The following is a 57,671-nucleotide window of genomic DNA, read 5'->3' on the forward strand; positions in this document are numbered from 1 at the left end:
AATGTGGTGAATTGACCAAATGGTACGCTCTAGAGGACTCGAACCTCCGACCCAATGGTTAAAAGCCATTTGCTCTACCGCCTGAGCTAAGAGCGCATATGTTTTGCTTCAAATGCTTATATTATAATAACATAAAAATAATTTTACAAATAAAAGTTTTTTTGTTTTATAATGATAAAGTAAAAATGCGGCCGTGTAGCTCAGTTGGAAAGAGCACAAACCTCCTAAGTTTGGTGCGGCGGTTCAATCCCGCCCATGGTCGCCATTTTTTATATTAGTTTAAATAAAATAGACTCATACAACAACAAGCTACCAAAAAAGAGTCTATTTTTTCTTTATTTTTTTAACAAAAAGATTAATTTTTTAATGAATTAAGAATAACTAGAGTATATCTAATTAAAACAATAAAGTCAGTTGCTAAATGAAAACCAAATAAAATTCCTTGTTTCATTAAAAAATCTTTTTCAACTTGGACATCATATTCCTCAATAAATCTACCTCTTTTAGAAATTAACATAAAATCAATTCCCATATATAGCACAATTATTATAAAACCTAAAACTGCTATCAAAAGATTTAATTTTCTTTGGACAAAACTATCATTGGTTAAAAAAGTAATTAAAATTACAATTCCTAATGCAATGCTAATAGCAATAATAATTGGTCACACTTTAGAAAAATTTATTACATTAAAATATGCTAATATTCCTACTAATAACATAGTAACACTAGGTATAAGTAATAAAGCTAGTGATTTAGCAATAGGTTGACTAAGAAAATGATTGATAATTGGGATTAACAAAATGCCTCAAAATAAAGCAAAGAAAGTTAATACACTTATTAGTCATCCTTTTGACATTTTATGTGAAAAAAATGAAATGATTATTGAAAGAACAAAAAATGCTATAAATAATGTGATTGTAATAATTAAAAAAGCAAATTCATTAATATGTTTTTCAATAAAACTAACAATTGCTTTTTGTTGTCAAACAATTAGTGAAGCAAAAGCAATAGTTATAATCAAAAAATAAGCAAATCAAATCATTGACAATGCTAACAAAGAATTCTTTTTCATTGTGACAGGATTTTTTAACTTTGTTTCTTCTGCAAAGTTATTGTTTTTTTCATTAAATATTTTTTCTTTTAATTCCATAGTGAATTAATTATAAACAAAATAAATAGTAGTGCTTAACCTTTTAAAGGTTTTTAAAACTTTTAAAAATTTCAAAATTGTATATTATATGTTTGTAATCCCTTTTCTATTTTTAATAGAAAAGTGCAATACAAATTATATGGAGGTTATTATGAAAATGAAAAAATTTATTTGTCCAAAAATTATTAGTTCCCTTTCTTTAATATCTATACCAATAATTTTTACTTCAAGTAAATGTACTACTCATCAAAATGATGAAAAGAAACATAAAGATAATGTTGAACATATACAAGAATCTGATTCATTAACTCAAGAGATAATGAAGATTAAAGTTCAATTAAAAGATAAAAATATTCCAGTTGACAAACTTACAATAAAAGATTTAAATTTTTATGACTATGATCCTTGAAATTTTATAGTTGTTGAGCCAAAAATTAAAATCATTGACAAAAAAGGTGCTATTTTGGTAATTTTTAGACTCAAAGAAATTAAGGCTAATAAGACAAGTCAAGAAATTGAATTAAAAATACTAATTTCAACACCAAGTATAATTGAAGTACTTGATGATGTTGAAATAGTAATTTCAGAAAAAGTTTTCATTGAGAAAATTACAAATACTGATTTACATTTTAAAAATCTACCTAGCAATTATGTTGTTGCTTATACAAAAATTGAACATCAAATAGATTCAAATAAGGTTGAGATTAGTTTTGCAATTACAAATCTAACAACTAATGAAACTTCAAAAGAAAAAACAATTTATTTAAATTACAATGAATTCCCTATTCCTCAAGAAACTTTGGATGAATTAGCTTCTAGCATTAAACCAATTTTAAAAAATGAAAATGTTTTGTTAGAAGATATTTTGAAAACACCCTTTGATCAGGCTATCACTTTCTTAAAAGTACATAAGCGTATAAAAATAATAGATAAGAAAATGACAAAAACTAAAGAAAAGAATTGCTTAAATATAAGTTTTAAAATTCAAGATCCTTATAATCTAAATGTTTCAAAAACCATTGTTACAAAACTAAGAGTTAATGATAAAAATAGTGGAAACTTATTTCCTTTTGGAACTTAGGGATTACTGAATAACTATATTAAGATATTTATAATATATTCATTAAAAAACAGACCAATAATTTTTAAACTATGGGTCTGTTTTTAAATATTATTTATCAAATATGGATATTTTCACATTTTTGATTATGAAAATTTTGTTCTAATCTTAATATTTGATTGAGTTATGAGTTAAATCCATATTAGTTAAGATTTAACAAGCTCTATAAATAATTTATTAGTATTTAATATTATCTTTAATATAATCTGAATTATTTCGATATGTTGTTACATCATTTCAATCTTTAGAATTAGAAATTGTTTTGTATGTTTGGTTAGTAAATTCTTTGTTAATAAAGTTTCCGGTAAATTCTAAAGTATTTATACCTATTTGGTCACTTAATCCCATTCAACAATTGTAATAAGTATTTATAGAATTTATATTTTGAGATTTTTTAGCAAAAAATTTTGTTGCCAATCATCTTTTTATTTCTTCCTTTATATTACTATTTTCACCATTGTCTTCATATTTCTTATTGAATTCAATGTTTATAGGACTTCCTACACCAACACTTAATAATTGATTATAAAATTTAATTTTTTCATTTACAACAAGTTTTATATCAGTTGATAATTCATTAATAATATTTTCACCTTCAATAAATGAATTCTTTAACAATAATTTATCTAATCTTGAAATAATAAAGTCAAAATTATATTTTTGATTTTGAACTTCGTATTTTATCACTTCAAATTTATCTGAAGAAAAAGTATTTTTATATTCCTTTAGTTCAGCAAATAAATATTGTTTAGATTTAATTTCATCTGCAATTGCAACTTGATTTACATCTGAATGTTGCACATCAAATAATTGTTCAAAATTATTGTCTTTAATCTTTTTCACAAAAATTGTATCAGCAGAATTATTGTAATTATTTACATTAATTCTATTTAAATATGGATTTGTATATTTTAATAAATCAGTTCTTTTTAAATATGAGTTATTAACTACAAATGACTTTATTTTACTAAAACCAGTAGTTGAGGTATTAATATCATTTCTAGAACCTACAGAATTATTAAATTTACTATTGTTTACACTAAGTTCTGGTTCATCACCAGTAATTGTTTTAGTAGAATTTATTTCGAATAGATTTTTATTTCATTCATTTAATTGATAAGGTTTTATCATTTTTGATAAATCTATTTCTTCATATATATTATCTAAATATAAATCAAAACCATTTGTATTGTATTGTACATTAGAGGTTTCATTTATTAATTTAATAAAGTTTTTATCATTAAAATTAGTATTGTCAACCAATATTTTTTGAACGCTAATGTAATTATTTTGATTTGTTTTTTCTATTTCTGAAATTGTAGAATTAATAGCTTCAATTTCTTTGAAAGTATTTTCAAATTTTAATGTATCAATTTTTGAATTTTTAATAACTATCTTATCAACATTTTGCCCAATTGATAAAGTTGATATATCTGAATTTATAATATAAACTTCATTCATTTGTCCATAGTTTGCTGAATAGTTAAATGAAACTTGATGTTCATTATTGAATATGCAATTACTAATGAATTTTTTGTTATTATTTTCGAAAATAAAATGTTCTGAAAAACCTTCTTCTGTATTTATGAATGAAGAAATTGCTTTCATTATTTCTTCACTAGATGGGTTAGAATAAGTATAATTTCTCAATAATTCTTGAGCTTTATTACCATTGTTAATAGCAAAAATATATTTATTTGTTTCATTAATAAATGAAGTTAAAGTTATACTACTTCTTGTTTCAAATTCGCCAGTACTAATATCAAAAATTTTAAAATTATTATTACTATTTAATAATGAAGACAATTCTGTTTTAAACTTATATAATTTATTTTTGAAGCTAGTAAATACTTCATTAGTAATACCGAAAATTTCAGCTAAAACATAATTTAAAGTATGATTGTCTAGAACTTCTAATGTTTTGTGATTTATGCTATCAAAAAATAGTTTTAACAAAATGTACATTTTTCTAACTTCATAATCATTTTTTAATTCATATAAACTATTAGAAATGTTTTCTTGGAATAAGACAGATAGCATTGAGTAGTATTTTAAAAATTCTCTATGATATCTTTTAACTTTTTTAACATTGTCCTCAAAATTAGTTGTTGTATTAAAGGTATTTATATAAATTGAACTATATTTTTTAGATACATCAGTAAAATCTATTGTTTTTTGATTTCCTTGTTCATCATAATAAGTTATTGAAGGGTAATAATGTGGTGAATTATTTATATTTAATGTGTTTTCATTTTCTTTAACAATAATTTTTCTATTGTAATAAGAATCTGAATTTTTATTTCAAAGATATTTATAAGGAGAATCTATAGTTTTATCTAAATTATTTGTTCCATCATATAGTGTTCATTCATCTTGTTTTTTAACTTTCTGTGTAAAAATACCTTTTTGTGAAATTGAACCAGAATTGTAATTTTTAGCATATAAGTTTAAATTTTCACCTACAAGAATATCGGAAACAGCTATATTTTGACCATTTTTTTCGCCTAATTTGAAAAATCCTGATTTAATTTGTTCTTTATTTATTTCAAAAGTATTCGAACTCATAGAATTATTAATTTGAATTCTTAAAATAGATTTTAAGGTGATTTCACCTTTTACATCATTTCTTTTTAAAATTGAGTTTGCTCTATTAACAATACTTAGAATATTATTTGAATTAACATTAATATTATTCAAACCTAAATCTTTACTATGAATATGTACATCTTTAATAGCGGAAGTATAAATTTTTGATTTTAATATTGAATCGTTTACTTCTCCTAAAACATCAATGCCTTCAAATTCATTGAAAATGGCTTCAAATAAGTCAAAAACAGGTTTTAAAGCATTAATTAAGTTTTCGCCTTTAGAATTTAAGAAGTTAATAACAGATATCGATCTGCCCATTGCATTGCTAATATTGTTATTATTTTCTACAAAAATAAATTTTTTGTCTTGATTTTCAAGAATAGAATTTAATGAAAAATTCTTTAAAGCATTTAATTCATTCATTACTTTTGATAATCATGTAAATGAATTATTATTGTTGTTTTGATCTATTCCTAAAATGTCTGTAAAATGACTTCCTTCATTAAACTTGTTTAATAAATGGAATTTGCTTATAGCAAAATCTAAAACCATTGTTTTGAATCTATTTGCTTCTTCAATAGAATTAAATAAATAATTTATTTTTTCAAATCAATTAGTTAAATCTGATTTGAAATATCTATTTAATTCATTTAATTTTGCATCAAATTGATTGTAAACATTGGAACTACCTGTTCAAATAGATGTATTTATTTGTTGTTTTATTTTTGTAGCAATTTCATTATTTTTATTTTTTATAGTTGAAATAAAACTTACAATATTATTTGTTTCACTAGTTACTTTTGATTTATTTTTATAATCTTCATTATAACCTTTTAAATGTGATTTATATTTAGCTTCTAATTGACTATAATGTGAATCGATTTCAGTTTTAACATCACCAAAGTAATTATGTGTATTCACAAATTCTTTCAATTTCTTAAGGTTTTCAAGATAGCCATTTAAATTATCTAAAGCAACCTTAAATTTAACTCTTTCCGCATTGAATTCATTATATGTGCTCATATAATTACGCAATGTTTCTTTAAATGTTGAAACAGCATCAACAGAAGAATAATACTTGGTTCATAAATTAGATGTTGAATCAAGATTATCAAGATCTTTTGAAATATTTTCTTCGATTTTATCTATAAAATCATTTTGTCACTTAGTCATTTTTTCACTAGATTGTGATAAAAATTCTGAATTATATAAATGAGTATTATCAATATTGTTTATTTTATTAAATGATTTAAATGACGAAATAATTCCTTCAAAATCCTTATGTAAATTAAAGGCATTAGTATTAGTATTTTTTAGAATAAATTTATGAACATTTGTTAAGGTGTTATTTTGCATACCGAAAAATTCATTAAACTTACTTAATGTTTGTTCTTTATAGTAGTCTAAATATTTATCAAAGGTTTTATAAGTAGTCGATGCAATATTTTGTTCTGAGCTAACTATTGTTTTTAAATAATTAGATAATTCATTACTCTTTGTATGTCAAGTAGTAGCAGGAGTAAGATCCTTTATTTGAAAATCCTTATTACTGTAATTTTGGTCATCAATAACTACATTGAGGTTACTAATTTCCATATTGTTTTCATTAGGGTAATTACCTGAATATTTAGAATAAGTATAATATTTCAATAAATAGTTGTTAATTTTAGTTCATTTAACTTTAGCGCTTAATTTTTCAATATCTTCTCTAGTTTTCTTTATTTTTTCAAATAATTGTTTAGTATATTCTTGACTAAATGCTTTTATTTCTTCAAAAGTATTATCTTTAATTTGTTCAAATTCTCTTATTCTCAAGAATTTATCCAATTTTTCTCTAATGAAGGCATTAGTATTACGTTGTTGATTAATACCAAAGTAATCATTAGTGATTTGGTAGAAACTATTGTTATTAGTAATTTCATCTTGAATTTCTTTTATAGCAATTTCTTTTGTAAATTTAGTTACTCATAATTTTTTCAATTCTAAATCTACATCTTTTTTAGCTAAAAAGTTTCCAGATTTTTCAAAATATACAGCATATTGATTGAATAAGGTAAATGATTCATTACTATCTTGCGCTAATAATGTTTCAATTAATTTATCCTTCTCAAAAGGATTAATTTGTACATTATTTTCTAATTTTTGTTCTTTAAATAAAGAATAAGTCTTATCAACGTTATGCTTTGTTACTGTTTCTAAACTTAGAGATAATGTTTCACTAGTATCATTTTGTTGTTTAATAATTTCATCATAAACTTGTTTAGTAGAATTTCAATTATTGATGATTAAATTACCAAAACCAACCAATTGGTTAACTTTTGCTTCTCATTGTGACTTAACAAAATAGTTAGTGATTTTTTCACTAATTTGATTGTTTTCATTATAGTTGTTTGGAATAGTAGTAAATAAATCAACAAATTCTTGTTTGTGTTTATTAAATTTTGTTTGTCTATTAGTCTTAACAAATTTAATAGGACTTGTTTCTTGTAAAGAAGTTAAATATGCATTAGTTTGTTCAAAATTAATATTTAATGTTGAATAAATATTTATTCTTGTATCAATTTCATTTTGACTAGTAGCAATTAAACTTTTAATTCCTTGTAATTTTTGTTGATATTCACTTGTTTTAGTTGTAGCTTTGGTGTATTTAAAATTATTGTCAGTATTTTTGATATTTAAATTTTTATTTTTTAAATCAGCGAATGAGTTATTAGTTAAATTACCAAAATTTGAAACTATTTTATTATGAATAACATCTGTTTGGTTAAAAATGTTATCAAATTTAGCAATTTCAACATTAAATTTTTCAAAAGCCACTTTATGTAAAGCAAATTCACCTGTTGCTGTTAAAATTTTAGCTTTTTTGTTAGTTATTTCAGTAGTTTTTTCTTGAATTTGCTCTAATGTAGTATTTACATTTAAAGTTAAATTCTTAGCATTTTCAGCATAAGCATTTTCTTCAGTTCTAATTACATTAAATAATTCATCCTTATAATCGCTTGAACTATTAGTTGTTGAACTAATAGTTGTTTTATATTGTTCAATCAATGCTTGTAAATCTTCAATAGCTTTTTTGTGATTTTGATATGTTTGAACAGCTTTTTCTCATTTAGAATTTAATCCATTAGTATATTCTGTTCACTTTTCATTAGTTTCATCATTTTTTGCTAAAGAAGCTATTGCTAAATCAAGATATTTTTTAACATCTTCCCCTAAATAACTATAGGCAGTTTTAGGTTCAATTTTGAATTCAGCATTTTGTAATTTATTGGTAATTTCTTTGATTTTTTGATCTAATTGTTCATGAATTCCAAAACGAGTTGTAATTTCATTAGATGCAGAAGATAGTTGATTAAGGAAATTAATTTGATTTTGCTTAGCTTGATCTAAAGAAACCTTTTTTAAATCTTTTTTAACTGATACAGAGTTAGTAGTGTATAAATCAAATAATTTCTTAGTTTGAACATTTAAATAAGGTTGATTTTTATATTGATTAAATACTTTCTTATATCCGTCTGATTCAGTAGCTCCAATTTCTTGATCAATTTTATCAACAAGTTTTTGATATTCAACTTTTTCACCATTTATAGAATTGATTGTTGAAGTTAAAGTGTTTCTAGCATTGTCATAAAATTCTTTTTCTAAAGTAGGCGAAATATTGTCATAATCATTTTGCGCATTTGCTTTAGCTTGAGTTAATTTTTTAAATAAAAACTCAAATTCAGTTTGAAGTTGATTTAAAGTCAATGAAGAATCTTCAATAGCTTTTTTAAGCGCATCATAAGCAATTTTTAATTCAGTGTGTCCTTGTAAAATTTGACTTCATTTGGTTTTGAAAATTGACAATGAATTTTTTAAATTAATGAATGATAAACTATTATCTTTGTTCTTTAAAAGATCTTGAACTTTTATTGATAAATTATTTTTTTCAACAGTATATTTAGAAAAAGAATTAGGTTGAGAAAGAAAATTATTATTTATAAAAGTAGTTTCTAATTGTTTTAATTCATCAATATTTTCCTTGAAAACTTGTTCACGGTATTTATAATTCTTTTCAACATCTTGGTTAGAAGTAGTTACATTTTCAATAGTTTTGGTATAAAAATCTAAGTAATTTTCAAAAGTAGTGAAAGTTTCAATCTCACTATAATCCATAAATTTATTAACTTTAGTTTTATCATCTTCAAGTTTTTGACGTAATTCTTTTCTAAATTCATCGTAATTATAACTATTGAAATTAGTCAATGAATTGATTCATTGTTCAGTTTTATTAATTGCTACAATTGTTGAATCTCTTTTTTGTTCAAATTTACAAATATCTACAATTGCTTTTTTAAAAACATTACTGAAACTAGTGTATGTTGTTTGCATTTGTTCTAAGTTATTATTGTTAGAACGATAAATATTTTTTAAATATTGTTCATGATTATTTATGGTTTTAGCTAAAACAGCATATACTTCAGTGTTTGGATATTGAGCAACATTATCTTTAATAGAAAGATATCATTTGTAATGTTCTAATGGTTTAAAATTATCTAAACTAATAGAATTGTCCACAATTTCATTTACATTATATAATTTTGCTTTTTCAAAAATTTCTTTGAATTTGGTTTGTGAATTAGCATTAAGAACATAATCATTTACTAACTTATCTAATTTTTCTAACTTAGTAAATAATGCAACCATATCATCAAATTCTTTATTTTTAGTAGCATAATAATTCTTAACTTCTGCGTCAAATTTTTTAATATCATCTGAAGAATCGAAAGCATAAGGTTGTGATTTTTTTGTGAAATTAGTGTAATCTTTTCTAATCAATTCACAAAAATCTTTGTATTTATTATGTGAATTTGCTTTTTTAATTAAATTATTAATTGCTTCTAATGTAGGTGTTACATATTTTAGTAAGTATTCACTAAACTCTTTAATTTTGTTTTCATCACCATTTATTAACTCTTCATAATACTTAAGGTTATGAGCAGTCAAAACTTGTGGTTGATTGATTCATGTATCTCAAGACACATAATCTCTGTCTTTATTAGTTAAATCAAGTAATGAAGAAATTTCTTGAATTTGTTTTCTTACTAATTCTTTAACTGCTTGATCGGCAGTATTTTTTTCTTTAACTTCCAAATTATTTTTAGTTTGGAGCATGCTAACATATAAATCTTTGAAAGTTTCTAATTCAGATTTTCATTTTGGTCATCTAGCATTTAATTTATCAACAGCTTCTTCAGCCTCTTTTTTTGTTGTACCAGCTGAAAAAACTTTATTTGCTAATGAAAATTCGGAATTAGGATTTGTAATTCTGAAATATAAAGAATCTTCTTTATTGGTTTGTGAATAAAAATTGTATAAATCATTTGACCCATATAAACCAGTAGAAGAATCAGCATTTTTCATATTTTTAATGATTTCTTCATACTTGTCTTTAATTAACTTATATTTAACATATTGGGTTTCTAAATCAATAATACTACTTTTTGCACTACTGTGGTTATTTTTTAAATTAGCAACAAAGATCTCAACATCTTTTTTAAAATTGTTGGGATCTTTAATATTTTTGGCTAATTGAGAATATTTGCCATTGATTTCAATCAATGATTTTTCAAGATTTTCAATTACTTTTAAAGAGTATTGTTTATCTTTATTATTTTTATGACTATCAATGAATTCTTGAATTTCAGCACTAGCTTTTTCAAAATCATTTTTAACATTATTAATTAATGCCTTTTGTTTAGACTTAGTAACACCAACATATGCAACTCCCGATAAAATTGCTAAAAGTGCTAATCCACCACCTACTGTTGAACCCAATATAATCTTGGTTTTTTTACTCATTGGTTCTTTTTTAGTTGCTGGATTTATAGTAGTAGCTCTTTTTACCGCTTCTTGGTACGCTTGTTGTCTAGCAATTTGTTGTGCTTGCATTTGTTGTTGTTGCATAATATAAGCTTGTTGCTGCATATAATTTTGTTGTGCAGCGTTCATTTGCGGATTAGCTTGTTGTTGAAATTGTTGCTGTTGTTGAGCATTATTTTGTTGATTATTTTCTACTTCAAAAGGAGAATCAGTGTCGTTTCAAACATCTTTTTCTGCTTGTTGATTAGTAGGGCTTTCTTCAACTACTTCTTCAATTCAGTCATTTTCATTATCATCATCAAATATTCCGAATTGAATAATTCTTTTTTCTATCCTTAGCATAAATATCTCCATAAATTTTATCCACTAATTTAATTTGCTTTTTAGTTCTGTTTTGAACTCTTCAAATTTTTTATTATTTTCAATTCAATTTTCATAAGTAAATTTTGGATCTGTAACACTATCATTGATCATTGAATTAAAAAGATTTGTGTTTTCAATATATTTTTTTTGAAAGTCCATATCAATATTGTTGTTAACTTGTTCTTTATATTTTTGGTATAAATTATTGATTCCAGCTTTTTCTTTGTCAGAATCAACAGTATTTCATAATGTTTTAACTTTTTCTATTATTTCTTTTTGTTTCTTAAGATCATCTTCAAAGGTTTGCTCCAAAGTATCTAAAGATGTAATTTTTTGTTCTATGTTTGATGTAGTAAATTCACCATTGTCATAACTAGTTGAAATTTTTATTAATTCTTCTTTTAATTTCTTGATAGGGTAGGCTGCGTCAATTTTGATATCAAAATAACTAGTTCTTTGTTGCAACTTATTTAGTTTTGGGAAAAAGAAGTTTTTAATTTTCAATTCAAAACTAGTTAGTTCTTGTTTTTTGGTAGCAAGTAATTTAATAATTTCTATTTTTTTATCATTAACTTCATCTTTTTTAAGAGTTTCAGCTTCAATTTGTTGTTTTATGTCTGTGATTAGTTTTTTTACTTCTTCATATAAAGTTTTGTTTTTAGTTGCTTTAACCTCTTGTTTATTTAATCATTCAAAAACTTTTTTAATTTCTTCTTTAGTTTCAACATAAATAGCATCAATTTCATTCTTTTGATTATTTAGTTGTAAAAGGTAAAATTCAAGTTTTGAAGTTTCTTCTAACAATTCTGCGTCGGTAGATTCTTTGTAAAGAATTCTATTTGCCTCTAAAATCATAGTTTCAATATCGATTGATATTTCAGCATATCTTTTGTAAATTTTAAAATCATTATTTTTTAAGTTAGTAGCTTTAGCAATTAATGATTTTAATTCATTATAAATTTTATTTCTTTGTCTAAATTCTTCAAGAACTTTTTGATAAACAGTATCTAAATTCTTGATTTGCTTCTTAATAGATTCGATATTAACTTCTATAAATTCAGGATCAGAAGGGAGATTTTTGTGAATGTTTTCAACTTTTGATTTGTATAAAAATTCATATGAATAATTTATTTCTCTGGTTAATTGAATTTTTAGCTTTGTAAATACACCTATATTTAAATCTACATCCGCGAAATTTTTACAAGTAGAAATCAAATTAGAAAGTTCATTATTTAGGCTTTCACGTTCAGAATATTTTTTCTTGTAATCGTTATAGATATAATCGAGTTCTTTTATTTTGCTTTCTAACTCTGGTTTTGGAAAATAAGAACCAACGTTAATGTATTTTTTATATTTTTCTAATTCTTCTTTTAGCGAAATCCTAAAATCTGAATAAATGAACTTGTAAAATTTGTCTTTATTAAATTCATTCATTTCTTGATACAAATTAGTGAATTTATTTTTTACAGCATCAAATTCCTTTTTGAAGGTCATTGATTTGTTAAGAGCGCCTTTTAGCTTGATTTGAAGATCAAATAAACGTGATCTATTTTGTTCTGAATATCTTTGAGATAAAATTGATATCTTATCAATCTCTTCATTAACTTTTTGCATTGTCAAAATTAAATCAAGATTCATTTTTTCTTTCATCTCTTCGGTAGCAAAATCAGTATTTAAGAAAACATTTGATTTTTGCATTAAATCATTGATTTTATCAAGTTGATAGTTATATTCTTTTCTAGCATTTTTGTTCTTAATGTTTTTAACTAAGAAAACTAAACTAGTAGCCAAAATAGAAATTGTTGCTAATGATAAAAAGATTGGTAGAATTTTTTTTCTTTTTCTTTTTGGTTTTGAATTATTGTCATAAAAATCTTCGTTGAAAGAATTCATATTTGTCCCTTATGTTACCCTATAATTTTGATTAAATCTATATTAGTAAACTAATTATACTTAATTATATTAATATATTAATAATATTAAATACATACATATTAACAAATATGCAACAAATTTTTTCGATTTTTTAATAATTTTTTTGCTTAAAAATAGCTTATTTTTTGACTAAATATGGAATATTTATTTCTTCATTAGGATAATTTTTTTCATTAATTTTTTGATTATTTTCTTTAATATATTTGTTTATTTTTGAAAAATTTGTACCCTTAAAACCATATCAATAATAAGTGTTTGATAATAATTCTGGAATTTTTATTGCTTCATTTTCTAATAAAATTTTTTGATTTTTATCAATTGGAATTCATAAAAATTTGATTGGTAAAGCACCTGAATCAGTTTTTGATCAATCTATATTTTCTAGCTTAACAATTTTTAAATAATATGGTTTTAATCCTTGTTCATTTTGTGAATTTTTGAACGAAAAATCATCAAAAATGTAATTTGATAAATAAGCATTTAAGCGATATTCAAAAGTTTCAATCGAATCATAATATTTATCTCAAAGTTCACAATTTTCAATGTCTTTTTGACTATTTTCTTTTCAAATAACTGAATTTTTTGAATAAAAATAAGTGAAAAAATTGAACAAAAATTCAATGTTTTTGTTTAAAAATTGTAAAGGGTCTTGGCCTTTTGGTCACTTGATTATTGGGTTAATTTTGGAATAAGATCTTACTCCATAAATATTGTCTTTTTTAATATCAAAGATAGAAATATTTTGCTCATTGTAATAAGGATTTAATAAATGTTGATGAGAATCAAAATCTGGTGAATACCATTTTTTATAAACTTTTTTATTGTCATTTTTAGTTATTTCAATAGTAAAACAAACCAAAGATTTGGTATTTTTAACACCTTCTTCTTTTGATTCATTAAAATAATAATCTTCAACTTTTACAACTTTATATTCTTTATCATCTGGGTGTTTTTTTTCAACATCGACTTTAAAAATATCAGGTGATTTGTAAAACAACTTTACGATTGCTTGAGAATTCAAATTTAAAATTGGATTTAAATTCTTTGTAAGATCTTCGAATGAATTTATTTCCAATAGATTTTTCTTAAAACTTATAGTTGGGTTTTTAACATATTCATTAAATAATTGTTCTTCATCATCAATAGTATAAGTGTAATTAGGATAAGAAATATCACGATAATTGTTTTTAAAATCATCTAAGACAAAATAAAATTTCTTTTGTTTTGAATTTAAAATAGAATGATTGTTTTTATCTAAAAAGTCAATTTTTAGCTTTAAAAATGAGGAATTTGAACCTTTTTCAAAAAAAAGTTCTACATGATCAAATTTTCTTTCTAACTTTTCATCGTACAAATCATATTGAGAAAACATTAAATTTAAAAGCTTTTTATAGTCCTCTATTGTATTTTCATCATTTAATAATGCTTGACTTCTTATGTCAGAATAAAGATTATTTTGTCTTGCAAAAAGAGCATCTAAGAAATGATATTTGCTAGCAAAATTAATGATTGTTTGAATTTCTGGAACACAAAAAATTTGATTTGAATTTGATATTAAATTATTTTCTTGATTCAAATCCATTTGAAATTTTTGTTCGATTTTTTCAAAGTAAGTAGTTAAATTTTCTTTTGAATATTTTTCTAAATTAGTTCCAAAAAATTCTGAATATTCTTTATCAAAAAAGAGATTATTTATTGATAATTTTTGTTCGCTTTTTGAACGAACTATTTTGCTTTTTTCACCTTGCTTAAAGACGTTTAAGTAAAATGGGTTGTATAAATATTTAGAATAAAATTCTTTGTTTTTTAATTCGTTTTGATCAGAAAAAAACAATTGCTTTTTGCTATTTAAAAACTCTAAAATAGTTTTATTTTTTAAAAGATTAGGATTTATAAAAAAGTTGTTAAATTCCTTTAATTTTTCAATTTGAGAAACAGTAAAAAAATGAGGCAAAACCTTGTTTTTAAGATTTTTATTAATAAAAAGATTGCTATTTAAATCATTTTTTACACAAGAATATGAAATAAAAGGAATTGAAATAATCGGTAAAAAACTAAATAAAAAAAAGTTTTTTTTCTTCATTTTTTAAGAACTTTCTACCATTAATTGATAAGCACAATTAATAACTTTATATATTTAATATATTATAATTAAACATATAAATATTTTAGGATTATTTTTAATCTATTTTAAGGAAATAAATGTCTACCACTAAAAATAAAAAAACCAACACTTCTAGCACTAAAAGAAGTGTTAAACCAAAAACTAATGACAAAAAAATAATAGAAACAAAAAAAGAAGAAGAAAAAGTATTTTTGACAGACCAAGAATCGAATTTTGCTATTGAAGAAAATTTACCTGAATTAACAAATAAAAAAGACAATGAACTTCAAGTTTTTTCATCAACAAACAACTTACCACAAAATAATTCACAGTTTCTTTCTATTTCTCCTTATGGCACAAACTTGCCAATGAACCCCGCAGAATTTGAAAAGCAAATGCAAGAAATTGCGTTGGTAAATCAAAAGTTTAAAAAAATTATTTTTTGATCTGTTTCAGGAGCAGCAACTGCTTTTATATTTTTTGGTGGAATTGCAGGAATGGTTTCAACTGCAAAATCAAATAAAGTTGATCCAGTTCAAAATTTAAAACAATTAATAAAAATTTCTATAGATTTTGCTAATGATACTCTTACAGATGTTGCTTTTGAAAAAAATAGAATTGAGCTTGAACTTTTAATTAGAAATGCTGAAAACCAAATTCAAAATAACCCAAAAAATGTTGATGCTATAAAAAATATTTCAAATGAGCTTTATGAAAAATTTAAGTATATTTCTAACTTGTACATAAATAAACATCCACATATTAAAAAAATAAATGATTTTATTGAATCTCAAAGAGTAAAAAATTTGTCAGAAAGTATTTTAGTTTTTGATGAATATGAGGATTTTAAGGGGGAATACAAAGAAGAAATTAAAAAACTAGAAGCAGTTAAGAATAGTCAAAATCCTGAAATAAATGCTACTGAATATGATCAAGCATTAATAGTTTTTTCAAATTTTATTCAAGATATTGAAAATAGAAAGAAAAATAGAGATTTAAAAATTAATGCTTATTATGAATTAAAATCCTTATATGAAATTGCCAATAACTGATTACAAAATCAAAAAAATATGGCACATGAAGCATTTAATAAAATTTTTCCTACTTTAGATAAAGTTAGAAAGAATTTTATTAATAATCCAGCAGTTAATCCTAAAAAACCAACTGATAAAACTGAAATTAAAGACATAAATATTTCATTAAAAGATTTATCACAAGCATTTTATTCTGCTAAAAAAATTCATTATCATAGATTAGATATTGAAGCATTTATTGAAAATCTACAAGAACAAGTTAATGATTTTCATATTGAATTTACAACTATTGATGATAATATTTTTAAAAAAGAATATGATAAATTTAAAATTATTTCTCAAGGAAATGAAGAAAAAACTATTAATGCTTATATTGAAAATTTAATAATTGAAAAAAATACTTTAACTTCATTAAATGTTGACTTACAACAAAAAGCTATTAATCTAAATAATACTCTTGTTGAATTGATAAAAAAATGTAATTTGATTAGAATTGAAATCAATAACAAAGCAAAAGATATTGAGAACATTAAAACAGAAATCCAATCTTGAATAATTAATCCAAGTTATTATGAAAGCGAAGATTTAAAAATAAATGAAATAGTTGATTTAGACATTTTGAATGCCTTAGGAGATGATTCAAAAGGTTTAATTTATAAAATTGATTCAACAATTTTTGAAATAAATAGATATAAATTGAATGCTGATCAAATCAATGAAGAAAAAGAAAAAATTAGTAAAGAATTAGAAGAAATTAAGCAAACAAAAATAGCTAAAAGTGCAGCATTAAAAGATATACAAGAAAAAATTAAAAATTTTGAAAGCACATATAACAACAAATATTTATCATGAGATGTTAATAATATTCCAACAGATAAATCAAAAATTAAATTACTAATTTATGAAAAACTTAATGAAAATTATTCTAACTTTATTCAAAGTTATTCATCAAAATTATCTTCACCATACTCATTAAATGAAGTTAGAAAAATCAAAGAAAAAATCAATACTTATTTAAACGAATATAGAGCAGAATTAGAAAAAATAGATAAAGATTTAGAATCATTTAAGAAAAATACTCAAGGCATTAAGTTGGTAGATCCTTCAAAACCTACTAACAATCCAAAACCAATATTAGCTGAAAACGAATACAATAAATTCATTCCTTCACAAATAACTGATTATGTTTTAGAACAACAACTTATACTTCAATCTGATTATTTAAAAAACAATTTTTTAAAAACAGAAATTATTTTATGTCCTAATGACATAAATGGTTTTTTAACTTTGAAAATTAAACTTTATTTTGAAAAAGTAATATATGACAATCCTTCACAACCTACACTAGAAAATAGTAGAATTATTAAGTTCTACTATGATGAAGAAGAAAAAGTAATTCAAAGTATGAAAAAATTTGCTTTTTCAGAAAACGATCGAATTTCTTTTACTATTGCAAGTAGTTTTCCAGAAAGTATAACAAGCACTGATATACTAGTTAATCATCTAATTAATTATCAAAACAAAGAAATTAAAAATGGTGATTGAAGTATTCCTAATAGTCCTAATATTGAAGAGTCTAAATTATTAAACATTTATTTTGATGAAAAACTTAAAAATAAATATGTATTGAAAAGTGTTTCAAAAGATGACAAACTTAACAACAATTATTTAAAAATCATTTACTCAATTCAAAGAGAAGTTCCTTATGATAGAGATGAAAAAGGAAATATCATTTATAAAATGATTGATCCTATTGAACAATCTGAAGAAATTGATATTACAAAATTAATTAAAGCTAATACTGAGAATAACGAAACAAAAAGATACTATAATCGTTTAAGTGCTATCTATGAACAAACAAAAACTTGAATAACAAAAAAACTAGATCAGAAAAAAGATAAAACGGATTTGATTGATCCATTAGAAACAATTTTGCAAGATGCCAAAACTAATTTGCTTGATAAAATAGATGAAATTTCAAATAGTCAAGATGAAGCTAAAAAACAAGAATACATAAAAAAATGCAAGGAAAAAATAATTGCTATTCTTTCAAAGAAAAATGAAACACAAAAAGCAAAATCGGAAAAAAATATTGCTGTTGCTGAATTAGAAATTTCTTTACAAAAAGCAAAAACTTTATATAGTTCTATAATTACAGCTCCAACTGCAAAAGCAGATGAATCTGATAGTAATTCATTAAAAGCAAAAATTGATGATGCAGAAAATAAAATAAAACCTGAAGTACAAGTTAGTTTAGAAGAATTAAAGACTTCTTTACAACAATTAAATGAAACATTTACGACTATTTCTGCTAGTTTTGATGCTAAAAATAATGAAAGAAAATTTATTGATATTGCCATTTCTGAAATACAAAGTAATAATTTAAAGAATTTTACAGATATTCAATTAAAGCAAGAATTTTTAGATCTTTCAAAAAAATTGATTGATGAAATAACAAAAAGTAAAAATGAAACAGATGATACTGTTGATAAAATTAAAGCAACTGCTAAAAAACTAAATGATGAGCAAAAGAAAATTGAAGATGGATATAATGCTAGCTTCGGAAAAATAACTGAATTGAGAAATGAACTAAATTCTCTTATACTTTTCAAAAAAGCAAATTTAGACAATTTCAAATATCTTAAGTATTACAAAGATGAATATGAAAAATTAATCAATAAAACTCAAGAAACAACTGGTGAGGGTATAACAAAACCAGTTAAATTTGAACAAATAAAAAATGCCTTAGAACATTTGCAAACTACAAAAACAACTTTATATGATAAATTAGTTCTTTTTACAAAGCAAAGACAACAATTATTAAGCTTTATCAACACAACAATTGATAGTTGAATTAAAGGTAAAACCTTAACAAGATTACCTGATAATAATACAACTGAAGTTGAAGGTTTAATAGCACAAGATTTTAATGATATTGCAGATCCTTTTAATAAATTTGTAATTGAAAAGAAAAACCAACTTGAACTAGAACCTACAAGCGGTAAAACTATTGAAGAAATTTATACAAATATTAAAAAAGAATTAGAAGATAAATTCAAAGAATACAAAGATTACAAAATTAAGAAATTTGAAAATAAAAACAAATTATTAGATTTAATCAAAACTAAAGAAAAATTTGTTCTTGATTGATTAACAGGAATAACCATTGTAGATGTAAATCATATTAAGAAAATATTTAATGATGAAATTAAAATAGCAACGGATTTACATAAGCAAGTAACATCAACTAATGATACATTTGAACAAGCTATTAAAAACTTGACTGATAAAACTAATATTGCTCTAAATGAATCAACATATGAACTCAAATCAAAATGAGATTTAATTATTCAAAAAATTAATGAAATCGTTAAAAAAATAGAAGACGAAGTTAAAAATTTTGAAAATGTTGATAATGAAAATTGAAATGCTGATCCAAAAGCAATTTCAATTGTTAATGATTCTGAATTAAAAGAAGATACTAGTTTTAGAGCAGCAATAAAGAATTTAGAATATACAAACACTAACAATAGCCCATGATCGATTGTACAAAACAAATATTATGCATTAACCAATAGTTACAATTTAATTAAAAACAAGAAATTACACAAAATTTCACAAAGACAAAAATTTATTAATGTCCTTAAAAGAGCAATTTATCAAAGAAATCAAAACATTATTGATAATATATATCCAGAACCAAATTCTGCTTTTACTAAACACACTAATAAATTACCTGCAATAATGTCTAGTTTTGATTACTATAAAAAATTAGATTTAATTGATTCTGATTCTGACCCATTCCATTCAACAAAAAATGAAAAAGTTGAAACATATAGAAAAATTATTGATAAAGTGTATAAACATTTTGATTATGATAATAATAATTCTTATGAAACAGCAATTGCTGAATTAGAACAATGAATTTCTGAAGCAATTCATTACAAAGATGTAAAGATGAAAAATGCTATTTCTAAATATAATGAACTTAAAAATAAAGTTATTGCTTTACAAAATTCAGCAAATCAAAATAACATAACTAGTGATCTTAAAAATCAATGTAGTAATTATGTACAAGAAATGGAGCAAAAATATAATAATGCTATTGCTTTAAATTCCTTTACAAAAGTTGAAAATATTGTTTCACAATATACACCTTTATACAATTCATCTAACAACGAATATAATAAAAGAATTGAGCTTAGAAATAAATTACAAAGTGATATTTCAAATTCACGTTCTTACTTAAACATATATAGTGAACATCCTAATTTAAATAATTTTAAAGTTACACTTACAAATAAAATTGATATTATGACCAAAGTTGCTCAAGGTATTAATGGCCCAATAGCAAGTGCTACTTTGGACAATTACATAAAAAGCTTTAATAATGATGTTCAATCTGTATATAACAATTATAAAAATGAATATAAATCAAAATATGATTATGTTTTAGGATACAAAGCAAAAATCAATTCATTTTTATCTGGTATATCATTCCCAAGAGACAATGAAATTTTGCCACCTAATTATTATCAAACAATGAATTGAACAAATAATGTTTCTAGTTATGTGGATGCATTAACAAAAGGTATTAAATACAATACTATTATAAATGCTATGAATTGAATTGATAGTTATTATGGCAGATTCCATTCTAACGCTACAAATAGAAACAATTTATTATCTGAAATAAGAAAATTAGTTTCTGATGCAACAGCTTCCTTAGGAAGATCATTTAATTACACATATCCATGTTGTAGATGTTATTATACTGGTAATCTATGAGCTATACATGGTCAAGGTTCTGCACATAATGTTCATACAAAAACAAATTTAGAAAGTAAAATTAATGAAATTAATGGAAAGATTGCCTCTGGAGCTTCTAGCATATCTGCTTCTAGTCTTAACGCCTTAAAAGCTGAATTAACAAACGCTCATAACGTATGAATTTCAAATAGCGGTGGAAGTGAATGATGTCGCTCAGTATGAGTTTCAAGAGGATGAGGAAAATATTGTTGTGAAGGACATAACAAACGAATGTAAGATTTTACTGCTAAAAAGTAAAAAATCATATTTAACCACGAATAAACCCGGATAAAAATTAAACTCGTAATTGAAAAATTGCGAGTTTTTTTGTCTTAGTTTGTAAAGAAGTAAATATGAATTTTTTATTCTTACATTTTTAGGATATGTTTAAGTTGCAAAAGGAAATATTTTTCCACTATTTTTATCATTAACTTTTAGTTTTTTAACAATCTGTTTTGAAGTTTTTCGATCATAAGGATCTTGAATTTTAAAACTAATATTTAAGTAATTCTTTTCATTAGCTTTTGACATTTTCTTATCAATTATTTTTATCCGTTTATGTACTTTTAAAAAGGTGATAGCATGATCAAAAGGTGTTTTTAAGAGCTCATCTATTGATACATTTTCATTTTTTAAAATTGGTCTTATATTAGATGCTAATTCATCTAAAGTTTCTTGTGGAATAGCAAATTCATTGTAATTAAAATAAACTATTTTTTCTTTTGAAATTTCATTGGTTGTTAAATTTTTAATTGCAAAAGTAATCTTAACTTTTTCCAAATCTAATTGTTGCTCAATTTTTGCGTAAGCAACAATAAAATTTGTTGGTAGATTTTTAAAATACAAATCAGTATTTGTAATTTTTTCAATAAAAACTTTTCCTCAAAAATCTATTTCAACATCTTTAAGAATTTGTTCCACAGTTGGTGATAAAATCTCTATTTTATACTCAATTTTTTGACTCATTTTATTAGCTTTAATTTCTTTAAGTCTAAAACGAACTAAAATAGCACTTTTATTGTCTATGATTTTAATTTCAGGATCAACAATTATGAATTTTCAAGGATCATAGTCATAGAAATTTAAATCCTTTACTGCTAATTTGTCAATCGGAATATTTTTATCTTTTAATTGAACTTTGATCTTCATTAGTTATTGTTCTAATAAATCAGGTTCTTTAATTTGTTCAACATTGTCTGTTTTTATTTTGTCAACATTATGATGAGTACATTTACTTGAAGTAAAAATTATTGGTATAGATATTAAAGAAACTGAACTAATAATTTTTGAACAAATAAATTTATTCTTTTTCATAATAATAACCTCCATATAATTTAATTAACTTTGATGTTCATTCTCTATTATATAGATAATAGAAATAAATAATAAATATTCAACAATTAAATAAATGGTTTATCTTTCTATAATTAAACATAAATAAATAAACCGTATATTTAATTTATTCAACTTTTATTTTCCTTCACCAAAGACATCCAAGAAATCAAAGATTTAAAAACCAAAAGAGATTTAAAGATCACTGCTTATGATGAATTAAAACAACTATATGATATTGCTACCAATTGACAAAATTCAAGAACTTCATATCGTTTTAATGAATGAACTTCTATTTTGTCTGTTGCTTTAGATAATGCTAAAAAGAATATTTTAAGTAATATAGCTATTCAAGTTAGAAATCCACAAGATAAAACTGATGTTGCTTTAATAGATAAAGAATTCAAATCATTGAATGAAGCTTTCTTTAAAGCTAAAAGTATTTGTGAAAAAAGAATCGATTTGATTGAAATCAAATTCGAATTATCTAATAGACTTAATGAATTTTGTGCTAAATATGAAATTAGTCCAGCAATCAATAATGTTTTCAAAAAGTTCTATGAAAATGAAAAACTAAATGAAAAAATGGATGAGCTTACTTCTAAAGAAAATGATCCTACTGTGGATAATAAAACTTTTGAAGATAAAATTAATGAATTTATTAAATCATTTAATAGCTTAAAGAAAAATGTTGTAGATACTAAGAAGTTAATTGATCAAAAAATAAGTGACTTTAATGTTCTTTTAAAAGAAATAAGAGATTGAAAATCTATTTCGCCTAATGCAGCAGATGAATTATATTTAAACCCTAACATTGATGCTAATGATTTTATGAATGTTCTTTTTGGTTCTAGTGCTGGTATAGGTGAAGAACAAAAAATTGAAAACTACTTAAATGAAACAGTCAAAAAATATTTAGTTGATTCTAATGAAATTGGAATCAAGTTAAATGAATTTAAGAAAACTATTCAAGACTTAAAAACCCAAAAAAGAGATAAGCATAGACAAACCATTTTATTAAAAGCAGAAATTGAAAAATTCGAACAATTAATAGAAGCTAATGCTCCTAAAACTTCTCAACCTACAGGTAATTATGATGAGGATAAGAAGTTCATATATAAACCGTTGAATTTAAATGCTAATGATGATGTAAACAAGTTCAAGAAGATTTTAACAAGACAATATAGTTTAAATCAAATTAAGAAGGACAATTCTAACCAAAATACATTAGATGTTCAACTTGAAAATTCTTTCAAAGAATACAAAAATAATATTGAAAAAGCAAATTCTGATCTTCAAAAATTTGTAAATGATAGTAATGGAAAAATTAATTTTGTAAACCCTAATACAAATGCTGCGTTTAATAGTAATGATAAATCAGAAGTATTACCAAGCACTATTAAAAATTTCATTCAACCTTCATCATTGGTATTAGTTACTCCGTATTTACAAGGTAATTTATATGTTGATGTAGAAATGAAGCCTGATGATGCTAACGGAAAAATGTTTTATACTAAAAAGTATTGATATGCTGAAACAGAATATATCAATCCTAATAACCCAAATGAAGGTAAGAAAATTGTTAACAAATTTTACTTTTATTCAGATGCTCAAAAAATTGAAGATGGTTTTAAACAATTTGCCTTTACTGACGATGATAATGTTATTTTTCAAGTTCATGGTGATATAAAAGATTCGTATGAAAATATTGAATCTATTGTTCATTCACTATCTTCTAATTCTGATAACAATACTTTAGTCAAAAATGATTATTTATGTGGTAGTGGTTCAACTAATGATAAAATATTAAGCATATCTTTTGTAAATAATAAAAACAAAGAAATGAATACATATCTTTTTAGAAGATGTTATGCTAAGACAAATTCACAATATGTATTGGTTGTTGAATATTCAATTTCTAGATTAATTAAAAATGGAAATTCTAGTGACACACAATCAGTTGCTATAAAACAAGAAGAAATTAATTTTGAAAATATTATTTTAAGAAACAAAGAACAAAATCAAGCTTCTAAACAGAAAAAAGATGTTACTTTCTTTTATGAACAATTGAAAAATTTCAGTGATCATAAATTAGACTCTAAAAAAGATTCTGATTTAAAAACTCCTACCGACGCATTGCTAGCAATAGTTAAACAAGAAGTAGTTGATAAAGATATATCTTCTTTATCAACAGGTCAAAGTGCTTTTGATGATTTTATAAATAAATGTAAAGAATTAAAAAAACAATTAATTGAAAAATATTCAGAAGTAACAAATAAGAAATCGCAAAAAAAAGAAAAATATTCTAATTTTACTGAATTAAAATCAAAAGTCGAATTTCTAATTTTTGAAATAGAAAGAAGTCCTTATTCTAAAGCAGATTCTGACGAAAAAACTGAGCTAGAAAAAATCAAGACTAACATAGAAACTATTTTAGACCCCAATACCCAAACAACATTAGAAAATATGTCTACTACTTATGAACAATCTAATGAATCATTTAAAAAATATGAAAATGACATAAAAGAGAAAAATGTAGCTAGAACCTTATTATTGTTCACAATATCAGAAATCAAAGAACAAATTCAACATACTTTTGTTAATGACAAATTAAAGAATTATTTTGAAGCAAAAGCAAATGATTATATTAAAGAAGCAGAAACAATTGCAAAAGAAACAGGAAAAACCAAACAATTAATTGAACAAGGTAATTCTGAATTAACAAGAAAATTTGAAGAACTAACCACAAAAAATGATCAAATCAATGATAAATATAACAAGCTAAATTCTTTATATAACCAAGCATTACTATACAAAAATAACAACTTACTTGAAAAACCATATCTAGAAAACTTTAAAACTAAATTAGAAGGATATATTACAAGTGCTAAAAATGTTTTAGACAAAGTTGTTGAAAAAGATAAAGAAGAGGATCTAAACAAAATTAATATTGAACTCGAAAGTTTAACAACTAATTTTGACAATGTTAAAAAAGAAATTGCTCAAGTTGTATTGAAATATGATGAATTAAATAAATTTATCAATAATTTTGTTGTTAGATATACAAGAGGATTAATTTTAACAAAAGTAGCAACTGGTTCAGAACCAGCAATTGAAGCTTTACAAATACAAGATTATGAAGATATTGCTAAACCTTTAATTGATAAAATGAATGAAGTAGTTACTAAGATGAACCAAAAAGATGATAATATTTTACAAAAATTAGGTTCATTGTTAGAAGAAATGAAAACTGCTTATGAAGCAGCAAAAACCAAAAAAATTGATAAAGATATTCAAAAGAAAAAATTAAATAAATTAATTTCTGAAAAAGAAAAATTTGTTTCAGACAATTTAGTAGGTGTTTGAATTGCTAATGTTTCAACTATTTCAAATATCTTTACAAAAGAAATAAATGAAGCAAAAACTAAATATGATGCATCTAGTTCAACCATTGAAACTTTTAAAACATCAATTGAAAAACTAAACAAAAATACTGATGTAACTCAAAATGTTGTTCCTGACAATTTAATGGCTGAATGAGATAAAGCACAAAAAGAAGCAATTGATAAAATTAATGAATTTTTAACCAAGATTGAAAAATTTAAGACAGAAGATAAAGAAGAAGACAATAATGTAACGATATTTAACGATTCTGAATTAAAAAACGAAACTGAATTTGTTAAAGATATTGATATTTTGAAAAAAGTTGTTAATGGAAATAAAATAGGAAATAATGATACATTCATTAGCGTTGGTGAAAAATATAATCATTTGGAAAATACTTATCAACAAATAATAAAACATAAAATATTGAAAATTCAAGAACGTAATGAATTTCTTCATAATTTAAAAACTGCCGCTTTTTACTTCAATCATGCTAAATCTGATAATGCTCAACAAGAATGAAGTAAACCAGAATATACAGTTAATAGAGATCTTGTTCCAGGATTTGTTGCATCTGAAGATTTTTACAAAACATTAAATAATGTAAATACTGAAAATGATAATTTCTCTACAGTTCATAAAGATAAAATTGAACAATATCGTAAACAACTTGATGCAAAATTTGCTGTTAGTTCTGTAAATTCAAATTTAAAAACTTATAAAAAAGCAACTGAAGAGTTGAAAAAATACATAAGTGATTATATTGCAGCAAATTTAAAAGCATTACAAGAAGCACAAACAGAATATGACAAAGTAGTTGAAAGTGCTAATACATTAAAAAACAATGCTAATGTATCAACAGTGTTTAAAAAAGTATTTGATGCAATTACAGAAGCATTAAATGTTGCTCAAACTGAATATAATGCTGGTACATCAGAATTAAAACCTAACAAAATTAAAGATGCAACTAATAAATTAAGAAACGCTTATTCTAATCAAAATAATTTGTTCAACGATATAAATACAGCTTATGTTGAATTAAAAAAATCTTATGCAAATTATAGTGAGGATTTAAAGCTTTATTCTGAATCAAGTAAGTTTAATAATTATAAAGAACAATTAAATAAAGAGTTAGATATTGTAAACACAATGTTAACCAAAGGAAAACTTGTAGGCGGGAACAATTACACAGGTGTTGATTCCGGTTCTGAATTATCTTTATTACAAAGTAAATTTGAAACAAATGCTAAAAATATTTTTGCTCAACATCAAAATCAAGTTGCTGAATTCTTTAATAAAAACTATAAAGAAAAATTAGATCAATTTAATGGTGCTAAAGAAGGTTTATTAGAGCCTCGAGACAATACAACGGGGTTCAAGAATTTACAAAACATCTTTGAATCTACAAATTCAAATCAAACTGCTTATTTAGGTAGAAGCCCTATTGTTTCATTTTCTTCTTTAGAATCGGTGGTTTCTAATATAGATACAATTTTTTCTTCTACATTAAATGAGATGAATAATCGTAAAGCATTAGTTGTTAAATATAATGAAGCAATGGCTAATGCTGAAAAAACATTAGGACGTCCATATAATTCAGCATATTCATGTTGTCAAAAAACTTGTCATCCAAAAATTAAGTGAGGAAATTTTGATTCTAATGCAAATTCTGAAGGTTATTTTAATACCTTAAAGAGTGCAATAGATAATGCTAAAACTGCAACTTCTGCTGAAATTTTTGATAAAGATTTAGAAAATCATACAAACATAATAATTAAAGCTACACAAGAATGAATAGATCATTCAGGTGGAAGTCGTTATTGTTCATCTACAGTTCATAAATGTACTTGTGCATATTACTATACACAAATGTAGTATTAAGCAAAATTTCATTAAAAATATAACTCTTACATAATATTAAAATAAAAATCATTTTAACCTTATTTATGGGAATAAGGAAAAATGATTTTTTTATTTATTAACTCCGAAACACAAGAGAAGATTATAAAGTTATTGAATTGGCACTAAATCAAAAGTAGTGATTTAGGATAGTAATTTAAAAATTAAAAATTTCATATTCTTCTATTTTATAGGTGAATATGAATTTTTTTTCTTTTTCAACTTGGAAACTAGGGATAAAAAATCAAGCACTAGTAAAATGCTTGATTTTATGATTAGACTTGCGTATGGAAACCTCCACAATAACATTTTTTTATTGTTGATCTACATGAACCATGACCACCTGAATTATCTATTCAGTTTTTAGTATGTAATAATAAAAGATTTAGTAAGTTTGTAAAATCTTCATTAGAGATTTCTTTTTCATTTGATTTTTTAGCAATATCTATTGTGTTTAATAATGTTTTTTTATGATTTTCTGAAACATGATATTCTCAATCTTTAGCTCATTTATTACCTGAACATGTGCTTTTACAACATGCATATGTAAAGTTTTGGCTTCTGTCCTTAACTGATTCTGCTTTATTTAATGCATCATCAAATTTAGTTATTATTTCTCTTCTTTGTTTCATATTAGTAATAGTTGTTGCAAAAACGGCTTCTATTTGAGAACATGTTGATTCTAATTTACTAAATAAATATTGTGGAGTTCTTCCTAAATATGAATTTTCAGAAATACTTACTTGAGCAAAAATTTGTTCAAGTGTTTTAAAACCTGTACTAATATCTCTTGGAGCAATAAGAATATCTTTTAGAGTAGTGAATTCATTAAGTTTCTTTTTGTAATTTTCATTAAAGAAATTTATAACTGCTTGTTGATGTTGTGCAAAAATATTATTAGCATTGGTTTCTAATTCAACTTCTAAATTAGATATTTCTGATGCTGAATCAACACCTGTGTAATTATTCCCACCTGCAGATTTTCCTTTGGTTAGCATTGTATTAACTTTTTGCAATGCATTTTCTAGATTAGTTTTAAACTGCGCAAACAAACTTGATTGTTCATAAAGTTTTAAATCTTCACTAAACTTAGTATATGCTATATTTAAGTTTGTATATGCTTGATTTAATGAATCAAATAAATTCTTTTGACCTTGATAAACTTTTTCTAATTTGTTTGCTGCTTCTTTAATTTTATTAGGTTGTAAAGAAGAAAGACCTATGCTATATTCTTGTTGTGAAGTATCTAAAGCTGTATTAATAGCGTCAAATACTTTTTTGAAAGCTACGGCTGTATTTGCTTGATTTCTTAATTCAGTAGATAATTGAACAATTCTATCATATTCTTTTTGTGCTTCTTGTAATGCTTTTAATCTTGCAGCAATATATTCATTAATAAATTTTTTCAATTCTTCTGTAGCAGTCTTATAGGTTTTAATATTAGAAGATACAGAACTTACTGAGAATTTTTCATCTATAGATTTTCTATATACATCGATTTTATCTTGATGTGATGTTGAAAAATGATCTTCTGGAGTATTCATCTTTTCTAATGTTTTATAATCTGCTTCTTTAGCACTAAATCCTGGAACTGCATCTCTATTTCCAATATATTCTGTTTTGCTTCATACTTGTTCAGAATTATCAGATTTAGCATGATTGAAGTAAAACGCTGCGTTTTTTAAGGTATTAATGAATTCATTACGTTCTTGAATTTTTAATTGTTTATGTTTTTTAATATTATTAAACACTAAATCTAAAGCATTATATTTATCACCAGCTAGAATAAATGTTGTATCTCCTGATAGCTTATCTCCGTTTATAGATTTTTTCAATATTTCAATTTTATTAACAAATTCGGGTTCATTTTTTAGTTCATTATCATTTGCTATTGTAATGTTGCCTACTTCTTCTTTATCTTCAGTTTTAAATTTGGTTATATCTTGTAAAAATTGTTTAATTTTATCTGAAGCTTCTTTTTGCGCTTTATCTCATTCAGTCATTAAATTGTCAGGAGCAGCATTTGAAGCAACATTTGTATTATCTTCTAATTTTTTAATAGCATCTTTAAAGGCTTGTATATTTGAATTAGAAGCAGTGTATTTAGTTTTTGCTTCATTTATTTCTTTAGAAAAAATTTCAGAAATTTTTGAAACATCAGCAATTCAAACACCAGTAATATTTAAAGTAACAAATTGTTCTTTTTCTTTAATTGTTTTATTCAATAATTTCTTTTGAATATCTTTTTCAATTTTAGCATTTCTTGCTTTTTCATATGAAGCTTTGATTTCAACTAATAATTTTTCAAGATTTTGAATAACATTAGGATTTTCTTTATTCATTTCAACTTTTGTTTTATCAATTGTTTCTACTAATGGTTTAGCAATATCTTCATAATCTTGTGGTTGTAAGGCTTCAATTGCTTCTTCATTACCAGCTGCTACTTTAGTTAAGATTAAACCAATAGCATATCTTGATGCATAATTATTTATAAATTTTAATAATTCATCATATTTGGCAACAACTTTAATAATTTCTTGTTTTATATTATTTATAGCATTGTTAAAACTATTTAATGTAGATGATATATCATTCAATTGTTGTTCTTGTCCTACTTCAATAGTTTTCTCTAGAATATTCTTAGCTTTTTCTAATTCTTGTTCTATTTTTTGTTTATATGTATTTAAGTATTGTTTGTCAAGTAAATTATTGTTTTTGTATATTGTTATTTCGTCATATAACAATTTTAATTGTTCATAGTTTTCTGTGGCAATAGCATTTTTTGAATCTAATTCATTGAAACCATTTTCTAATGTTGTTTTACCACTATTAATTAAATCTTTAGTAGTTCCTGTTTTAGTAACAACTTCTTCAGCATTTTTTATTAATTCTTCAGCTTTTGCTTTAAAAAATGCTGATAATTTTTCATTTACAAATGTTTGAGGAATTTTGTCCTTTACTTCTAAAATAGCAAAATTTAACAATGTTCTTGCTTCTTCTTTTTCTTTTATTTCTAGTTCATTTTTCTTAAAGTTTTCTTCAGAAGTCTTCAATGTGTTTTGCATTTCTGCTAATTTAGTTTGAACATTATCTTTCAATATATTATCTATATCATTTTTTACTTTTGTTAATTCATCTTCTTGGTGCTTATCAGCCACTTTTGAAGGACTTTGATTAATATTAGAAAGTAAAAATTCAACTTTAATTTTTAATTCTCTAAACTTAGAATAAGTTGCATTTTTTTCTGATTTTTGACTTGTTATGTCAGAATACATTTTTATTAATTGTTGCTTATATTCTTTACACTTATTAACAAATTCTTGAAATTCTGCAGTTCCAGTGTTAAGAGAATTGGTTTCTTTATCTACAACATCTTTTTTAACTTTTTCTAAAAGAACTTTAGATTGACTAATTAAATCCTCATCTTTTTGTGAATCTAATTTTTGTTGAACAAATTGATCTAGTAAATTATAGAAATAAGTAACATCTTTTTTGTTTTTTGATGCTTCATTTTTGTCTTTATTTCTAGCAATGATTTGTGAAAAATCTACTTCAACAGTTTTTATATCTACAACAGTTTGATCTTCTTTATCACCAGATTTAACACGTCTACTTATTGAATACTGAATAGTAATTTTATCATTACCTTTTGGTTCACATTTCATAAAAACATAAGAATTTAATTTTTTATTATTGCTATTATTAAATGAAATAAGCAAAATTTTGTCATTAATTCCATTTGTTCCAGTTAAGTAATCATTAGTTACTAAGGTGTTGTTAATAGATTGTGCCAATGATAATGAAATTGCTTCTACAGTTTCGTATTTTTCCTGAATTTCATTATGAACTGCAAAAATAACATTGTCATCATCAGTAAAAGCAAATTTTTTAAATCCATCTAAAAACTTTTGAGCATCTGAATAAAAGTAAAATTTATTTGTAATTTTCTTTCCTTCGCTTGGATTATTAGGATTAATATATTCTGTTTCAGCATATCAATACTTTTTGGTATAAAACATTTTTCCATTAACATCATCAGGCTTCATTTCAACATCAACGTGCAAATTACCTTGCAAGTATGTTGAAACAAGTGTTGAAGAGGCGGGTTCAAGATAATTTTGAATTGTACTTGGTAATACATTTTGAAGTTCATTATTTACAAAGGCTGTATTTGTATTAGGATTTATGAACTTAATATCACCGTTATTGTTGTTAATGTATGAGTGAAGATCTTGATTAGCTTTTTCAAGGTTTTCTTGATATTCTTTAACTGATTTTTTAATTCTTTCATCAAGAGTATTTTGATTAAAATTATCTTTTTTGATATCACTTAAACTGTATTGACTAGTTAACACATTTTTAAATTTCAAAACATCTTCTTTTGCTTTAACATTCAACGGTTTATATATGAACTTCTTATCCTCATCATAATTACCTGTAGGTTGAGAAGTTTTAGGAGCATTAGCTTCTATTAATTGTTCGAATTTTTCAATTTCTGCTTTTAATAAAATGGTTTGTCTATGCTTATCTCTTTTTTGGGTTTTTAAGTCTTGAATAGTTTTCTTAAATTCATTTAACTTGATTCCAATTTCATTAGAATCAACTAAATATTTTTTGACTGTTTCATTTAAGTAGTTTTCAATTTTTTGTTCTTCACCTATACCAGCACTAGAACCAAAAAGAACATTCATAAAATCATTAGCATCAATGTTAGGGTTTAAATATAATTCATCTGCTGCATTAGGCGAAATAGATTTTCAATCTCTTATTTCTTTTAAAAGAACATTAAAGTCACTTATTTTTTGATCAATTAACTTCTTAGTATCTACAACATTTTTCTTTAAGCTATTAAATGATTTAATAAATTCATTAATTTTATCTTCAAAAGTTTTATTATCCACAGTAGGATCATTTTCTTTAGAAGTAAGCTCATCCATTTTTTCATTTAGTTTTTCATTTTCATAGAACTTTTTGAAAACATTATTGATTGCTGGACTAATTTCATATTTAGCACAAAATTCATTAAGTCTATTAGATAATTCGAATTTGATTTCAATCAAATCAATTCTTTTTCACAAATACTTTTAGCTTTAAAGAAAGCTTCATTCAATGATTTGAATTCTTTATCTATTAAAGCAACATCAGTTTTATCTTGTGGATTTCTAACTTGAATAGCTATATTACTTAAAATATTCTTTTTAGCATTATCTAAAGCAACAGACAAAATAGAAGTTCATTCATTAAAACGATATGAAGTTCTTGAATTTTGTCAATTGGTAGCAATATCATATAGTTGTTTTAATTCATCATAAGCAGTGATCTTTAAATCTCTTTTGGTTTTTAAATCTTTGATTTCTTGGATGTCTTTGGTGAATTTTTCTAATGCAATGCTGTATTGTTTAATATCAAAGTTGTCATCTTTTCTATTTTTTACTTCTTCTAATTTCTTTAATCCTTCTCTAAAACTTTCATATAAATCTGAGTACTCTGTGTAATTAGCTAAGTTTTCTGAAAATTCGGTAATTTCTTTGGAAGAAATGAAATTTTCAATGTTTTGAATATGTAAGTATTTTCTTGTATAAATATCTAAAACACTTTGATATTTTTCGCTCAATTCTTTGGTGATAGCAAGTATTTTAGTAACGTTCGGATTTTCAAGATATTCCTTAGCAATTTTGATTTTTTCTTCCAATTCAGTTTTTAATGTTTCAAAAGCCACTGAAGTTAGTGAGTTTTGAGCAAATTGTTCAGAATAACTAATTAAGTTTTTTAAGTTAGTTGTAGGATTAACTGAATTAGATTTTAAAGTACTAATAACAGCATAAGTACCACCAGCAAGAATTGCTGCAGTTGAAATCGAAGTTAAAACTCAAAAAAGACCAGATTTAAATCTAGCATCAGCTTCTTTTTGTTCTTTGTTTTGTTGAGAAACAACCATATTCATAGTTGGTTGTATAGGTAAATTAACCATTGTTTGTGCTGGCAAAAAACCACCTTGTTGCATATTGTAAGGTGCAATTTGATTTGAAGGTAGATTATTCGCAGACTGATATGGAGCTACAGCATTTTTATTAACTGGAGCAAGCATATTATCTTGTGTTTTTTTAGACATGATCTCCTCATTGTTATGTAATGTTCGTTTTTTTATAAATGTTCGTTTAAACTTTTATATTTAATATTATATATAATAAGTATTAAAAATTAGTATTATTATTACTTTTGAATTAACAATGCAAAATAAAGACAAATACATAAAAAATTGCATTTAAAATAAACTTATTTTAGATAAAAATTTCTACTTTTTTTACTAATTTTAATGTGAAAAAAATGTGTTAGAAAACAATTTAAAAAACTTGGTTTTTTAGCAAAATTTGTTTAAATAAATCTAACTTTGAATAATTTTTTTAATAAAAAAATAAAATTCCTGTTTTTTAATATTTTTCCTATATATATGTATATATACATATATTATTTAAAATAGCAAAAAAATATGTGTTATAATGATTAAATACATTTTACACAAGTATTTTTCTATTATGCGATAAGGAGTAAAAATGCCTAAAAATAATAAAAAAATTTCAACCAAAATTGAACCAGTTAATGCTAGTGCAGACAATTCTTTCAATGAGGATGAAATTTTGAACTATGACCAAGATGAATTAAAAAAGGTTTTTGTTAAAGAAGAAAAAATTGAAAATGAAGACGATGAAGAGTATATTCCTCAAAATAAACCAGAATATACTGTTGTGTCACAAATCATTGATAAACCAGTAGATGGAATTGAACCAATCGACGTTCACAAAGAAATGAAAAATTCATTTCTAGAATATGCCATGAGTGTTATTGTTGCTCGTGCTTTACCTGATGCTAGAGATGGATTAAAACCAGTTCATAGACGTATCTTATTTGACATGAATGAACTAGGAATTACTTTTGGTTCTCAACACCGTAAGAGTGCTCGTATTGTCGGGGACGTATTAGGAAAATATCACCCACATGGTGATAGTTCTGTTTATGAAGCTATGGTACGTATGGCACAAGATTTTTCTATGCGTTATCCATTAGTTGATGGTCACGGTAACTTTGGTTCTATTGATGGTGATCAAGCTGCTGCAATGCGTTATACCGAAGCTAGAATGTCAAAAATAGCTGCAGAAATGTTAGAAGGTATTAAAAAAGATACTGTTGATTTTATTGATAACTATGATGCTAGCGAACAAGAACCTGTTGTTTTGCCTTCAAGATTTCCAAATTTATTAGTAACTGGAGCAACTGGGATTGCTGTTGGTATGGCTACCAGCATTCCTCCACATAATTTAGGTGAAGCAATTGATGCTACTATTGCTTTAGCTAAAAATCCAGAAATTACAATTGAAGAGTTAATTAGTTTTTTACCTGGACCAGATTTTCCTACTGGAGGAATTATTTTAGGTACCAAAGGAATTTATGATGCTTATACCACTGGTAGAGGCGCAATTCCTTTAAGATCAAAAACCAAAATTGAAGAATTAGCAAATGGAAAAAGCAAAATTATTGTTACTGAAATTCCATATGAAATTAAAAAAACTTTAATAATAGAAAAAATTGCTGAATTAGTAAAAGACAAAACAATTGAAGGAATTGCTGATTTAAGAGATGAATCATCTCGTGAAGGAATCAGAATTGTTATTGACATCAAGAAAAATGCAAATCCTCATATTATTTTAAATAAATTATTTAAAACTACTCCTTTGCAAGTAAATTACAATGTTAACTTTGTTGCTTTAGTAAACGGAGAACCAAAATTACTAAATATCAAAAGAGCCTTGGAAGTTTATCTTGAACACCAAGAAAGTGTTGTAACTAGAAGATTACAATTTGATTTAGGTAAAGCTGAAGAAAGATTACACATTCTTGAAGGTTTAAAAATCGCTATTGAAAACATTGATGAAGTAATTAAAATCATTAAGAGTTCAAAAACTGATATTGAAGCTCAAGAAAAATTAGGAAAAAGATTTAATTTATCTGATCGTCAAACTAAAGCAATTGTTGACATGCGTTTAGGTCGTTTAACTGGTTTATCAATTGACAAAATGTTAGAAGAAATGGCTGAATTGATGAAATTAATTAGTGATATCAAGGAAATCTTATCTGATAGAAACAAATTAATTGAATTAATTATTAAAGAACTACAAGAAATTAAAGACAAATACAACGATAACCGTAAATCAATTATTGATAAAGAAGCAGCAGGAAACATTACTGATGAAGATTTAATTTCACAAAGAGATATTGTAATCACTACTTCTGTTAAAGGTTATGTAAAGAGAATGGATCTTGAAGAATACAGAATCCAAAACCGTGGTGGAGTAGGTATGAACACAATGAAAACCTATTCTGATGATGATGTAGCTTCAATCATTACCACTACCACTCATACTGACTTATTACTATTTTCAAACTTTGCCAGAGTTTATAGAATTAGAGCACATGAAATTCCTGATTTATCAAAACAATCAAAAGGAACTCCATTTATCAATATCATTCCATCATTGGATGTTAAAAATAATGAAAACATTATTTCGATGCTTCCAGTAGATGAATATCAAGAAAATCATTATCTATTTACTACCACTAAATTTGGGGTTATCAAAAAGACTTCATTATTAGAATACCAAAGAATTAATGCTAATGGTAAATATGCTTTTAGTCTTAAAGAAGGTGATGAATTGGTAAGAGCATCAATTCTTACTGATGATGAATATGTACTTTTAGCAAATAATGATTGTCGGGTAATTAAATTCTTAGCAACTGACTTTAGACCTATTTCTAGAACCGCAACTGGAGTTATTGGAATGCGTTTAGATTCAGGATTATCAGTAATTTCTTCTTCAACTTCTTCAGAAGGTGCACTTATTTTAACTATTGGTAAAAAAGGTTTTGGTAAATTAACTGGTCCAGAACAATTTAGATTAATTAAAAGAGGTGGAAAAGGAGTAATGGGGTTAAATGCTGCTAAAGCCGGTTCATTAATTTTTGCTCGTTTCGTTAATCCGCAAGATGAATTGTTAATCATAACTTCAAACGGAACCACCATTAGAACTGCTATTAGTCAAATTTCAGAAACAGGTAGAGCAACCAAAGGTGTTAAGATTATGAATCTTAAAGGAAAAGAAGAAATTGTGGCTATTGAAATTATCAAAAATAATGAACAAACCGACCCAGAAGCTACTATGGCTGCTACCCAAACTATTGATAACATCAAATCTCAAACTAGAGAATATAGTTTAGATGATGAAGCATCAAACGAAGAATACGATGAAAATGCTATGATTGGTGAAAACTAAAAGTACTTTAAGTTATAAAATAATAGTATGAAAATAGATACTTCCAAATGAATAAATTTTTATAAAGATGATAAAGAAAATTCTTCATTGCTAAAAAAAGTTTTTAAAAACTTAGCAAAAAATGAAGAATATTTTCTTAATTCTCCTTTATATATAAATCATCATTTAATCTTTAATCATGACTTTGGTTTTGCTAATTTTAACCAATATAGCGCTTCTTGATTAGCACAAGCATTAAACCAAGTAGTGTTTGAAAATCAAGAACAAAAAATCTTTATATCTACTGAAAATGATTTTGCTTGTTCTTTAGCTTTTGCTAATTTTAAAGATAAATTAGCCTTAATCAATCATAATTTTTATGAATTTAACAACCATCAAAACGTTAGTTTTAATTTTGCCTTTTTTTGTGCTAAAAAACAAAATGTTGATTATTTAATTCATTTTAATTCTTTTAAAGAATCTAAAACTGTACAAATTAAAATTTACAACTTTAAAAGAGGGTTTAACAATTATTTATTAGATGTAAAAGTCCAAGAACTTTTAAACTTTTTAAATCAAAATGATTTACAAGATTTTAATTATGGAGAATATAGTTCATTTAAAGTCGAATATGATTTGCTTTTAGATCAATATTGCTCTAGTGATCATTTATTAAAAGCTTTTGCAAACATCAAACAACGCTATAAAACCAAAAGTTTTATCAATTCCAAAAATCTTTTTGCTTTGGAAGAAAGTAAATATCTTTTATCTCGTTATAACACTCCAATTATTGAAGTTAAAAACCTAAATGGTTTATTAAAAACAATTGGTAAAAGTAAAATCATTGACCAATGATTTTTTAAAGATAAAAAAATTAACAACATTTTTAGTTTTGATCAAAACAATAACATTTTTGTAATGACAAAACTAACAGATAGATATTTAAGATTAAATAATCATAATTTAGCATTAATTTATTTGGACTTTTTTATTCAAGAATTAAAAGTTGATGGGGAAGTTAATTTAAATGACTTATTTGTGATTTTGCCTGTTGATGCACCTAAAACTTTAAAGATCTTGCTTAACCGCTACAAAATTGCAATTAAATATGAAAATGACGAAAATTATGACCAAATTATAAAAGATCAAAATTGCTTGTTCTTTTATAATGAAAATCGTTTTTGTCCTAATTCTAGATTTTTCTTTTATTATGACAATTACTATTTTTTAGTTTGTTTAATTTGAATGTTTAATAGCTTTTTAAACCGTAATAATTTATTAACTTATAAATGAAAACAACTAAAAGAAAATTTAGGTGAAATAAGTTATAAAAATAAAATTTTTAAATTTAAAAAGATTAACTTTGATTGAATATCGTTTTTGAAAAAAATCAATTTCAAAGCCAAAAATCAAAGTATAGAAATTATTGATTTTAAAAATGAATTATTCCATTATCTTTTTAAAATCAAAACTTCTAATAATCATTATGTAATAGTTAAAAAGTCTAATATTAATCATCATATCTATGTAGATTTTCAATTGATGAATGAATATCATGAAACAGTCAATAATGTTTTTTTAGATTATTTTAGACTTGCTAAATCTATTAAAAAAATTCTAAGAATCGCTAAAAGAATTAGTAATTCTTAGAATTTTTATTTTTTAATTGAATAAAAGACGTCGATACGATTTAAAGCTTTTTTAAGCATCAATTCATATTTTAATGCTTCATGAGTGTTTTTGTAAATTTCTAAGTTCTTTAATGCTAAACGACGATCAATTTCTGCTTTTTCAATGTCAATTTCATTAGCAAAAATAATATCATCAGTTAAAATAGAAATTTTTTCAGCATCAGCATATAAAAGTCCATTACTAATGGTACAAAGTTTATAATCATCATCTTTTTCGTAATTGATGGTTAATTTACCAATTTCAATATTTGTAAAAAAAGGTGTGTGATTAGGCAAAATTCCTACATAACCATCACTAGTATTTACAGTTACGATTTTGACATCGTTTTCATAAAAAACTTTTGATGGGGTAATAATTTTTAAATGAGTTGTTTTATTTGGCATAAAAATAACTATTTTTCTTAGTTTTCTGAATTAGAATTTTGACTTTGTTCATTTTGTGCTTCTTTAGCTTTTTGTTCTTCTAACATTTTTTCATATCTTGCTTTAACTTCAGAAATGTCACCAACATATAAAAATAATTCTTCAGGATATTGGTCATAATGACCTTCTAGAATTTCTTTAAAAGAATCAATGGTTTGAATTAATGGAACATATTTTCCTTTAATTCCCGAGAATTTTTCAGCTACAAAAAATGGTTGTGATAAAAAGTTTCTAATTCTTCGAGCGCGAGCAACAATCTTTTTATCTTCATCAGATAATTCACCCATACCTAAAATAGCAATAATATCTTGTAGTTCTTTGAATCTTTGTAAAAGATTAATTACTCCTTGTGCTACTTCATAGTGGATATTTCCTACAATTAAAGGATCTAATAATCTAGAAGAAGATTCTAATGGTTCTACCGCTGGATAAATTCCTAACGCTGCTACGTTACGATCTAAAACGGTTTTAGCATCTAAGTGAGCAAAAGTAGTAGCGGGAGCAGGATCGGTTAAATCGTCTGCTGGTACATAAACTGCTTGAACTGAGGTAATTGAACCATTTCTAGTTGAAGTAATTCTTTCTTGTAATTGACCCATTTCCGTAGCTAAAGTAGGCTGATAACCAACAGCTGAAGGCATTCTTCCTAATAAAGCGGAAACTTCAGAGCCAGCTTGGGTAAATCTAAATATGTTATCAATAAATAAAAGCACATCTTGTTTTTGTTCATCACGGAAATATTCAGCCATAGTTAGTCCTGAAAGCGCTACTCTCATTCTAGCCCCTGGAGGTTCATTCATTTGACCAAAAACTAATGCTGTTTTATTTAAAACACCCGATTCTTTCATTTCGTGGTACAAATCATTACCTTCTCTTGTTCTTTCACCAACACCAGCAAAAACCGATAATCCACCATGTTCAGTAGCAATGTTGTTAATAAGTTCTTGAACTAAAACAGTTTTACCTACACCAGCACCACCAAAAAGACCAATTTTTCCACCCTTAGCATAAGGAATTAATAAATCGATAACTTTGATTCCGGTTTCTAAGATTTCACTTGTGGTTTTTTGTTCTTCATATGAAGGAGCTTTAGCATGAATTGGCATCATTAATTTAGCATCAAAAGTTTCTTTACTTGATTCTTCGGTATCAATTGGATTACCTAAAACATCAAACATTCTACCAAGTACTTGTTTTCCAACAGGTACCATAATTGGTTTACCAGTATCTTCGACAGAAAGACCTCTAGATAAACCACTAGTAGAAACCATTGAAATGGTTCTAACCGTGTCATCACCAATGTGCTGAGCAACTTCAAAAATAAAATCACGATTATCTACACTAGTTTTTAAAGCACTATATAACTTAGGCATTTGATTTCTAGGAAATCTAACATCAACTACAGGACCTAAAACTTGAACAATAGTTCCTACATTGTTTTTAGTAGTTTTTTTCATAATTCTCCTTTATATTGCTTCTGCACCAGAAATAATCTCATTTAATTCTTGAGTAATAATTGATTGACGTTTACGGTTAAGTTCTAGTTTCAATTTATCAATAATGTCACTAGCATTATTGGTAGCATTTTCCATTGACATTCTTCTTGAAGCATTTTCACTTAATTTAGAAACTATACAACAAGTGTATATGTAATTACTAATATAAAGAGGAAAAGCACTGGTTAGAACTTCATATGGTGAAGGTTCAATTTCAATGGTTTCAAAATCTTTGCTAACGTTTTTGGTATATTCTATTGGAAAAATAGTTTTAATGGTTTCTTTTTGCACAATGTTATTAATAAAGTCGGTATAAATAACTTTGATTTTTCCAATTTGGTTTTCATTATACATTTTCATTGCTTTTTTAGTGATTTCTCTGATGATGCTATAATCAATGTCTTCACTAGGAAATGAAAAGTATTCTAATAAATTAGATTCTCATTTTTTTTCTTTAAAAAAGTTGATGCCTTTATGTCCTAAAACAATTACTAAGTCATTTTTTTTAATTGCTGATCTAGCTAATTTTAAAATGTTAGAATTGTAAGTTCCTGCCATACCTAAATCACTAGTAATAATAATATGTAAACTAATTTTGCTAGTGTTTAAGGCAAAAACTTTTTCAAAATCAATTTGGTCTAACTTATTAATGATTTTTTCAAAAGTTGAAACCATTTCTTGATTGTATGGATTAATGTTGTTAAAAATAGTTTTGGTTCGACGCATTTTAGCAATAGCAATCATTTGCATTGCGTGAGTGGTTTTCTTGATTGAACTAACAAGTTTAATTCGATTTTTAGTACTTTGTAAGCTTTCCATAATTAATTAGGTAAGTATTTTTTCAACTTTTCAGGCAATGGTTCATGTTCATGAATATCATAATTAGGAATTGCCTTGATAATTTTGGCAACTTTTTCGACTAAAACTTGTAAGATTTGCTCTTCGATTTGTTCATTTAATGCGTAATTATTATTTTGAATTTCTAAAGCAATAGAAACACCTTTGGGATCATTTTCCATAAACTTAATTACTTTGTCTCTAAATTTATGAACTTTTTCTTTAGGTAAAGGATTAATAACTTTTTCCTTTACTCCTAGTAAAATTGCCATTTGGGAAACTTCAGAAATTGAAAATCCTTGTTCTTGTTTTAAAAGCTCATAGATTTTGGCTCCTTGTTTAAGGATTTTTTTGGTTGATTCATCTAAGTCTGAACCAAATTGAGCAAAACTTTGCATTTCATTATATTGAGCTATTTTTAATTTTAAAGATGAAGAAACTTTTTTAACTCCTGGATATTGAGCAGCTGATCCTACCCGCGAAACAGAAAAGCTAACATCAACCGCTGGTCTTTGACCAGTGTTAAATAAGTTTTCATTGGTAAAGATTTGACCATCAGTAATTGAAATTACGTTAGTAGGAATATAAGCAGAAATATCGCCTTGTAAAGTTTCGATAATTGGTAAAGCAGTAATTGAACCTCCACCGTATTTTTTAGTAACTTTGGCAGAACGTTCTAATAATTGTGAATGTAAGTAAAATACATCGCCAGGATAAGCTTCTCTACCAGGAGGTCTTCTTAAAAGCAATGATAAGGTACGATATGCAATAGCGTGTTTAGATAAATCATCATAAACAATTAAAACATCTTTGCCTTGAGCCATTCATTCTTCAGCAATTGTAATTCCAGTATAAGGCGCTACGTATTGTAAAGGTGCTAATTCACTGGCTCCAGCAATAACTACAGTAGTATATTCCATCGCATGATGGTCTTCTAGTTTTTTAACAATTTGGGCAACGGTTGAATTTTTTTGACCAATGGCTACATAAACACAATTAACGTTTTTACCTTTTTGGTTAATAATGGTATCAATGGCAATGGTAGTTTTACCAGTTTGACGATCACCAATAATTAATTCTCTTTGTCCTTTACCGATTGGAATCATTGAATCAATGGCTAAAATTCCTGTTTCTAAGGGTTCATTAATGCTTTCTCTGGTTAAAACACCAGGAGCAACTTTAAATACTTCACTAGTTTTTTTGCTTTTAAAAGCACCTTTGCCATCAATAGGATTACCTAAACCATCAACTACTCTACCTAATAATTCGTCTCCAACTTTAATAGATATAACTTGACCACTTCTTTTAACAATGTCGCCTTCAACAATTGAATCAAAATCACCAAAAAGCGCTACCCCAACTACTTCTTCTTCAAGATTTAAAGCAAGTCCATAAACATTGTTAGGAAAAATGACAATTTCTCCGTTTTTAACGTTGTCTAATCCGTTAACTAATGCAATTCCGTCACCAATAGTAATTACTCTGCCAGTTTCAGAGTAATTAGTTTTAGCATTATAGTTTTTGATTTTATCTTTGATAATTGCACTAATATCAGTAACTTTGTTAATCATGCTTATCTCCTTTAGATAACATTAGTTCTCTTAATTCGTTTAAAGAAGTATTTAAATTATTTTCAATTGTTAAGCTATCGATTTTGATTTTAAAACCAGAAATCAAATTAGGATCAATCCGGTTAATTAAAACGCAATCAATATTGTAAAGATTGCTAATTTTGTTAGCAATTTCTTTGATTTTGTTGGGACTTAAAGGAATAGTGGTATAAATAACACCGAATTTAATATTTAATTCAGCATCAGAAATTTTAAAATAGTGTTTCAAAATTCTTGGTAAAGTTAAAATCATTTTTCGATCAACTAAAAGTTTCATTAGATTTTTGATGATTTGATCAAAATCAACAAAAACTTCATCGATAAAGTTTTTTTTATCTTTTTCATTAACGTCATAAGAAGATAAAAAATGAACTAAATCACGACTATTTTCAATATTTTCAGATAAAGAACCTAATTGGTAATGAATATTTTTTTGCTTTTTGCTTTCTTTGACTAATTCATATAAAGCAATAGCATAACCTTGAATATTATTTCTAAAATACATAAATTATTTTTCTGCTAAAAACTTTTCAATAATTTCTGCTTCATTCTTTTTAGTAACTTCTTTTTGCAGAATTTTTTTAGTTAATTCCAAAGCAGTTTCAACCACATTAGCTTTAGCTTCTTCTTCCATCACGATTCTACGGTTATTGATGTCTAGTTCTGCTTCATCCATAATTTGTTTGGCGTTGAGCTTTGCTTTTTCGGTGTATGTATTCATTACTTTTTCAGCTTTTAATTTAGCATCTTTAATTAAATCATCAGCACTACGGTGTGCTTGTTCTAGATGCTCATTTGCTAAATCTAATTTTTCTAAACTTAAACGTTGATTTTCTTTGGCTTCATCAATATTTTTTTGAATAAAATCATGACGTTTTTTCATTGCATTTTTAATTGGTTTATAAACTAAAAACGATAAAAAGATGATTACTAAAATTAAAGAAATAATTGTAGCAAGCATCATTGGTCATGAGGGAAAGATGGCCATAAATTTTTCTGAAATATCGGTTTTTAAATCTTGATTTTTAACAATAAGATTTAAAAAATTGATATTAGAAAAATTGCTTGTAATTTGATTATTAATCATTATTTAATTAAAATACAAATAATAATAAAACACCAAGAACAAGTGAATATAAAGCTGATGATTCAGAAATAGCACAACCTAAAAGCAATAAGGTTCTGATTTTGTTCATTGCTTCAGGATTTCTTCCTACTGCTTCAACTGCTTTACCTGCAGTAATCCCTTGTCCTAGGCCTACACCTAAACATCCAATCATAGAAATTCCCACGCCTAGGGCAACTAAGCCTCTTCCTAATGGATATTTTGAATCTGTAGTTTGTTCTGCTAATTTTGTAATAGTTTCAATCATTGTTTCTCCTTTTAAAACTAAAATATGATGTCAAATTAATATATATTTTGACTAGTTTTTAATACATTAATAAATTTTTGTTCTGTTTCTTGTTTAATCTTTGCTTTTTTAGCTTTCTTTTCAATTTTGACCGCTTCGGATGCTCAATATATGCTAGTTAAAATAGTGAAAACCATTGCTTGCATAAAGGCACCAAATAGATCGAAATACATATGGAAAAATGGGGCTAAAATGGGTGCAAATAAATATTTTGCTCATTGCTGATTATGATTTTTGAAAATCAAATCAAATAGACCACCTAATGAAGAATATAGTAAAAAGACTATTGTCCCACCACCCACTATGTTTCCGAACATCCGCAAACTTAAAGAAATTAAAGGAGCGAATTGACCAATTAAGTCGGTTGGCATCAAGAACTTTTTGAAAAACCTTCATTTTTGGAATCAAATTCCAACTATGTATATTCCTAATCAAGTAATAAATGCTAAGGTTAAAGTAATTGAATATGAAGAAGCAATCGGCTCAAAGCCAAGAAGGGAAATCAAATTACCAACAATTAGAAATGACACTAAAGCAAAAATGTAAAAGCGCAAATGAGGTAATTTCTTCTCTGTTACTTCGTCATATGTGCCAGTGACATAAACTAAATATTCTTCCATTAGTAATAAGATACCTTTGGGCGCTTTATCTACTTTGAAAGAAGTTTTAAGTTTTATATATACATATAAAGAAAAGATAAAACAAATCAGAACTACAATAAATAAAGAAAATATTTGTGGTTGATTTCATTGATTTCAATTACGAAATAAAGGATTAACCTCTTGATTATTTATGGTCAATAATCACCTCCTTTCTTGCTTTTTTCTTAAACATTTTTTCAAAAGGAATATAAGCAATATAAACACAAATGTGAAATAATGCTAATCCTGCTAAATAACAAAAAATATTGTAAGGATATAAAGCAATTTCTAGTCTAGTTTTAGCAATTTTAGCATTCATTTTAAAGACCAAAAATGAAATAAAAGCAATAACTATAAGATCTATAATGAAAAGAAAATAGATTATAGTTATTGAGCTTTTTTTATTGTTATTTAACAATATTTTATTACTTAAAATATCTTTTATATAAATAAATAAAAAAGAAATTAAAGCACCTAAAGTAAAACCTAAAACATAACCAAAGTCAATTCAGTATGCTAAAGATAAAAAGAGCAAAGAAATAAACAAGAATAAAATTCAAAAACAAATATAAGTTTTTTTAAAATTATTATTCGTAGGCATTTTTACTCCTATTTTGTATTTTATTCCCTTTTTAGATAACTAATAGAAAAAATATGAGTATTATTTTTAGATAAGCTAATATCAACATTGATATATTTAGCAAAATTAGTATTAAGCAAATTAGCTCATTCAATGACTACATAGTTGTCTTCAAAATAGTCATAAAATTCATCTAAATTATTTCCTTTTAAATTGTAAGCATCAATATGAACTAAATTAGGATAAAGTTTTAAATAATTAAATGTAGGCGAGGTAATATGTTCTTTAATTTGTAAAAGTTTAGCGATTTCTTTAGTTAATTGCGTTTTGCCTACTCCTAATTCACCATTTAAGCAAATGATTTTAAGATCGTTTTGTTTAGCCAAATTTAAAACAAAATCAGCAACAAAAGCAATCGAATCATTATGCTTAACTTCAAAAATTTGAACTTTTTGCATTTTATTTATTCATTTCTACTAATAAGTTTTGCATATTAGCAACTTCGACACTAAATTCTTCAACAGATGTAGGAATATTAGTATTTAATTTAGCAGTTGCTGAATCAATAACACTCTTAAAACCGGCAAGCAAGCTCTTATATTTATCAATATTTTGGATCGCTTGATATCTAGCATTAGCTTGCTCGATTAAAGTTTTTAGATTGTTAATTATTGCTTTTTTAGCGTCTAATTTAGTCTTATACTTATTAAATGTTTGCTCTACTAATGCTTTATTTTTAACATGAAGATGAGCAAAGTTTTCTTCAGGTTTTTCGATATTAGTTTTAATATTGTCAAGTTCTTCATCTAATGGGTTAGTTAAATCTTCACTATTTTGTTTCTTTTCAATTTCGTTCATTAAAGAAGCAAATTGAGCAATTAATTCAGTTATTCTAGCAAGTGCTGCTGCTTTGGTGTCATCGTTCAATTTCTTAATAGCATTTTCCAATTCAACTTTTTTAGCGATAAAGATATCTTTAGCAGCTTTAAGTTGGTCAGTAGTGCTCTTGGTGTCTTTGTAAACAATAGAAGCATTACCAATAGCAATTTTAGCTTCATCAAAAATGTTTTTATAAACTGCTTTTTGATTATCATGTTCATAATCATAAGCGTTCATTGAGTTTTTAAAGGTTTCAACTTGATATTGGAAATCTTCTTTAAGTTCGTTTTTAGCTTGAATATTTTTCTTAAATTTATTTGTGCCTTCTTGGAATTCTCTTAAAGCATCTTCCATTTCTTTTTTCATCGCATTAAGTTCTGGTGAAGTACCAAATCTTAATTGAATACCATTTTTAAATGTAGTTTCTAATGCCTTAGCATCAACTAAAAACTCAGCGTTTCTAGTATCAGTAATATTGCTACTCATTCAATGAATAAAGTCTTTTAATTCATTTTCCATATTTGAAATCATACTATTCTTGTAATTTGCTCAGGTCTTGATTTCATTAAAATATTGCTCTAGTTCATTGCGTTTATTTTCATAAACTGATAAATCAGTACTTGGAGTATTTAAAATCGTAATTGAAGTAGCAATCTTGTCATAAACTTCATTAGTTTTAGCAATATTAGTAATTTTTCTATTAATATTGTTTTCAGCAAAGGTTTCAATATTTTTAATAATTTTTCTTAATTCATCTTTTTGGTTATTTCTATTTTCAAAAAGTTGAATGATTTCTGTTTTTTCTTTTGTAATTGCTTCAGAAAGCTTACCAATTTCTTTGTTTAAACCTTCAAGATCTAATGGATCACCAAATTTTGTAAATAAATCTTCGATTTCAGCAGCCTTGGCTTTATAGAAATTAAATGTTCTTTGTGCTAAATCAGCATCATAAACAAAGTGAAGGTGTTCAGAAGTAGTTTTGAAAAATTCTTCATTTCGATTATTGATATCTTTAATAGATTTAGTAAAGTTCTCATTTTTAGAATTTAAAACCGCAAAATCATAGTAGTTTAAATTTACTTCATATTCATTTTTAGAAATAACTGGTGCATATTCAATTTGTTCTCTTAATTCATTGTATCTTGAAACTGCTTGTGATGCTAATTTATATTTAATTTTCAAAATGTTTGAGCTTGGAGAAGAAACACTTTGTTTATCAAAAACTAAATTGTATTTTAAGTCAGGATCCGGATGTTCAACTTTGATTAGACTATTTAATAAGTCGTAATTTTCATTATTGGTAAATTGAATAACTTTATTTTTAAATTCATTTCAATTTGTACTATTAAATTCATAATTGTTTTTAGCATTCAATTGTGGTCTTTTATCATTTTGAAAATCAAATTTTTTCAAATCAACAACTTGAATTTTTTCAAAATTGCTTCCAGAATTAGAATTGATTGAAACTTTAACACCGAAAATCTCAATAAAGTATGAAATCTTGAAAGTAATTTCTCCTTCAATATCATTTGGATCAATTTGAATTTTGTAAGTAATGTTTCTATCTTTTAAGAATTTCTTTTGCTCATTAGTAAATGAGAATAATTCAATTTTTTGTTGATATTTTTTAAAAATTTCAGAAGGAAAAATATTTGTTTTGTTTTCAATATGAGGAACATATTTTAAAATAGTTTGAAAATCATTATATCTAGCTCACATTAAATCAGAATGTTGAGAATAAAACTTATCAATATCTATTTTGAAATTTTTCATATCTACTAAAGTAAATACAGTTGAAAAGTTCTTTAATCTTGTTTCGACATATTTTTTTAAATCAACAACTTTGTTAACTAAATCGGTAAATTTTCCTTCGTTTTCATATTGTGAAAATTTATTAATTAATACTGCTAAGTTATAGATAGAATTTTCACGAATTTCTATTTCTAATTTTTCTTTTTCAGTAATTTCATTTATTACTTGAGTATATTCTTGTTGGAATTTTTCAAAAATTTCTTTATACTCTGGTCAAGTTAATATTTTACTGCTTTCTAATTGTGCTATTTTGATAGCAGTTTTTAATTTAGTAATAGCGTCAATGTCACGATTATCTCTTTTTTCAACATTATTAGAAATAATGCGATTAGAATCAGTGATTAAGTTATCAATTTCCTTACGATAAAAGTAAGTTTTCTCATAATTTTCTTTATCTTTTAAGATTCTCATAATTGATGTTGTAGCAACATAAGCAACAATTGATACAACTCCTATTGAACCAAAGAAAATAAGTAATTTTCATCAAAGTTTATTTTTTGATTTACTAACAAATCTAATCAATGAATTATTTTCAGGAACTAGTGATTCGAAGATGTTGGTTCCAGGAAGATAATTCTTGTTTTCAACTAAAGCTAAATTAGTTTCTTGTTCTTCCTTAATCTTTTTATCAATGATTGCTAATTCATTGATTTCACTTTCACTAACTTCGAAAGGTTTAACCTCATTTTGTTTAAATCCAAATGATCTTTCTAACTCAAAGCTTTTTGCTAACAATGCAGCATCAACAGCATTATCTTGGTTAGAAATATCATATTTGTTATTCTCTGATTCATAAACTGATGAAGGAATATTAACAATATCATTAACATTTTCTTGTTCATTAGTAATAATAACTGTATGAATTAATGGTTTGTAGTTAATTTCTTCCTCAGCAGTATTTTTTTGTTTTTTATTATTTTTTCTTTCTTTTCTTAAAGATTTTAAATTTTTTGGCACTAAAAACAAAGTTTTAAAAAAGTATTGAAAATGTACTTTTAATGTAGTTAAAAAATCAAAAAAAACATTTCTTTTGAGTGTAAATTTATTTTCATTTAATACTAAAATTTGACTATGGGTATTATTTAGTAAATTTTGGGGATTAGTTTGTACATTTTCTTCTTTTTTGTCCATTTTAAGCTCACTTTTATTAATACTTAAATAACTATAATAAAAGTATATATTATTAATAATATTAATAACACCATTTTGGGCTAGTTTTATAGCATTTTGCTTAAATTATTCTTTTTATTGTACTTTTCAATATCATCTTTGTGAAATGATTTGAGCATTTTGATGTCTTTATGAACTTGTTCGAATCCTTCATCTACTTTTACTTCAAGAGCATCAATTCTTGTGTTTATCACTATAATTTCTTGTTTTATATTTTTTATTTCAACTTTTATGTTTTCGACTTCAGTTTTTATATTCGCAACTTCAGTTTTTATATTTTCAACTTCAGTTTTTACATTCTTAATTTCGTCTAAGATAAAACAATTATTTTTGCCAAACCTTTCGTCTAAAACATCATTTAACAAGTTTCTAAAAAATTCTGGTGTCAAATTTGACACATTGTTAGTATTTGGATTAACTGGTTGCTTCTTGCTACCTTGATCGAATTTCATAATTAGTATAATTTTATTATTTTCATCATCTTTTTAAACTAATGATTTTGAAATAAAATGAAACACCATTATTTGGTGCTATTGTGTAAATAAGCAATTAGAATGGTTAATTTCCTCTAAACTAAGACAAAAAAACTCGCAATTTTTCAATTACAAGTCTATTTTTTTGTTAAGGCTTACACAAAATTATTTTTTATTCTTTTTATTGTACTTTTCAATATCATCTTCGTGAAATGATTTGAGCATTTTGACATCTTCACGTAAATCATCTACTTTTACTTCAAGAGCATCAATTCTCGTGTTTATCACTACAATTTCTTGTTTTATATTTTTTATTTCAACTTTTATGTTTTCGACTTCAGTTTTTATATTTGCAACTTCAGTTTTTACATTCTTAATTTCGTCTAAGATAAAACAATTATTTTTGCCAAACCTTTCGTCTAAAACATCATTTAACAAGTTTCTAAAAAATTCTGGTGTCAAATTTGACACATTGTTAGTATTTGGATTATCTGGTTGCTTCTTGCTGTCTTGATCAAATTTCATAATTAGTATAATTTTATTATTTTCATCATCTTTTTGATAAAAATATTTAGGGTTATCATATTGTTTTGAAATTAAATGAAACTCTTTTTTAGAAATTTCAATTTCTTTTTCAGTCATGTTTTTACCTCCGTTTTTATTTTTTTACCCAATATAATATGTACAAAAAATGCAAAAAGCTTAAAAATATTTTTTTTATTTGAAAAATTTAAAAAAGAAAGCAAAATTGCTTTCCTTATTTTTTTATCCTAAAAAATCATTATTTTCAATTTGTAGAATTTTATTTTTTATTTCAATTCCATGGGCATAACCACCAATTTTATTATTTGAACCCATTACTCGATGACAAGGAACCACTAAAATAATTGGATTTTTTCCTACCGCTGTCCCCACAGCCCTATATGCTTTAGGTCTTTGGATTTCTATTGCAATTTCTTTATAAGTTTTATAAGAACCATAAGGTATGTTTAACAATTGATTTCAAACCAATTGTTCAAATTTAGTTCCATTTATAAAGCTAATTTCAAAATCAAATTGTTTTCTTTGCCCTTGTAAAAATTCACAAATTTGGTCAAAGACTTTTTGGGTAAAAAAAGTAGGTTGATGATTTTGATTAGCAAAAGGTTCAAAGCTAAAAGAAATTGAATGAACAACTTGGTCTTGATAACCAATTTTAAAGTATCCAAAAGAACAATTATAAAAAGCAAATTTAATCATAAAAAAATGATATTAAAAATAAATAAATTATGCAAAAATAAATAAAAATATATTAAAATTATTTACATTAGTGGTGTCAAGCGCTTTTGCTTGACAGACTAATTAAAAATTAGGAGATTTATGGTAAAAATTAGATTAAAGAGAATGGGTAGCAAATTTAATGCTAACTACAAAATCGTAGTTGCTGATGCTCGTGCTCCTAGAGATGGAAAATTTATTGAAGCTCTTGGAAATTATGACCCACATTCAAAAACTTTTTCAATCAATGAAGAATTAACTAAAAAATGATTGGAACAAGGTGCACAATTAACCGATACTGTATACGCTTTATTTAGAAAACACAAATTAAATGCTAAATTTAATAAAGCAACTAAAACAACTGATTCAAAAGAAAAAACACCTAAAAAAGAAGTTAAAAAAGTAGTGAAAGAAACTTCAACTAAAGCAACTAAAACTACTGCTGCTAAAAAAACTGCTACAACAACTAAAAAAACTTCAACAAAAAAAGCAACAAAATAGTCTATGAAAATTAATTTTTTAACTTTGTTCCCTAAATATTTCAACCCCTTTTTGGAAGAATCAATCATTTCCAAAGCAATTGAAAAAAAATTAGTTGCTTTTGAAGTAATTGATTGAAGAAATTTTAGTAAGGATAAGCATCAAAAAGTGGATGACACAGTTTTTGGTGGTGGACAAGGTATGCTGCTTCAAATTGAGCCAATTGATTTAGCACTTAATTCTTTGAAAAATAAAGGTGGATATAAAATTTTAGTTTCACCTCAAGGAATTAAGTTTAATCAAGAAATAGCTAAATTTTTAGCTACCAAAGAAGAAATTACATTAATTTCTGGTAGGTATGAAGGTTTTGATGAACGAATAACTGAATTAGTTGATTTAGAACTTTCAATTGGAGATTATGTCTTAACTGGTGGGGAATTACCTTCAATGGTGATTGCTGATACAGTAGTAAGATTGGTCCCTAATGTAATTAAAAAAGAAAGTCATATGTATGAATCTTTTGAACAACAAGGACTATTAGATTATCCCCAATTTACACAACCAAGGAATTATCATAGCGTTTTAATTAGTAAAACTTTAAGTGTTCCTGAAGTTTTATTAAATGGTAATCACAAAGAAATTGATAATTGAAGAAAAGAAGCACAATATCAAAAAACACTTAAAAATCGTCCAGACATCATTGAAAGGATAAAAAATGAGAAATAAATTATTAGAAATTGTTGAAGAAAGTCAAATTAGAAAAGATCTTCCAACCTTTGAAACCGGAGATAACATTCGTGTTCACGTTCGTGTTCGTGAAGGAGAAAAAGAAAGAATTCAGATCTTTGAAGGTTTAGTAATTAGCAAAAAAGAATCAGGTACAAGAGAAACATTTACAGTAAGAAAAATTTCATATGGAATTGGTGTTGAAAGAACCTTCCCAGTTAATTCTCCTTTAATTGCTCATATTGAAGTATTACGTTCAAATAAAGTAAGACGTAAGAGATTATTCTACATGAGAACCCGTAGTGGTAAATCAGCAAGATTGAAAGAAATTGATAAAAAAGCTACAACCAAATAAATCAAAAAACATCGCCTTTTTACCAAGCGATGTTTTTTTGTAAAAGTAATAAGTTTATTCAAATTATTTTTTAATGTATTTTTTCAATGTCATCTTTGTGAAATGATTTGAGCATTTTGATGTCTTTATGAACTTGTTTGAATCCTTCATCTACTTTTACTTCAAGAGCATCAATTCTTGTGTTTATCACTACAATTTCTTGTTTTATATTTTTTATTTCAACTTTTATGTTTTCGACTTCATTTTTTATATTCGCAACTTCAGTTTTTATATTCGCGACTTCATTTTTTATATTCGCAACTTCAGTTTTTATATTTTCAACTTCAGTTTTTACATTCTTAATTTCGTCTAAGATAAAACAATTATTTTTGCCAAACCTTTCGTCTAAAACATCATTTAACAAGTTTCTAAAAAATTCTGGTGTCAAATTTGACACATTGTAAGTATTTGGATTAATTGCTTGCTTCTTGCTACCTTGATCGAATTTCATAATTAGTATAATTTTATTATTTTCATCATCTTTTTGATAAAAATATTTAGGGTTATCATATTGTTTTGAAATTAAATGAAATTCTTTTTTAGAAATTTCAATTTCTTTTTCAGTCATGTTTTTACCTCCGTTTTTATTTTTTGCCCAATATAATATGTACAAAAATTGCAAAAAGCTTAAAAATATTTTTTTTATTTGAAAAATTTAAAAAAGAAAGCAAGATTGCTTTCCTTGATTTTTATGTTTTTATAGCAATTCTTTATATTTTTTAATATAAAGGAATTTGATTAAAGAAATTAAACCAATATAGATTCCTAAAAACAGCAATAGTCACAAATAAAAGATTGGCGGTAATGGTGTTAATTTTAAAAAACTATTTAAATAAGGAATATATGGAATAGTGTTAATAATTGCGATTCCTACAAATGAAAAAACAATTACCGGTCAAGAAGCTATTGATTTAATAAATGGTATTTTTTGAGTTCTAATAAAATGAATTACTAATGATTGCGTTCACATTGAAATTACTAATCAGCCAGTTCAAAACATTTTTTGAAATTCTTCAGTATTAGCACTAATACCAGGTAAAACATTAGGTATCATTACATAACGCAAAATGATAAAAGCTAAAATATCAACAATTGAAGAAACTGGCGCAAATCAAAACATAAAAGTTCTAACAGATTTTGGATTCCATTTTTTAGGTTTTAAAATGTGCTCTTTGTCAACGTTATCTCAAGGAATTGAACCGCAAGTAAAATCATATATTAAGTTCATAATTAAAATTTGAACTGCTAATAAAGGAATAAAAGGAAGAATTAAAGTAGCTATTAACATACTAAAAATATTTCCTAAATTACTACTTGCTGTCATTTTGACATACTTATTCATATTTGAATAAGTTTTTCTGCCCTCAACTATTCCGGTTGCTAGAACCGATAAATCTTTTTCCAACAAAATAATGTTAGCTGATTCTTTAGCAATATCGACAGCAGTATCAACAGAAATTGATACATCAGCAACCTTCATCGCTGGTGCATCATTAATTCCATCCCCCATATAACCAACTACATTATTTTGCTTTCTTAAAATAGTGATGATTCTTGATTTTTGATCAGGACTTAATTTAGCAAAAATGTGGGTTTCTTTAACTAATTCTTGTAATTGCTCATCACTTAATTCTGCAATGTCTTTCCCTAATAAAATATTGTCAGCATCAATTCCTACTTGTCTACAAATTGCTTTAGTTACCCGAGCGTTATCTCCGGTTAGGATTTTGACTTCAACCCCTAAGGTATGTAAGTTTTCGATTGCTTTTTTAGTTGATTCTTTAGGAGGGTCTAAAAAGGCTAAATAACCAATTAAAATCATTTCTTTTTCATCTTTGGTACTAAATTTACCTTCACCTGCAGGATTTGATTTACGCGCTACAGCAATAACTCTCATCCCTTGATCATTTAATTGATCTACTTTTTGCAACACTTGGTTTATATATTCAGAATTGATTTTTTCAACAACCCCTTCTTTTAGTTCAATTCGATCGCAAATTGATAAAATTTCTTCAACTGCACCTTTGGTAATCATTTGAATTTTTTTAGATTGTCCACGAACTAAAACTGACATTCTTTTTCGTTCAAAATCAAAAGGAATTTCATCAATTTTTTCATAAACTTTGTCTAAGTTTCTTAAATCTTTTGCAACATCTGAAAGTTCTTCGGTTTTTTCAATGATTGATTTATCTAATAAGTTTTTTAAACCAGTTTGGAATCAACTATTTAAAAAAGCATATTTTAAAACTCTTGAATCCTCATTTCCATAAATGTTTAAGTGCTTTTCTAAAACAACTTTATCTAAAGTTAATGTTCCAGTTTTATCAGTACAAAAAATATTCATTGCTCCAAAGTTTTGAATAGAATTAATATTCTTAACAATAGTTTGCTTTTTTGACATTGAAATCGCGCCCTTGGCCAAAGTACTAGTGATAATCATCGGCAACATTTCAGGGGTTAGACCAATGGCAATACTAATAGCAAAAAAGATAGCATCAATATATTTTTTTTCTGTTCCTAAAATAAATGGTTTAACAATTAGTATCAATAAAACCATTGGAACCATAATGCACATTAATTTAATTAATAGTCATGAAATCGAACTAATACCTTTTTCAAAATCAGTTTTAATTGGTTTTTCATTAATTTTATTGGCGATTTGGCCAATAAAAGTACTATTTCCTGTACTAATAACCATTGCATTAGCAGAACCTGAAATAATGTTACTTCCCATAAAAGCTAAATTATTTCTATCAGTTATGTTTTCAAAATTGGCGTTTTTATTTAAAAAACTATATTTTTCAATCGCATCAGATTCACCGGTTAATGAAGATTGCGAAACAAATAAGTCTTTTGCAGATAAGATTTTAACATCTGCGGGAATAATATCACCAGCTGCTAATTCGACAATGTCGCCTACTACAACATCTTGTAAGGGAATTTCATAAGCTATTCCATTCCGTCTTACTCTAGTAGTCGTTTCTATCATTTTAACTAACTTTTCAGCACTAGAATTACTTTTAGTTTCTTGAACAAAATGAATAATCCCTGAAATGATAACCATTGACATAATGATAATTACTGTCATTGGTTCAACATCTTTATATCTTTTAGTAGCTAATGGTCAAATTACATCTAAAGTAAAAGAAACCAAAGCTAAAACAATTAAGATAATTGAAAAGGGGTTAAAAAAGGAATTGATTAGCCTTCTAAATACATTGTTTTTACTCTTTTTGCTTAACTTATTTTTTCCGTATTTTTCTTGATTTTTCTCCACAATTTCTTCACTTGTAATTCCATCAATTGAACTTTCATAAAGCGAAAATAACTCTTCATTGGAAGAATTTGAGGCATTTATCAATCTATTAGTTATTTCATTTGTATTAATGATTGTCTTTTTCATTTTTCCCCTTAATACAAATGGATTGCGAAATAAATTAGCTTAAGTTTCCATCATAAATTAAATGGTTATTAAACTTAAAAATTTGTTTCTCGCGATTACAATAACCACAACAATCCATGATGCTCCTTATAAAATAAATAATTTATTTTATTTTACTATTAATAATGATTTTTTATTTTACAAAATCAAGAAAAAATAGATTCCTAAATAAGCAATTTTTGCTTATTAATTTTGCTTAAATTAATCAAAAAACAGGCACTTAGACCTGTTATTTTTTAATGTAAGGAATAATGTGAATGTGTGTATGAAAAATTACTTGTCCAGCAGCTTCATTAGTGTTAATCACTAATTTAAAACCGCTATTAGGAAACTTGTCAATGATTTGCTCTTTAGCCAATTTTTTAGCAATAGTCATTAAGTAAAATAATTCTTCATCAGTGGTTTCTAAAAGGTTTTTACTTTTCCTTTTAGGAACTACTAAAAAATGACCTTCTTGAACTGGGAATTTATCATAAAAAGCAATACATTTATCATCTTCATAAATAATTTTGCTTTCTAGTTCCCGATTGATAATTTTTAAAAAAGTATCATGCATAATTAGTCTTTCTTAACGAATTTTTCATCTTTGTATAGATTCTTTAATTCTTCATTTTTAATATCAATTAAATAACCTAAACTGTAAAAAGCTTGTTTTGCTGTTTCAATCAATGAAGAATCTTTTAAGTATAAAAGATATGCTAAATTATCTAAATGTTTTTCAAAAATTGAACCTTCAAAAGTAAATTTTTTGTTTTCAATTTCTTTACCATCTTTATCTTTTTCTTTAACAGTTTTTGCTACTGGTAAAACTTGAATTAAGTAAGCAATAATGGTTGTATTACCAGATTTAACTAAATATCCATTAGGGTTTTTCTTTAAATCAGTTGCAGTAATCAAACTGCCTAAAACTGGTTGGTAATAACCTAAAACATATGGTTTAGAATGTTCTAAATTGGTTTTAGTATCTCAATTTAAACCATATTTGGTTTCTTCGCCAAAAATAATCCCTTGGTAACCTATTAATTTTTCTAGTGCTTCTTTGTCTCCTGATAAATCAGCAACATTATCCAAATCAGCTATTTTTTCTAAATTAAGCTTTTTATCTTTTGCATCACCTTGTACATAAGAGTTAAAATCATCAACACCTTTAATAGAAGGATTGTGTTGTAACTTACCAGCAATACCTGATTCATTTGAAGAAGAACCTGATCATAATTGTGATGGTTTTTTGCTAATTACATATTTTAATAAGTTGTAATTTTTAGCAACATATTCTTTGCTATTTTTTTCATAATCTTTATCAATTTTCTTTAATTCATCAACATTTTCGATTGCTAAATATTTATCAACTAAAATGAATTTTTCAATTTCATTTTTAATTTGAGTTTTAGCAGTGTTTCATAAAATTAAGAATTGATCTTCAGTTGGTTCTGAATCACCAATTTCTTTGATTGAAAAA

At 25.1% G+C, this 57,671-nt stretch carries 32 protein-coding genes, 2 tRNA genes and 1 pseudogene (1 of these 35 cut by a window edge); 9 read left to right on the forward strand and 26 right to left on the reverse strand.

Annotation, left to right across the window (positions count from 1 at the left end; genetic code table 4):
• Positions 1 to 20 precede the first annotated feature (20 nt).
• Positions 21 to 96, reverse strand: a tRNA-Lys gene (locus tag ACJA25_RS02200).
• 93 nt (positions 97 to 189) lie between these two features.
• On the opposite strand from ACJA25_RS02200, the gene ACJA25_RS02205 reads away from it, so the two are divergent.
• Positions 190 to 265, forward strand: a tRNA-Arg gene (locus ACJA25_RS02205).
• 90 nt (positions 266 to 355) lie between these two features.
• Here the strand turns inward: ACJA25_RS02205 and ACJA25_RS02210 are convergent.
• The gene (locus ACJA25_RS02210) at positions 356 to 1,153 is read right to left on the reverse strand and encodes an MAG0110 family membrane protein (protein WP_406614942.1); all 798 of its coding nucleotides are present in this window, start codon (positions 1,151 to 1,153) and stop codon (positions 356 to 358) included.
• Positions 1,154 to 1,310: 157 nt separating this feature from the next.
• Between ACJA25_RS02210 and ACJA25_RS02215 the strand changes: the two genes are divergently transcribed.
• On the forward strand, positions 1,311 to 2,234 hold the full coding sequence (locus ACJA25_RS02215) for a hypothetical protein (RefSeq protein ID WP_406614944.1): 924 nt from the start codon (positions 1,311 to 1,313) through the stop codon (positions 2,232 to 2,234).
• Positions 2,235 to 2,450: 216 nt separating this feature from the next.
• On the opposite strand, the gene ACJA25_RS02220 is transcribed toward ACJA25_RS02215, so the two are convergent.
• The 3 genes from ACJA25_RS02220 to ACJA25_RS02230 form a co-directional block, all read right to left on the reverse strand.
• The gene (locus ACJA25_RS02220) at positions 2,451 to 11,066 is read right to left on the reverse strand and encodes a hypothetical protein (RefSeq protein WP_406614946.1); all 8,616 of its coding nucleotides are present in this window, start codon (positions 11,064 to 11,066) and stop codon (positions 2,451 to 2,453) included.
• Between the two features lie 24 nt (positions 11,067 to 11,090).
• A complete protein-coding gene (locus tag ACJA25_RS02225) occupies positions 11,091 to 12,980 on the reverse strand; it encodes a hypothetical protein (RefSeq protein WP_406614948.1) in 1,890 nt (629 codons plus the stop codon).
• Positions 12,981 to 13,140: 160 nt separating this feature from the next.
• On the reverse strand, positions 13,141 to 15,105 hold the full coding sequence (locus ACJA25_RS02230) for an MAG3240 family lipoprotein (RefSeq protein ID WP_406614950.1): 1,965 nt from the start codon (positions 15,103 to 15,105) through the stop codon (positions 13,141 to 13,143).
• A gap of 119 nt (positions 15,106 to 15,224) precedes the next feature.
• Between ACJA25_RS02230 and ACJA25_RS02235 the strand changes: the two genes are divergently transcribed.
• Positions 15,225 to 21,206 carry a hypothetical protein gene (locus tag ACJA25_RS02235; protein WP_406614952.1) on the forward strand — a complete coding sequence of 1,994 codons (5,982 nt, stop codon included), beginning with the start codon at positions 15,225 to 15,227 and terminating at the stop codon, positions 21,204 to 21,206.
• 150 nt (positions 21,207 to 21,356) lie between these two features.
• On the opposite strand, the gene ACJA25_RS02240 is transcribed toward ACJA25_RS02235, so the two are convergent.
• Both ACJA25_RS02240 and ACJA25_RS02245 read right to left on the reverse strand, forming a co-directional pair.
• A complete protein-coding gene (locus tag ACJA25_RS02240; protein WP_406614954.1) occupies positions 21,357 to 22,118 on the reverse strand; it encodes a hypothetical protein in 762 nt (253 codons plus the stop codon).
• Positions 22,119 to 22,121: 3 nt separating this feature from the next.
• Complete coding sequence (locus ACJA25_RS02245) at positions 22,122 to 22,283, reverse strand: hypothetical protein (RefSeq protein ID WP_406614956.1); 162 nt, start codon at positions 22,281 to 22,283, stop codon at positions 22,122 to 22,124.
• Positions 22,284 to 22,598: 315 nt separating this feature from the next.
• On the opposite strand from ACJA25_RS02245, the gene ACJA25_RS02250 reads away from it, so the two are divergent.
• Positions 22,599 to 27,560: a hypothetical protein gene (locus ACJA25_RS02250; protein ID WP_406614958.1), complete on the forward strand. Its 4,962-nt coding sequence runs from the start codon at positions 22,599 to 22,601 to the stop codon at positions 27,558 to 27,560.
• 299 nt (positions 27,561 to 27,859) lie between these two features.
• Here ACJA25_RS02250 and ACJA25_RS02255 read toward each other — a convergent pair whose 3' ends face one another.
• On the reverse strand, positions 27,860 to 32,662 hold the full coding sequence (locus tag ACJA25_RS02255; RefSeq protein WP_406614960.1) for a hypothetical protein: 4,803 nt from the start codon (positions 32,660 to 32,662) through the stop codon (positions 27,860 to 27,862).
• 1,476 nt (positions 32,663 to 34,138) lie between these two features.
• Between ACJA25_RS02255 and gyrA the strand changes: the two genes are divergently transcribed.
• Positions 34,139 to 36,910, forward strand: a complete 2,772-nt coding sequence (gene gyrA / locus ACJA25_RS02260) for a DNA gyrase subunit A (RefSeq protein ID WP_406614962.1) — start codon at positions 34,139 to 34,141, stop codon at positions 36,908 to 36,910.
• A 27-nt stretch (positions 36,911 to 36,937) separates the two neighbouring features.
• Positions 36,938 to 38,539, forward strand: a complete 1,602-nt coding sequence (locus ACJA25_RS02265; protein ID WP_406614964.1) for an MAG5620 family putative phospho-sugar mutase — start codon at positions 36,938 to 36,940, stop codon at positions 38,537 to 38,539.
• Positions 38,540 to 38,544: 5 nt separating this feature from the next.
• Here the strand turns inward: ACJA25_RS02265 and atpC are convergent, their stop codons facing one another.
• From atpC to ACJA25_RS02335, 14 genes are all read right to left on the reverse strand, one after another.
• Complete coding sequence (atpC, locus tag ACJA25_RS02270) at positions 38,545 to 38,964, reverse strand: ATP synthase F1 subunit epsilon (protein ID WP_406614966.1); 420 nt, start codon at positions 38,962 to 38,964, stop codon at positions 38,545 to 38,547.
• Between the two features lie 17 nt (positions 38,965 to 38,981).
• Positions 38,982 to 40,460 carry a F0F1 ATP synthase subunit beta gene (gene atpD, locus ACJA25_RS02275; protein WP_406614968.1) on the reverse strand — a complete coding sequence of 493 codons (1,479 nt, stop codon included), beginning with the start codon at positions 40,458 to 40,460 and terminating at the stop codon, positions 38,982 to 38,984.
• A 9-nt stretch (positions 40,461 to 40,469) separates the two neighbouring features.
• Positions 40,470 to 41,318 (reverse strand): ATP synthase F1 subunit gamma, encoded by an 849-nt coding sequence (gene atpG, locus ACJA25_RS02280; protein WP_406614970.1) that lies wholly within the window; start codon positions 41,316 to 41,318, stop codon positions 40,470 to 40,472.
• Between the two features lie 2 nt (positions 41,319 to 41,320).
• Positions 41,321 to 42,907 carry a F0F1 ATP synthase subunit alpha gene (gene atpA, locus ACJA25_RS02285; RefSeq protein WP_406614972.1) on the reverse strand — a complete coding sequence of 529 codons (1,587 nt, stop codon included), beginning with the start codon at positions 42,905 to 42,907 and terminating at the stop codon, positions 41,321 to 41,323.
• Complete coding sequence (gene atpH, locus ACJA25_RS02290) at positions 42,900 to 43,451, reverse strand: ATP synthase F1 subunit delta (protein WP_406614974.1); 552 nt, start codon at positions 43,449 to 43,451, stop codon at positions 42,900 to 42,902. The genes atpA and atpH overlap by 8 nt, the downstream gene beginning before the upstream one ends.
• A 3-nt stretch (positions 43,452 to 43,454) precedes the next feature.
• Positions 43,455 to 44,033: a F0F1 ATP synthase subunit B gene (atpF, locus tag ACJA25_RS02295; RefSeq protein ID WP_406614976.1), complete on the reverse strand. Its 579-nt coding sequence runs from the start codon at positions 44,031 to 44,033 to the stop codon at positions 43,455 to 43,457.
• A gap of 7 nt (positions 44,034 to 44,040) precedes the next feature.
• Positions 44,041 to 44,265, reverse strand: a complete 225-nt coding sequence (atpE, locus tag ACJA25_RS02300) for an ATP synthase F0 subunit C (protein ID WP_406616187.1) — start codon at positions 44,263 to 44,265, stop codon at positions 44,041 to 44,043.
• A gap of 89 nt (positions 44,266 to 44,354) precedes the next feature.
• Positions 44,355 to 45,158 (reverse strand): F0F1 ATP synthase subunit A, encoded by an 804-nt coding sequence (locus ACJA25_RS02305; RefSeq protein WP_406614978.1) that lies wholly within the window; start codon positions 45,156 to 45,158, stop codon positions 44,355 to 44,357.
• Complete coding sequence (locus tag ACJA25_RS02310; protein ID WP_406614980.1) at positions 45,145 to 45,600, reverse strand: hypothetical protein; 456 nt, start codon at positions 45,598 to 45,600, stop codon at positions 45,145 to 45,147. The genes ACJA25_RS02305 and ACJA25_RS02310 overlap by 14 nt, the downstream gene beginning before the upstream one ends.
• Before the next feature lie 20 nt (positions 45,601 to 45,620).
• Positions 45,621 to 46,037, reverse strand: a complete 417-nt coding sequence (locus tag ACJA25_RS02315) for a tRNA (adenosine(37)-N6)-threonylcarbamoyltransferase complex ATPase subunit type 1 TsaE (RefSeq protein ID WP_406614982.1) — start codon at positions 46,035 to 46,037, stop codon at positions 45,621 to 45,623.
• Between the two features lies 1 nt (position 46,038).
• Positions 46,039 to 49,401, reverse strand: coding sequence for a hypothetical protein (locus ACJA25_RS02320; protein WP_406614984.1), 3,363 nt, complete (start codon positions 49,399 to 49,401; stop codon positions 46,039 to 46,041).
• An 86-nt stretch (positions 49,402 to 49,487) separates the two neighbouring features.
• Positions 49,488 to 49,892 (reverse strand): coiled-coil domain-containing protein, encoded by a 405-nt coding sequence (locus ACJA25_RS02325; protein WP_406614986.1) that lies wholly within the window; start codon positions 49,890 to 49,892, stop codon positions 49,488 to 49,490.
• A gap of 186 nt (positions 49,893 to 50,078) precedes the next feature.
• Positions 50,079 to 50,555, reverse strand: coding sequence for a coiled-coil domain-containing protein (locus ACJA25_RS02330; RefSeq protein WP_406614988.1), 477 nt, complete (start codon positions 50,553 to 50,555; stop codon positions 50,079 to 50,081).
• Positions 50,556 to 50,678: 123 nt separating this feature from the next.
• A complete protein-coding gene (locus tag ACJA25_RS02335) occupies positions 50,679 to 51,152 on the reverse strand; it encodes a methylated-DNA--[protein]-cysteine S-methyltransferase (protein ID WP_406614990.1) in 474 nt (157 codons plus the stop codon).
• Positions 51,153 to 51,272: 120 nt separating this feature from the next.
• Between ACJA25_RS02335 and rpsP the strand changes: the two are divergent.
• The 3 genes and pseudogenes from rpsP to rplS all read left to right on the forward strand — a co-directional run.
• A pseudogene (gene rpsP / locus ACJA25_RS02340) lies at positions 51,273 to 51,572 on the forward strand (30S ribosomal protein S16); the annotation flags it as partial.
• 102 nt (positions 51,573 to 51,674) lie between these two features.
• Positions 51,675 to 52,376: a tRNA (guanosine(37)-N1)-methyltransferase TrmD gene (trmD, locus tag ACJA25_RS02345; RefSeq protein WP_406614992.1), complete on the forward strand. Its 702-nt coding sequence runs from the start codon at positions 51,675 to 51,677 to the stop codon at positions 52,374 to 52,376.
• Positions 52,366 to 52,731, forward strand: coding sequence for a 50S ribosomal protein L19 (gene rplS, locus ACJA25_RS02350; protein WP_406614994.1), 366 nt, complete (start codon positions 52,366 to 52,368; stop codon positions 52,729 to 52,731). Before trmD ends, rplS begins: the two co-directional genes overlap by 11 nt.
• Positions 52,732 to 52,801: 70 nt before the next feature.
• Here rplS and ACJA25_RS02355 read toward each other — a convergent pair whose 3' ends face one another.
• The 4 genes from ACJA25_RS02355 to ACJA25_RS02370 form a co-directional block, all read right to left on the reverse strand.
• Entirely contained in the window at positions 52,802 to 53,338 is a 537-nt protein-coding gene (locus ACJA25_RS02355) for a coiled-coil domain-containing protein (protein ID WP_406614996.1), read from the reverse strand.
• Positions 53,339 to 53,467: 129 nt separating this feature from the next.
• Entirely contained in the window at positions 53,468 to 56,173 is a 2,706-nt protein-coding gene (gene mgtA / locus ACJA25_RS02360; RefSeq protein WP_406614998.1) for a magnesium-translocating P-type ATPase, read from the reverse strand.
• Between the two features lie 268 nt (positions 56,174 to 56,441).
• Positions 56,442 to 56,768 (reverse strand): histidine triad protein HinT, encoded by a 327-nt coding sequence (hinT, locus tag ACJA25_RS02365; RefSeq protein WP_406615000.1) that lies wholly within the window; start codon positions 56,766 to 56,768, stop codon positions 56,442 to 56,444.
• Positions 56,769 to 56,770: 2 nt separating this feature from the next.
• Positions 56,771 to 57,671, reverse strand: the 3' portion of a protein-coding gene (locus ACJA25_RS02370) for a HinT-interacting membrane complex lipoprotein P60 (RefSeq protein ID WP_406615002.1). 410 nt of this gene lie beyond the right edge of the window; the window shows 901 of its 1,311 coding nt (coding positions 411-1,311); its start codon lies beyond the right edge, outside the window; it ends in the stop codon at positions 56,771 to 56,773.

It is taken from the genome of Mycoplasmopsis hyopharyngis (assembly GCF_045276885.1).
Taxonomy (GTDB): Bacteria; Bacillota_I; Bacilli_A; order Mycoplasmatales; family Metamycoplasmataceae; genus Mycoplasmopsis; species Mycoplasmopsis hyopharyngis.